The organism is Streptosporangium sp. NPDC020072 (genome assembly GCF_040631445.1).
Lineage (GTDB): Bacteria > Actinomycetota > Actinomycetes > Streptosporangiales > Streptosporangiaceae > Streptosporangium.
The window spans coordinates 225,936-280,354 of record NZ_JBEYAB010000015.1 but is presented as its reverse complement, the minus strand read 5'-3'; the positions used below and the strand labels follow the sequence as shown (position 1 = coordinate 280,354).

General features: G+C 69.1%; 69 protein-coding genes (1 of these 69 only partly in view). 55 read left to right on the top strand and 14 right to left on the bottom strand.

The genetic code is table 11. The annotated features are described in order from the left end of the window. The 38 genes from fusA to ABZ470_RS32890 form a co-directional block, all read left to right on the top strand. Positions 1-1,621, top strand: the 3' portion of a protein-coding gene (gene fusA, locus ABZ470_RS33075; RefSeq protein WP_352015612.1) for an elongation factor G. The gene continues 479 nt to the left of window position 1, outside the view; only the last 1,621 of its 2,100 coding nucleotides appear in the window; the start codon falls outside the window, past its left edge; the stop codon is at positions 1,619-1,621. A 157-nt stretch (positions 1,622-1,778) separates the two neighbouring features. Next, complete coding sequence (gene tuf, locus ABZ470_RS33070; protein ID WP_352015611.1) at positions 1,779-2,972, top strand: elongation factor Tu; 1,194 nt, start codon at positions 1,779-1,781, stop codon at positions 2,970-2,972. Positions 2,973-3,228: 256 nt separating this feature from the next. Further along, positions 3,229-3,537, top strand: a complete 309-nt coding sequence (gene rpsJ, locus ABZ470_RS33065; protein ID WP_012887830.1) for a 30S ribosomal protein S10 — start codon at positions 3,229-3,231, stop codon at positions 3,535-3,537. A gap of 14 nt (positions 3,538-3,551) precedes the next feature. Next, a complete protein-coding gene (gene rplC / locus ABZ470_RS33060; RefSeq protein ID WP_352015610.1) occupies positions 3,552-4,205 on the top strand; it encodes a 50S ribosomal protein L3 in 654 nt (217 codons plus the stop codon). Beyond that, a complete protein-coding gene (gene rplD, locus ABZ470_RS33055) occupies positions 4,202-4,849 on the top strand; it encodes a 50S ribosomal protein L4 (RefSeq protein ID WP_352015609.1) in 648 nt (215 codons plus the stop codon). Before rplC ends, rplD begins: the two co-directional genes overlap by 4 nt. Then, on the top strand, positions 4,849-5,151 hold the full coding sequence (gene rplW / locus ABZ470_RS33050; RefSeq protein WP_352015608.1) for a 50S ribosomal protein L23: 303 nt from the start codon (positions 4,849-4,851) through the stop codon (positions 5,149-5,151). Before rplD ends, rplW begins: the two co-directional genes overlap by 1 nt. Before the next feature lie 92 nt (positions 5,152-5,243). Continuing rightward, a complete protein-coding gene (gene rplB / locus ABZ470_RS33045; protein ID WP_352015607.1) occupies positions 5,244-6,080 on the top strand; it encodes a 50S ribosomal protein L2 in 837 nt (278 codons plus the stop codon). A gap of 11 nt (positions 6,081-6,091) precedes the next feature. Beyond that, the gene (gene rpsS / locus ABZ470_RS33040) at positions 6,092-6,370 is read left to right on the top strand and encodes a 30S ribosomal protein S19 (RefSeq protein WP_068896536.1); all 279 of its coding nucleotides are present in this window, start codon (positions 6,092-6,094) and stop codon (positions 6,368-6,370) included. A gap of 67 nt (positions 6,371-6,437) precedes the next feature. Then, positions 6,438-6,791 (top strand): 50S ribosomal protein L22, encoded by a 354-nt coding sequence (rplV, locus tag ABZ470_RS33035; RefSeq protein WP_179819691.1) that lies wholly within the window; start codon positions 6,438-6,440, stop codon positions 6,789-6,791. After that, entirely contained in the window at positions 6,791-7,648 is an 858-nt protein-coding gene (rpsC, locus tag ABZ470_RS33030) for a 30S ribosomal protein S3 (RefSeq protein WP_352015606.1), read from the top strand. The genes rplV and rpsC overlap by 1 nt, the downstream gene beginning before the upstream one ends. 2 nt (positions 7,649-7,650) lie before the next feature. After that, on the top strand, positions 7,651-8,070 hold the full coding sequence (gene rplP, locus ABZ470_RS33025) for a 50S ribosomal protein L16 (RefSeq protein WP_184712606.1): 420 nt from the start codon (positions 7,651-7,653) through the stop codon (positions 8,068-8,070). After that, positions 8,070-8,306, top strand: a complete 237-nt coding sequence (gene rpmC / locus ABZ470_RS33020) for a 50S ribosomal protein L29 (RefSeq protein ID WP_352015605.1) — start codon at positions 8,070-8,072, stop codon at positions 8,304-8,306. Before rplP ends, rpmC begins: the two co-directional genes overlap by 1 nt. Beyond that, a complete protein-coding gene (gene rpsQ, locus ABZ470_RS33015) occupies positions 8,299-8,580 on the top strand; it encodes a 30S ribosomal protein S17 (protein WP_352015604.1) in 282 nt (93 codons plus the stop codon). The genes rpmC and rpsQ overlap by 8 nt, the downstream gene beginning before the upstream one ends. A 239-nt stretch (positions 8,581-8,819) precedes the next feature. Beyond that, positions 8,820-9,188 (top strand): 50S ribosomal protein L14, encoded by a 369-nt coding sequence (gene rplN / locus ABZ470_RS33010; RefSeq protein WP_012887841.1) that lies wholly within the window; start codon positions 8,820-8,822, stop codon positions 9,186-9,188. A gap of 8 nt (positions 9,189-9,196) precedes the next feature. Further along, a complete protein-coding gene (gene rplX, locus ABZ470_RS33005) occupies positions 9,197-9,493 on the top strand; it encodes a 50S ribosomal protein L24 (RefSeq protein WP_352015618.1) in 297 nt (98 codons plus the stop codon). Next, a complete protein-coding gene (gene rplE / locus ABZ470_RS33000) occupies positions 9,493-10,074 on the top strand; it encodes a 50S ribosomal protein L5 (protein ID WP_352015603.1) in 582 nt (193 codons plus the stop codon). The genes rplX and rplE overlap by 1 nt, the downstream gene beginning before the upstream one ends. 2 nt (positions 10,075-10,076) lie before the next feature. Next, entirely contained in the window at positions 10,077-10,262 is a 186-nt protein-coding gene (locus ABZ470_RS32995) for a type Z 30S ribosomal protein S14 (protein ID WP_012887844.1), read from the top strand. Positions 10,263-10,407: 145 nt separating this feature from the next. Further along, entirely contained in the window at positions 10,408-10,806 is a 399-nt protein-coding gene (gene rpsH / locus ABZ470_RS32990) for a 30S ribosomal protein S8 (protein WP_352015602.1), read from the top strand. A 17-nt stretch (positions 10,807-10,823) separates the two neighbouring features. Further along, positions 10,824-11,366, top strand: coding sequence for a 50S ribosomal protein L6 (rplF, locus tag ABZ470_RS32985; RefSeq protein ID WP_352015601.1), 543 nt, complete (start codon positions 10,824-10,826; stop codon positions 11,364-11,366). A 2-nt stretch (positions 11,367-11,368) separates the two neighbouring features. Beyond that, a complete protein-coding gene (rplR, locus tag ABZ470_RS32980) occupies positions 11,369-11,752 on the top strand; it encodes a 50S ribosomal protein L18 (RefSeq protein WP_352015600.1) in 384 nt (127 codons plus the stop codon). A gap of 40 nt (positions 11,753-11,792) precedes the next feature. Then, positions 11,793-12,425: a 30S ribosomal protein S5 gene (gene rpsE, locus ABZ470_RS32975; RefSeq protein WP_352015599.1), complete on the top strand. Its 633-nt coding sequence runs from the start codon at positions 11,793-11,795 to the stop codon at positions 12,423-12,425. A 3-nt stretch (positions 12,426-12,428) separates the two neighbouring features. Next, positions 12,429-12,611 carry a 50S ribosomal protein L30 gene (gene rpmD / locus ABZ470_RS32970; RefSeq protein WP_068896549.1) on the top strand — a complete coding sequence of 61 codons (183 nt, stop codon included), beginning with the start codon at positions 12,429-12,431 and terminating at the stop codon, positions 12,609-12,611. Positions 12,612-12,613: 2 nt separating this feature from the next. Then, the gene (gene rplO, locus ABZ470_RS32965) at positions 12,614-13,069 is read left to right on the top strand and encodes a 50S ribosomal protein L15 (RefSeq protein ID WP_352015598.1); all 456 of its coding nucleotides are present in this window, start codon (positions 12,614-12,616) and stop codon (positions 13,067-13,069) included. Positions 13,070-13,260: 191 nt separating this feature from the next. Then, entirely contained in the window at positions 13,261-14,577 is a 1,317-nt protein-coding gene (gene secY, locus ABZ470_RS32960; RefSeq protein ID WP_362916344.1) for a preprotein translocase subunit SecY, read from the top strand. After that, positions 14,577-15,227 (top strand): adenylate kinase, encoded by a 651-nt coding sequence (locus tag ABZ470_RS32955; protein ID WP_352015596.1) that lies wholly within the window; start codon positions 14,577-14,579, stop codon positions 15,225-15,227. The genes secY and ABZ470_RS32955 overlap by 1 nt, the downstream gene beginning before the upstream one ends. A 123-nt stretch (positions 15,228-15,350) precedes the next feature. Then, positions 15,351-16,169: a type I methionyl aminopeptidase gene (map, locus tag ABZ470_RS32950; protein WP_352015595.1), complete on the top strand. Its 819-nt coding sequence runs from the start codon at positions 15,351-15,353 to the stop codon at positions 16,167-16,169. A 54-nt stretch (positions 16,170-16,223) separates the two neighbouring features. After that, entirely contained in the window at positions 16,224-16,640 is a 417-nt protein-coding gene (locus ABZ470_RS32945; protein WP_352015594.1) for a DUF1707 domain-containing protein, read from the top strand. 184 nt (positions 16,641-16,824) lie between these two features. Beyond that, positions 16,825-17,301 (top strand): hypothetical protein, encoded by a 477-nt coding sequence (locus ABZ470_RS32940; protein WP_362916342.1) that lies wholly within the window; start codon positions 16,825-16,827, stop codon positions 17,299-17,301. Then, a complete protein-coding gene (locus ABZ470_RS32935) occupies positions 17,282-18,031 on the top strand; it encodes a class F sortase (protein ID WP_362916340.1) in 750 nt (249 codons plus the stop codon). Before ABZ470_RS32940 ends, ABZ470_RS32935 begins: the two co-directional genes overlap by 20 nt. A 187-nt stretch (positions 18,032-18,218) precedes the next feature. Beyond that, positions 18,219-18,440, top strand: a complete 222-nt coding sequence (gene infA / locus ABZ470_RS32930; RefSeq protein ID WP_012887858.1) for a translation initiation factor IF-1 — start codon at positions 18,219-18,221, stop codon at positions 18,438-18,440. Between the two features lie 24 nt (positions 18,441-18,464). After that, a complete protein-coding gene (gene rpmJ, locus ABZ470_RS32925; protein ID WP_003956441.1) occupies positions 18,465-18,578 on the top strand; it encodes a 50S ribosomal protein L36 in 114 nt (37 codons plus the stop codon). A gap of 209 nt (positions 18,579-18,787) precedes the next feature. Further along, positions 18,788-19,168 (top strand): 30S ribosomal protein S13, encoded by a 381-nt coding sequence (gene rpsM, locus ABZ470_RS32920; protein WP_184712621.1) that lies wholly within the window; start codon positions 18,788-18,790, stop codon positions 19,166-19,168. A 45-nt stretch (positions 19,169-19,213) separates the two neighbouring features. Beyond that, positions 19,214-19,618 (top strand): 30S ribosomal protein S11, encoded by a 405-nt coding sequence (rpsK, locus tag ABZ470_RS32915; protein ID WP_020542285.1) that lies wholly within the window; start codon positions 19,214-19,216, stop codon positions 19,616-19,618. A gap of 20 nt (positions 19,619-19,638) precedes the next feature. Further along, positions 19,639-20,265 carry a 30S ribosomal protein S4 gene (gene rpsD / locus ABZ470_RS32910; protein ID WP_352015591.1) on the top strand — a complete coding sequence of 209 codons (627 nt, stop codon included), beginning with the start codon at positions 19,639-19,641 and terminating at the stop codon, positions 20,263-20,265. Between the two features lie 98 nt (positions 20,266-20,363). Next, positions 20,364-21,380 (top strand): DNA-directed RNA polymerase subunit alpha, encoded by a 1,017-nt coding sequence (locus ABZ470_RS32905; protein ID WP_189246821.1) that lies wholly within the window; start codon positions 20,364-20,366, stop codon positions 21,378-21,380. Positions 21,381-21,470: 90 nt separating this feature from the next. Beyond that, complete coding sequence (gene rplQ, locus ABZ470_RS32900; protein WP_362916338.1) at positions 21,471-21,998, top strand: 50S ribosomal protein L17; 528 nt, start codon at positions 21,471-21,473, stop codon at positions 21,996-21,998. Between the two features lie 105 nt (positions 21,999-22,103). Then, a complete protein-coding gene (truA, locus tag ABZ470_RS32895) occupies positions 22,104-22,973 on the top strand; it encodes a tRNA pseudouridine(38-40) synthase TruA (RefSeq protein WP_362916336.1) in 870 nt (289 codons plus the stop codon). A gap of 150 nt (positions 22,974-23,123) precedes the next feature. Further along, positions 23,124-23,675, top strand: a complete 552-nt coding sequence (locus tag ABZ470_RS32890; protein WP_362916334.1) for a phosphotransferase — start codon at positions 23,124-23,126, stop codon at positions 23,673-23,675. Between the two features lie 289 nt (positions 23,676-23,964). On the opposite strand, the gene ABZ470_RS32885 is transcribed toward ABZ470_RS32890, so the two are convergent. Next, on the bottom strand, positions 23,965-25,554 hold the full coding sequence (locus ABZ470_RS32885; RefSeq protein ID WP_362916332.1) for a hypothetical protein: 1,590 nt from the start codon (positions 25,552-25,554) through the stop codon (positions 23,965-23,967). 541 nt (positions 25,555-26,095) lie between these two features. On the opposite strand from ABZ470_RS32885, the gene ABZ470_RS32880 reads away from it, so the two are divergent. After that, positions 26,096-26,416: a hypothetical protein gene (locus ABZ470_RS32880; RefSeq protein WP_362916330.1), complete on the top strand. Its 321-nt coding sequence runs from the start codon at positions 26,096-26,098 to the stop codon at positions 26,414-26,416. A 403-nt stretch (positions 26,417-26,819) separates the two neighbouring features. On the opposite strand, the gene ABZ470_RS32875 is transcribed toward ABZ470_RS32880, so the two are convergent. Both ABZ470_RS32875 and ABZ470_RS32870 read right to left on the bottom strand, forming a co-directional pair. Beyond that, a complete protein-coding gene (locus ABZ470_RS32875) occupies positions 26,820-27,866 on the bottom strand; it encodes a hypothetical protein (RefSeq protein WP_362916328.1) in 1,047 nt (348 codons plus the stop codon). 36 nt (positions 27,867-27,902) lie between these two features. Next, positions 27,903-28,685, bottom strand: coding sequence for a CAP domain-containing protein (locus ABZ470_RS32870; protein WP_362916326.1), 783 nt, complete (start codon positions 28,683-28,685; stop codon positions 27,903-27,905). A 369-nt stretch (positions 28,686-29,054) separates the two neighbouring features. Here ABZ470_RS32870 and rplM point away from each other — a divergent pair, with 369 nt between their 5' ends. From rplM to glmM, 3 genes are all read left to right on the top strand, one after another. Next, complete coding sequence (gene rplM / locus ABZ470_RS32865; protein ID WP_352015583.1) at positions 29,055-29,498, top strand: 50S ribosomal protein L13; 444 nt, start codon at positions 29,055-29,057, stop codon at positions 29,496-29,498. Positions 29,499-29,568: 70 nt separating this feature from the next. After that, the gene (gene rpsI / locus ABZ470_RS32860; protein WP_352015582.1) at positions 29,569-30,090 is read left to right on the top strand and encodes a 30S ribosomal protein S9; all 522 of its coding nucleotides are present in this window, start codon (positions 29,569-29,571) and stop codon (positions 30,088-30,090) included. A gap of 1 nt (position 30,091) precedes the next feature. Beyond that, the gene (glmM, locus tag ABZ470_RS32855) at positions 30,092-31,447 is read left to right on the top strand and encodes a phosphoglucosamine mutase (RefSeq protein ID WP_362773207.1); all 1,356 of its coding nucleotides are present in this window, start codon (positions 30,092-30,094) and stop codon (positions 31,445-31,447) included. Between the two features lie 274 nt (positions 31,448-31,721). Here glmM and ABZ470_RS32850 read toward each other — a convergent pair whose 3' ends face one another. The 7 genes from ABZ470_RS32850 to ABZ470_RS32820 all read right to left on the bottom strand — a co-directional run bounded on the left by ABZ470_RS32850 (position 31,722) and on the right by ABZ470_RS32820 (position 38,525). After that, positions 31,722-32,702: a helix-turn-helix domain-containing protein gene (locus tag ABZ470_RS32850; RefSeq protein WP_362916324.1), complete on the bottom strand. Its 981-nt coding sequence runs from the start codon at positions 32,700-32,702 to the stop codon at positions 31,722-31,724. 312 nt (positions 32,703-33,014) lie between these two features. Continuing rightward, positions 33,015-33,731 carry an ABC transporter permease subunit gene (locus ABZ470_RS32845; protein WP_362916322.1) on the bottom strand — a complete coding sequence of 239 codons (717 nt, stop codon included), beginning with the start codon at positions 33,729-33,731 and terminating at the stop codon, positions 33,015-33,017. Positions 33,732-33,734: 3 nt separating this feature from the next. Then, positions 33,735-34,649 carry an ABC transporter ATP-binding protein gene (locus ABZ470_RS32840; RefSeq protein WP_352015578.1) on the bottom strand — a complete coding sequence of 305 codons (915 nt, stop codon included), beginning with the start codon at positions 34,647-34,649 and terminating at the stop codon, positions 33,735-33,737. Continuing rightward, positions 34,646-35,527: an ABC transporter permease gene (locus ABZ470_RS32835; protein WP_352015577.1), complete on the bottom strand. Its 882-nt coding sequence runs from the start codon at positions 35,525-35,527 to the stop codon at positions 34,646-34,648. The genes ABZ470_RS32840 and ABZ470_RS32835 overlap by 4 nt, the downstream gene beginning before the upstream one ends. After that, entirely contained in the window at positions 35,520-36,440 is a 921-nt protein-coding gene (locus ABZ470_RS32830; RefSeq protein ID WP_362916320.1) for an ABC transporter ATP-binding protein, read from the bottom strand. Before ABZ470_RS32830 ends, ABZ470_RS32835 begins: the two co-directional genes overlap by 8 nt. Positions 36,441-36,530: 90 nt before the next feature. Beyond that, the gene (locus ABZ470_RS32825; RefSeq protein ID WP_352015575.1) at positions 36,531-37,496 is read right to left on the bottom strand and encodes a DUF389 domain-containing protein; all 966 of its coding nucleotides are present in this window, start codon (positions 37,494-37,496) and stop codon (positions 36,531-36,533) included. 45 nt (positions 37,497-37,541) lie between these two features. Next, entirely contained in the window at positions 37,542-38,525 is a 984-nt protein-coding gene (locus ABZ470_RS32820) for a DUF418 domain-containing protein (RefSeq protein WP_352015574.1), read from the bottom strand. A 113-nt stretch (positions 38,526-38,638) separates the two neighbouring features. Between ABZ470_RS32820 and ABZ470_RS32815 the strand changes: the two genes are divergently transcribed. Beyond that, complete coding sequence (locus ABZ470_RS32815) at positions 38,639-39,751, top strand: histidine kinase (RefSeq protein WP_362916317.1); 1,113 nt, start codon at positions 38,639-38,641, stop codon at positions 39,749-39,751. Between the two features lie 46 nt (positions 39,752-39,797). Beyond that, a complete protein-coding gene (locus ABZ470_RS32810; protein ID WP_362916353.1) occupies positions 39,798-40,448 on the top strand; it encodes a response regulator transcription factor in 651 nt (216 codons plus the stop codon). Between the two features lie 12 nt (positions 40,449-40,460). Here ABZ470_RS32810 and ABZ470_RS32805 read toward each other — a convergent pair whose 3' ends face one another. Next, positions 40,461-41,075, bottom strand: coding sequence for a hypothetical protein (locus ABZ470_RS32805; protein ID WP_362916315.1), 615 nt, complete (start codon positions 41,073-41,075; stop codon positions 40,461-40,463). A 19-nt stretch (positions 41,076-41,094) separates the two neighbouring features. Then, a complete protein-coding gene (coaA, locus tag ABZ470_RS32800; RefSeq protein ID WP_352015616.1) occupies positions 41,095-41,997 on the bottom strand; it encodes a type I pantothenate kinase in 903 nt (300 codons plus the stop codon). A gap of 155 nt (positions 41,998-42,152) precedes the next feature. On the opposite strand from coaA, the gene glmS reads away from it, so the two are divergent. Next, positions 42,153-43,997, top strand: coding sequence for a glutamine--fructose-6-phosphate transaminase (isomerizing) (gene glmS, locus ABZ470_RS32795; RefSeq protein WP_352015572.1), 1,845 nt, complete (start codon positions 42,153-42,155; stop codon positions 43,995-43,997). Here the strand turns inward: glmS and ABZ470_RS32790 are convergent. Then, positions 43,984-44,763 (bottom strand): hypothetical protein, encoded by a 780-nt coding sequence (locus ABZ470_RS32790; RefSeq protein WP_362916313.1) that lies wholly within the window; start codon positions 44,761-44,763, stop codon positions 43,984-43,986. The two genes, glmS and ABZ470_RS32790, sit on opposite strands and share 14 nt — an antisense overlap. Positions 44,764-44,889: 126 nt before the next feature. On the opposite strand from ABZ470_RS32790, the gene ABZ470_RS32785 reads away from it, so the two are divergent. The 10 genes from ABZ470_RS32785 to tsaD all read left to right on the top strand — a co-directional run bounded on the left by ABZ470_RS32785 (position 44,890) and on the right by tsaD (position 53,282). Beyond that, on the top strand, positions 44,890-45,240 hold the full coding sequence (locus ABZ470_RS32785) for a holo-ACP synthase (protein WP_352015570.1): 351 nt from the start codon (positions 44,890-44,892) through the stop codon (positions 45,238-45,240). Between the two features lie 49 nt (positions 45,241-45,289). Further along, on the top strand, positions 45,290-46,798 hold the full coding sequence (locus tag ABZ470_RS32780) for an NAD(P)H-hydrate dehydratase (RefSeq protein WP_362916311.1): 1,509 nt from the start codon (positions 45,290-45,292) through the stop codon (positions 46,796-46,798). 146 nt (positions 46,799-46,944) lie between these two features. Further along, positions 46,945-48,066, top strand: a complete 1,122-nt coding sequence (gene alr, locus ABZ470_RS32775) for an alanine racemase (RefSeq protein ID WP_362916308.1) — start codon at positions 46,945-46,947, stop codon at positions 48,064-48,066. A 20-nt stretch (positions 48,067-48,086) separates the two neighbouring features. Continuing rightward, positions 48,087-49,181, top strand: coding sequence for an alpha/beta hydrolase (locus tag ABZ470_RS32770; protein WP_362916306.1), 1,095 nt, complete (start codon positions 48,087-48,089; stop codon positions 49,179-49,181). After that, positions 49,178-49,630 (top strand): tRNA (adenosine(37)-N6)-threonylcarbamoyltransferase complex ATPase subunit type 1 TsaE, encoded by a 453-nt coding sequence (tsaE, locus tag ABZ470_RS32765; protein ID WP_352015566.1) that lies wholly within the window; start codon positions 49,178-49,180, stop codon positions 49,628-49,630. Before ABZ470_RS32770 ends, tsaE begins: the two co-directional genes overlap by 4 nt. Positions 49,631-49,809: 179 nt before the next feature. Further along, positions 49,810-50,466: a hypothetical protein gene (locus ABZ470_RS32760; protein WP_362773171.1), complete on the top strand. Its 657-nt coding sequence runs from the start codon at positions 49,810-49,812 to the stop codon at positions 50,464-50,466. Between the two features lie 9 nt (positions 50,467-50,475). Further along, positions 50,476-51,027: a class F sortase gene (locus ABZ470_RS32755; RefSeq protein WP_352015564.1), complete on the top strand. Its 552-nt coding sequence runs from the start codon at positions 50,476-50,478 to the stop codon at positions 51,025-51,027. A gap of 98 nt (positions 51,028-51,125) precedes the next feature. Beyond that, complete coding sequence (tsaB, locus tag ABZ470_RS32750; protein ID WP_352015563.1) at positions 51,126-51,809, top strand: tRNA (adenosine(37)-N6)-threonylcarbamoyltransferase complex dimerization subunit type 1 TsaB; 684 nt, start codon at positions 51,126-51,128, stop codon at positions 51,807-51,809. Then, positions 51,806-52,258 carry a ribosomal protein S18-alanine N-acetyltransferase gene (gene rimI, locus ABZ470_RS32745; protein ID WP_352015562.1) on the top strand — a complete coding sequence of 151 codons (453 nt, stop codon included), beginning with the start codon at positions 51,806-51,808 and terminating at the stop codon, positions 52,256-52,258. The genes tsaB and rimI overlap by 4 nt, the downstream gene beginning before the upstream one ends. Further along, complete coding sequence (gene tsaD / locus ABZ470_RS32740) at positions 52,251-53,282, top strand: tRNA (adenosine(37)-N6)-threonylcarbamoyltransferase complex transferase subunit TsaD (RefSeq protein ID WP_352015561.1); 1,032 nt, start codon at positions 52,251-52,253, stop codon at positions 53,280-53,282. Before rimI ends, tsaD begins: the two co-directional genes overlap by 8 nt. 10 nt (positions 53,283-53,292) lie before the next feature. Here the strand turns inward: tsaD and ABZ470_RS32735 are convergent, their stop codons facing one another. Beyond that, positions 53,293-54,351 (bottom strand): alkene reductase, encoded by a 1,059-nt coding sequence (locus ABZ470_RS32735; protein ID WP_362916304.1) that lies wholly within the window; start codon positions 54,349-54,351, stop codon positions 53,293-53,295. Between the last annotated feature and the right edge of the window lie 68 nt (positions 54,352-54,419).

Sequence of the window (54,419 nt, the reverse complement as noted above, 5' to 3'; positions counted from 1 at the left end):
CCCCGCGGTCGTCCAGCTTCCCTGGGGCGTCGAGGCCGACTTCAAGGGCGTCATCGACCTGGTGAAGATGAAGGGCCTGCTCTGGAGCGCCGAGGCGGCCAAGGGCGAGATGTACGAGACCGTGGACATCCCGGCCGAGCACGCCGAGGCTGCCCGCGAGTGGCGTGACAAGCTCGTCGAGACGGTCGCCGAGAACGACGACGAGCTGATGGAGCTCTTCCTTGAGGGCGTCGAGCCCACCGAGGAGCAGCTGGTCGCGGCCATCCGCCGCGCGACGCTGGCCAGCGCCATCAACCCGGTCCTGACCGGCACCGCGTTCAAGAACAAGGGCGTTCAGCCCCTCCTCGACGCGATCGTCGCCTACCTCCCCGCCCCGACCGACATCCCGGCCTTCAAGGGCCACGCGGTCGGCAACGAGGAAGAGGTCGTCGAGCGCCACGCGGATGTGAACGAGCCGTTCGCCGCGCTGGCCTTCAAGATCATGAGCGACCAGCACCTGGGCCGTCTCACCTACATCCGCATCTACTCGGGCACGCTCGAGACCGGCACCGCGGTGGTCAACTCGGTGAAGGGCCGCAAGGAGCGGATCGGCAAGATCTACCAGATGCACGCCAACAAGCGCGAGGAGCGCTCGTCGGCGCACGCCGGTCAGATCGTCGCCGTCATGGGTCTGAAGGACACCACCACCGGTGACACCCTGGCCGACCCGGCCAAGCCGGTCGTCCTGGAGTCGATGAACTTCCCGGCTCCGGTCATCAACGTCGCGATCGAGCCCAAGACCAAGGGCGACCAGGAGAAGCTGGGCACCGCGATCCAGCGTCTGGCCGAGGAGGACCCGTCCTTCCAGGTCCGTCGTGACGAGGAGACCGGCCAGACGGTCATCTGGGGTATGGGCGAGCTCCACCTGGAGATCCTCGTCGACCGGATGCGCCGTGAGTTCAAGGTCGAGGCCAACGTCGGTCGCCCGCAGGTGGCCTACCGCGAGACCATCCGCCGCAAGGTGGAGAAGGTCGACTACGTCCACAAGAAGCAGACCGGTGGATCGGGTCAGTTCGCGAAGGTCATCATCGACATCGAGCCGCTGGGCGAGGGCAACGACGGCTACGAGTTCGAGAACAAGGTCTCCGGTGGCCGTATCCCGAGGGAGTACATCCCCTCGGTCGACGCGGGCGCCCAGGAGGCCGCCGAGTTCGGTGTTCTCGCCGGCTACCCCATGGTCGGGGTCAAGGTCACCCTGCAGGACGGTGCCTACCACGAGGTTGACTCGTCCGAAATGGCCTTCAAGATCGCCGGCTCGATGGCCTTCAAGGAGGCCGCGCGCAAGGCGGACGCCGTAATCCTGGAGCCGATGATGGCCGTTGAGGTCACCACGCCCGAGGACTACATGGGTGACGTCATCGGTGACCTCAACGGTCGCCGCGGGCAGATCCAGGCGATGGACGAGCGCGGTGGCAACCGTGTCGTCAGCGCGCTCGTGCCGCTCTCTGAGATGTTCGGCTACGTGGGTGACCTCCGTAGCAAGACGCAGGGACGCGCGAGCTACAGCATGCAGTTCGACTCCTATGCGGAAGTGCCTGCGCACATCGCCAAGGAGATCGTCGCGAAGGTACGGGGCGAGTAAGCCCGGTATCCGCCTCGGTGACGGAGGGCGAGAGGATCGCCAACCGCCACCGGGGCGTGCGGGCGAGGTTCTCATCGGCGGGTCCCCTCGGGGACGCGCCACCCGAACCCGAGTGAAAAGACGCAAGTCAAGTCAGAATCTCTAAGGAGACAGAGCAGTGGCCAAGGCCAAGTTCGAGCGGACCAAGCCGCACGTAAACATCGGCACCATTGGGCACATCGACCACGGCAAGACCACTCTGACCGCGGCGATCACCAAGGTGCTCCACGAGCGTTACCCGAACCTCAACGAGGCGACCCCGTTCGACAAGATCGACAAGGCGCCGGAGGAGAAGGCTCGTGGTATCACGATCTCCATCGCGCACGTCGAGTACCAGACCGAGCAGCGTCACTACGCCCACGTGGACTGCCCCGGTCACGCCGACTACGTGAAGAACATGATCACCGGTGCGGCTCAGATGGACGGCGCGATCCTCGTGGTCGCCGCCACCGACGGTCCGATGCCGCAGACGAAGGAGCACGTCCTCCTGGCCCGCCAGGTCGGCGTTCCCTACATCGTTGTCGCCCTGAACAAGGCCGACATGGTGGACGACGAGGAGATCCTGGAGCTCGTCGAGCTCGAGGTCCGTGAGCTTCTCTCGGCCCAGGAGTTCCCCGGCGACGACCTGCCGGTCGTTCGCGTCTCCGCGCTCAAGGCGCTGGAGGGCGACGAGAAGTGGGGCGACAGCATCATCGAGCTCATGACCGCGGTGGACGAGAACGTCCCGCAGCCGCAGCGTGAGACCGACAAGCCGTTCCTCATGCCGATCGAGGACGTCTTCTCGATCACCGGTCGCGGCACCGTCGTCACCGGCCGTATCGAGCGCGGCATCATCAAGGTCAACGAGACCGTTGACATCATCGGCATCAAGGACACCAAGACCACCACCACGGTCACCGGTGTCGAGATGTTCCGCAAGCTCCTCGACGAGGGCCAGGCCGGTGACAACGTCGGTCTGCTCCTGCGTGGCATCAAGCGCGAGGACGTTGAGCGCGGCCAGTGCATCATCAAGCCGGGCACCACGACCCCGCACACCGAGTTCGAGGCCCAGGTCTACATCCTGAGCAAGGACGAGGGCGGCCGCCACACGCCGTTCTTCAACAACTACCGTCCGCAGTTCTACTTCCGTACGACTGACGTGACCGGTGTTGTCAACCTGCCCGAGGGCACCGAGATGGTCATGCCTGGCGACAACACTGAGATGAGCGTCCAGCTCATCCAGCCCATCGCCATGGAGGACGGTCTCAAGTTCGCCATCCGCGAGGGTGGCCGCACCGTCGGTGCGGGTCGCGTTACCAAGATCATCAAGTAGTTCGATCGCGGAGTGGCGGTCGGCCCTCATCCCAGGGTCGGCCGCCGCGCCACGAGGAGGCTCGTGCCGTACGGCCCGCGTCTCACGCCCCACGAGAACCGTGATCTCGCAGTTGGTTCGGCCGCACCGTGACCGAACTAACCGCCAGATCACGGAAGAAAGCGCAGATCATCTGCGTCTGCTCCGTGGGACACATTTAGCGGCAACAGGCCGCACGCAACTTTTTCAGACGACAGCGAAGGACACCGAGGCCATTATGGCGGGACAGAAGATCCGCATTCGGCTCAAGGCCTATGACCACGAGGTCATCGACAGCTCGGCCAAGAAGATCGTCGAGACGGTCACGCGGACTGGCGCTAAGGTCGCGGGCCCGGTGCCGCTGCCGACCGAGAAGAACGTGTACTGCGTCATCCGCTCGCCGCACAAGTACAAGGACAGCCGCGAGCACTTTGAGATGCGTACGCACAAGCGGCTGATTGACATCATCGACCCGACGCCGAAGACGGTCGACTCGCTCATGCGACTCGACCTCCCCGCCGGCGTTGACATCTCGATCAAGCTCTGAGGGAACGCACTGACATGGCTAAGCAGATCAAGGGCGTCCTGGGCAAGAAGCTCGGCATGACCCAGGTCTTCGACGCGGACAACCGGATGGTCCCGGTGACCGTCGTTGAGGCCGGTCCGTGCGTCGTGACCCGTGTCCGCACGCCCGAGAAGGACGGCTACTCCGCCGTACAGCTCGGTTTCGGGCAGGTCGACCCGCGGAAGGTCAACAAGCCGCTCGGCGACTACCTGCGCAAGCACGACATCACCCCGCGTCGTTACTTCACGGAGATCCGTACCGACGACGCGAGTGACTACACCCTGGGCCAGGAGGTTCTGGCCGACACCTTCGAGGCGGGCCAGTTCGTCGACGTGACGGGCAAGAGCAAGGGTAAGGGCTACGCCGGTGTCATGAAGCGTCACGGCTTCAAGGGTCTGGGCGCCTCGCACGGTACCCAGCGCAAGCACCGTTCGCCGGGTTCCATCGGCGGCTGCGCCACCCCGGGCCGCGTTTTCAAGGGCCTGCGCATGGCCGGTCGGATGGGTAACGTCCGCACCACCATCCAGAGCCTCAAGGTTCACGCCGTGGACGCCGAGAAGGGCCTCATCCTGATCAAGGGTGCGATCCCCGGCGCCAACGGCAGCCTGGTTCTCCTCCGTACCGCTGCCAAGAAGGGGGCTGCCAAGTGAGCACCATTGACGTCCTCGACGCGAGCGGCGCGAAGTCCGGTACGGTCGACCTCCCCGGCGACGTCTTCGGCGCCAAGGTCAACGTTCCGCTGATCCACCAGGTCGTCGTGGCCCAGCTCGCCGCTCGCCGGCAGGGCACGCACAAGGCCAAGACCCGTGGTGAGGTCAGCGGTGGCGGCAAGAAGCCGTACCGCCAGAAGGGCACCGGCCGCGCCCGTCAGGGTTCGACCCGCGCTCCGCAGTTCACCGGCGGTGGCACCGTCCACGGCCCGGTCCCGAGGGACTACAGCCAGCGGACGCCCAAGAAGATGAAGGCCGCCGCCCTGCGTGGCGCCCTGTCCGACCGGGCCACCGGCGGTCGTGTCCACGTGGTCAGCTCGCTGGTCACCGGGGAGACCCCCAAGACCAAGGTGGCGCTTGAGGCGCTGCGCAAGGTCACGCAGGCCCGCAGCGTCCTGGTCGTCGTCGACGAGGGCGACGAGCTCACCTGGCTGAGCCTGCGCAACGCTCCGGAGGTCCACCTGCTGGACGCCGGGCAGCTGAACACCTACGACGTGCTCTGCTACGACGACGTCGTCTTCACTCAGGAGGCGTACGACCAGGTCGTCGCGCGCCTGAGCCAGAGCGGGAAGGAAGACGCCTGATGGAGAAGATCGCCGACCCGCGTGACATCATCATCAAGCCGATCGTCTCCGAGAAGAGCTACGGCCTGATCGACGAGAACAACAAGTACACGTTCCTGGTGCGGAAGACCGCCAACAAGACGCAGGTGAAGATCGCCATTGAGCAGATCTTCGGCGTCAAGGTGGTCAGTGTGAACACCATCAACCGCCAGGGCAAGCGCAAGCGGACCAAGTTCGGTTACGGCCAGCGCCCCAGCACCAAGCGCGCGATCGTGAGCCTGGTCGAGGGTGACCGTATCGACATCTTCGGCCAGGTCGGCTGACCCGCTCGCTGAAGTAAGGAACAGGGAGAATGCCCCCCGTCTACAGCGGGGGGCATTCGACCGGATTAACCGACGAAGGATGAACGAAAAAGATGGGCATCCGTAAACTCAAGCCGACGACCCCGGGTCGCCGCGGCGCCAGTGTCTCGGACTTCGCCGAGATCACGCGCAGCACGCCCGAGAAGTCGCTGCTTGCCCCCTTGCACAGCAAGGGAGGGCGCAACGTCCACGGCCGGGTGACCGCTCGTCACCAGGGTGGTGGCCACAAGCGCGCCTACCGGATCATCGACTTCCGGCGCCATGACAAGGACGGGATCCCGGCCAAGGTCGCTCACATCGAGTACGACCCCAACCGCACCTCCCGGATCGCGCTGCTGCACTACGCCGACGGGGAGAAGCGCTACATCCTCTGCCCGACCGGTCTGAAGCAGGGCGACAAGATCGAGAACGGCCCCACGGCCGACATCAAGCCCGGCAACTGCCTGCCGCTGCGCAACATCCCGACCGGTACCTTCATCCACGCGGTGGAGCTCCGTCCGGGCGGCGGCGCCAAGCTGGGCCGGTCCGCCGGCGCGCAGATCCAGCTCCTCGCCAAGGAGGGGCAGTACGCCACGCTGCGTATGCCCTCCGGCGAAATGCGCCAGGTCGACGTCCGCTGCCGGGCCTCCATCGGCCAGGTCGGCAACGCCGAGCAGGCGAACATCAACTGGGGTAAGGCCGGCCGCATGCGGTGGAAGGGCAAGCGCCCCACCGTCCGCGGTGTCGCGATGAACCCGGTCGACCACCCGCACGGTGGTGGTGAGGGTAAGACCTCTGGTGGTCGTCACCCCGTGAACCCGAAGGGCAAGCCCGAGGGTCGTACCCGTGCGGCGAACAAGGCCAGCGACCGGCTGATCATCCGTCGTCGGACCAAGCGGAAGAAGCGGTAGGAGCAGCCAAAATGCCACGTAGCCTTAAGAAGGGTCCCTTCGTGGACGACCACCTTCAGAAGAAGGTGGATGCCCAGAACGAGAAGGGCACCAAGAACGTCATCAAGACGTGGTCGCGGCGCTCCATGATCGTTCCCGACATGATCGGGCACACGATCGCCGTTCACGACGGCCGCAAGCACGTCCCGGTCTTCGTGACCGAGGCGATGATCGGCCACAAGCTCGGTGAGTTCGCGCCCACGCGGACCTTCCGCAGCCACGTCAAGGAAGACCGCCGCAGCCGGCGGTAAGCGCCTCACAGGACGGCAGGTCATGCCGGCCGTCCCACACGAAGCAGAAGGTTAAGAGGAGTAAGCGATGGAAGCCAGGGCTCAGGTGCGGTTCGCGCGCCACACGCCCATGAAGGCCCGCCGTGTGGTGGACCTCATTCGCGGGCTGCCCGCTTCGGAGGCGCAGGCCGTGCTGCAGTTCGCTCCCCAGGCGGCGAGCGAGACCGTGTACAAGGTGCTGTCCAGCGCCATTGCGAACGCGGAGCACAACTTCAAGCTCGACCGCGACACGCTCTTCGTGAGCCGTGCGTGGGTCGACGAGGGCCCGACGCTGAAGCGGTTCCGTCCCCGCGCTCAGGGTCGTGCCTATCGGATCAACAAGCGGACGAGCCACATCACCGTGATCGTGGAGTCCCGCGAGCCGAAGGGGAGGACCCGCTAGTGGGTCAGAAGGTCAACCCGCACGGGTTCCGCCTCGGCATCACGACCGACTTCAAGAGCCGGTGGTATGCCGACAAGCTCTACAAGTCGTACGTTGCCGAGGACGTGGCGATCCGCCGCATGCTCAAGAAGGGCATGGAGCGGGCCGGCATCTCCAAGGTGGAGATCGAGCGGACCACCGACCGGGTTCAGGTCGACATTCACACCGCCCGTCCGGGCATCGTCATCGGCCGCCGCGGCGCCGAGGCGGACCGGATTCGCGGTGACCTTGAGAAGCTGACCAAGAAGCAGGTCCAGCTGAACATCCTTGAGGTCAAGAACCCCGAGATCGACGCTCAGCTCGTCGCCCAGGGCGTCGCCGAGCAGCTGTCCAGCCGTGTCTCCTTCCGCCGCGCCATGCGCAAGGCGATGCAGTCGGCCATGAAGAGCGGTGCCAAGGGCATCCGGGTGCAGTGCTCCGGTCGTCTCGGTGGCGCTGAGATGTCGCGTTCGGAGTTCTACCGCGAGGGCCGCGTGCCCCTGCACACGCTCCGCGCCGACATCGACTACGGCCTCTACGAGGCCCGCACCACCTTCGGCCGCATCGGCGTGAAGGTGTGGATCTACAAGGGTGAGGCTCCGACCAGCCGCGCCGAGCGCGAGGCGGCCGCCGCCGGTGCCCGTGCGGGGCAGCGTCGCGACCGTGACGACCGTCGTGGTGGTCCCGGTGGGGACCGTCCGCGTCGTGGTGGCGCCGGTGGCGACCGTCCGCGTCGTGGTGGCGCCGGCCGCGGTGACCGTGGCCCCAGGAACGAGGCGGCCTCCCAGGCCACCCCCGAGACCGGCCCGGCTGCGCAGCCGGGTGCTGAAGGGAGCTGACCATGCTGATCCCGCGCAGGGTCAAGCACCGCAAGCAGCACCGGCCCGACCGTCACGGCGCCGCCAAGGGTGGCACCAGGGTCGTGTTCGGCGAGTACGGCATCCAGGCGATTGAGCACTCCTACGTGACCAACCGCCAGATCGAGTCGGCTCGTATCGCCATGACCCGTCACATCAAGCGTGGCGGAAAGGTCTGGATCAACATCTTCCCGGACCGTCCCCTCACCAAGAAGCCCGCTGAGACCCGCATGGGTTCCGGTAAGGGTTCGCCGGAGTGGTGGATCGCCAACGTCAAGCCCGGTCGCGTCATGTTCGAGCTGTCGGGTGTCGCCGAGCCCGTGGCCCGCGAGGCCATGCGTCGCGCGATGCACAAGCTCCCGATGAAGTGCCGGTTCGTCAAGCGTGAAGTGGGTGAGGCGTGATGGCTAAGGGCCTGACCGCCGGTGAGCTGCGAGCGGAGGACCAGGACACCCTGGTTCAGAAGCTGAAGGAAGCCAAGGAGGAGCTGTTCAACCTCCGCTTCCAGGCCGCGACCGGCCAGTTGGAGAGCCACGGGCGGCTGCGCGCCGTCCGCCGCGAGATCGCCCGTATCTACACCGTGATGCGCGAGCGGGAGCTTGGCATCGTGACGGTCGAGAAGGAGTCGGTCGATGGCTGAGACAACTGAGAACACGAACGAGGCGCGTAACTACCGCAAGACCCGCGAGGGTCTGGTGGTCAGTGACAAGATGGACAAGACTGTCGTCGTCGCTGTCGAGGACCGCGTCAAGCACCCCCTGTACGGCAAGGTCATCCGTAGGACGACCAAGTACAAGGCGCACGACGAGGCCAACTCGTGCGGCGTCGGCGACCGCGTTCTCCTGATGGAGACCCGGCCGCTGTCCGCCAGCAAGCGCTGGCGGGTCGTCGAGATCCTCGAACGCGCCAAGTAACAAGACGCGCCTCGTGGGGGGTGACCTGATCACCCCCCATGACGGTGTCCAAGGGAACGGGGACGATCCTCGTTCCGCCTGCGGCGGCGGTGGTGCGGACACGGACGCTCATCCGGGCACGGGAAGTGCCCGGCGGGTGGCCGGCCGTACGGCTGTCGCCGGGGGAAAAAGACCACAGCAGTTCCGCAAGGCTTGCCCGGCACACGGGTGAGAACCGGCGAGACAAACAGGAGTTATAGGTGATTCAGCAGGAGTCGCGACTCAAGGTCGCCGACAACACGGGTGCGAAGGAAGTCCTTTGCATTCGTGTGCTCGGTGGCTCGGGTCGGCGCTACGCGGGAATCGGCGACATCATCGTCGCCACGGTCAAGGACGCCATTCCTGGCGGCACCGTGAAGAAGGGCGACGTCGTCAAGGCGGTCATCGTCCGTACTGTCAAGGAGCGCCGCCGGCCCGACGGCTCCTACATCCGCTTCGACGAGAACGCCGCCGTGATCATCAAGGACAGCGGCGACCCTCGTGGGACGCGTATCTTCGGCCCCGTCGGACGCGAGCTGCGCGACAAGAAGTTCATGCGCATCATCTCGCTCGCCCCGGAGGTGTTGTAATGCCGAATCTGCATGTCAAGAAGGGCGACCTGGTCCTCGTCATCGCCGGCAAGGACAAGGGCGCCAAGGGTCGTGTGATCGCCGCCTACCCGCGCGAGGACCGCGTGGTCGTCGAGGGCGTCAACATGATCAAGAAGCACTCCAAGGAGACCCACCAGGGCCCGCGTGGCGCCAAGAGCGGCGGCGTGCAGACCATGGAGGCTCCCATCCACGTGAGCAACGTCAAGAAGCTCAAGGGTGACGAGAAGCCCGCCAAGAAGGAGTCGGCGAAGGCGGACTCCGACGAGTCGGGTGAGGACAACTGATGACCGCCAACACCACCGAGGCCGTCGCGACGAGGCCCCTCCCGCGCCTCAAGCAGCGTTACCGCGAGGAGATCATCGCGAAGCTGCAGGAGCAGTTCGGGTACGAGAACGTCATGCTGATCCCCACGATCACCAAGATCAAGGTGAACATGGGTGTCGGCGAGGCCGCGCGTGACTCGAAGCTCATCGACGGCGCCGTTCGTGACCTGACCTCCATCACCGGCCAGAAGCCGGCCGTCGTGCGGGCCCGCAAGTCCATCGCCCAGTTCAAGCTGCGCGAGGGCATGCCGATCGGCGCCCACGTGACGCTGCGCGGCGACCGCATGTGGGAGTTCCTCGACCGTCTGCTGTCGCTGGCGCTGCCCCGCATCCGTGACTTCCGCGGTCTGTCGCCGAAGCAGTTCGACGGCAACGGCAACTACACCTTCGGTCTGACCGAGCAGGTCATGTTCCACGAGATCGACCAGGACAAGGTCGACCGTCAGCGTGGTATGGACATCACGGTCGTGACCACCGCTAAGACCGACGACCAGGGCCGGGCGCTGCTGAAGCTTCTCGGTTTCCCCTTCAAGGAGGCCTGATCATGGCGAAGACGTCGCTGAAGGTCAAGGCTGCTCGCAAGGCCAAGTTCGAGGTCCGGGCGTACACTCGGTGCTCGCGCTGTGGTCGTCCCCGCGCCGTCTACAGGAAGTTCGGCCTGTGCCGCATCTGCTTCCGCGAGATGGCGCACCGGGGCGAGCTGCCCGGCATCACCAAGTCGAGCTGGTAGTCTCCGCGCGGCCCGGTGGGTCTCTCACCGGGCCCCCGCGGTGCCAGCCGTACAAGTAAGTCGATATTCACCGGGCGCTGTCTCAAGCGCCCATGACCGCACCGAAGGTCCCATGGGGAAACCGCGGTGAGGAAGGCCACCGGCCATGACGATGACCGACCCGATCGCAGACATGCTCACGCGTCTGCGAAACGCGAACTCGGCGTACCACGACACCGTGGCCATGCCGTACTCGAAGATCAAGGCGCACATCGCCGAGATCCTCCAGCAGGAGGGTTACATCCAGTCCTGGAGCGTCGAGGACGCCAAGGTCGGAAAGAACCTCGTGGTGGAGCTCAAGTTCGGGCCGAGCCGTGAGCGTTCGCTGACGGGCCTGCGCCGGGTTTCCAAGCCCGGTCTGCGGGTCTACGCGAAGAAGGACAACCTGCCCCGTGTCCTGGGAGGACTGGGCGTCGCGATCATCTCGACGTCCGGTGGCCTCATGACCGACAAGCAGGCCGGCAAGCGTGGAGTGGGCGGGGAAGTCCTCGCCTTCGTTTGGTAGAAGGGAGAAATCACAGCATGTCGCGAATCGGACGGCTGCCCATCCCTGTACCGAACGGCGTGGACGTCGCCATCGACGGCCGGGAAGTCACGGTCAAGGGCCCCAAGGGCACGCTCTCACACAAGGTCGCTGAGCCGATCGACGTCGCCAAGGGAGACGACGGTGCTGTCACCGTCAGCCGCCCCAACGACGAGAACAAGGTCCGTGCGCTGCACGGCCTGTCCCGCACGCTGATCGCCAACATGGTGACCGGTGTGACCCAGGGTTACTCCAAGACCCTGGAAATCGTGGGTGTCGGTTACCGCGTGCAGGCCAAGGGCCCGACTCAGCTTGAGTTCGCCCTCGGCTTCAGCCACCCGGTGATCGTGGACGCCCCCGAGGGTGTCACCTTCCGCGTCGAGAAGCCGACCCTGTTCCACGTGGACGGCATCGACAAGCAGAAGGTCGGCGAGGTCGCCGCGAACATCCGTAAGCTGCGCAAGCCCGACCCGTACAAGGGCAAGGGTGTGCGCTACCAGGGCGAGGTTGTCCGCCGCAAGGTCGGAAAGGCTGGTAAGTAGGCATGGCTGGCAAGACTGCGTTCGGCAAGCACACGGCCGCCCGCGCCGTCTCGCGGGCCCGCCGTCACGGCCGAGTCCGCAAGAAGGTGGTCGGTACGGCCGCGCGTCCGCGCCTGGTCGTCAACCGCTCGACGCGGCACCTGTTCGTGCAGATCGTCGACGACTCACAGGGTCACACGCTGGTGAGCGCCTCCACCATGGACGCCACCCTGCGCACGGTGACCGGTGACAAGACCGAGAAGGCGAAGCAGGTCGGCGAGCTTCTCGCTCAGCGGGCCAAGGCTGCCGGGATCACCGCGGTCGTCTTCGACCGTGGTGGAAACCGTTACGCGGGCCGCCTGGCGGCTCTCGCGGACAGCGCCCGCGAAGCCGGGCTGGAGTTCTGATGGCCCGTACTGACAAGAGCAACGAGAAGAGGAACCACTGATGGCTGGAGCTCCGCGTCGCGGTGGCGCCGCCGGTGGCGAGCGGCGTGACGGTCGTCGTGACGATCGCCGCGGTGGCAGCGCTGACAAGGGCGTCTCGTACATCGAGCGCGTAGTGAAGATCAACCGAGTGGCCAAGGTCGTGAAGGGTGGTCGTCGCTTCAGCTTCACCGCCCTCGTCATCGTCGGTGACGGCAACGGCATGGTCGGCGTCGGCTACGGCAAGGCCAAGGAAGTCCCCGCGGCCATCGCCAAGGGCGTCGAAGAGGCCAAGAAGCACTTCTTCCGGGTGCCGCGCATCCAGGGCACCATCCCGCACATCGTGCAGGGTGAGGAGGCCGCCGGCGTGGTCTTCCTGCGCCCGGCCTCACCCGGTACCGGTGTCATCGCCGGTGGCCCGGTGCGCGCCGTACTGGAGTGCGCGGGCATCCACGACGTGCTGTCCAAGTCGCTCGGCTCGGACAACCCGATCAACATCGTGCACGCCACCGTGGCAGCTCTGAAGGGCCTCAGCCGCCCCGAGGAGATCGCGGCCCGCCGTGGCCTGCCCCTGGAGGACGTCGCTCCCAAGGCGATGCTCAAGGCTCGCGCCGAGGGTCTCGCTGAGGCCGCGGCGGCCAAGGCGGTGAGCTAACCGATGGCACGTCTGAAGATCACTCAGGTCCGCTCGAAGATCGGCGGCAAGCAGAATCAGCGTGATTCGCTGCGTTCGCTCGGTCTCAAGCGAATCGGCGACGTCGTCGTCAAGGAGGACCGCCCGGAGATCCGCGGCATGGTCTCCGTGGTGACGCACCTGGTCACCGTGGAAGAGGTCGACTAGACATGGCAGAGAACACTCCGCTCCGTATCCACCACCTGCGTCCGGCTCCTGGCGCCAACAAGGCCAAGGTCCGCAAGGGTCGTGGTGAGGGCTCCAAGGGCAAGACCGCCGGTCGTGGCACCAAGGGCACGCACGCGAGGACCGGGGTTCCCCTCGGTTTCGAGGGTGGCCAGGTTCCGCTGCAGCGTCGCCTGCCCAAGCTGAAGGGCTTCTCCAACGCCCTGTTCAAGACGACCTACCAGGTCGTCAACCTGGACAGGCTCGGCGAGTTGTTCCCCGAGGGTGGCGAGGTCACCGTCGAGGCACTGGTCGCCAAGGGCGCGGTTCGCAAGAACCAGCTCGTGAAGGTCCTGGGCACCGGTGACATCTCCGTGGCGCTGAACGTGCAGGTGCACGCCTTCTCCGCCAGTGCCAAGGAGAAGATCGCCGCGGCCGGGGGCTCTGTCTCCGAGCTGTAGGACATGGAATTTCACGCATGAAAACGAGGCGCGGGGGCTCATTATGGGCCCCCGCGCCCGTAGTGCGTTAGAGTTCGCTGGACAGCGAGACTCAACTCGTTTCCGTGAGCTCGTTGACACGAGATAGCAAAGATGGACCACCCCCGCACCATCGCTGACCGACATCGCCTTTCAGGCGCGCAGGAGGGCCCGTGCTGACCGCGTTTACCCGAGCGTTCCGTACGCCGGACCTGCGCAATAAGTTGCTCTTCACCTTGGGCATCATCGCGCTGTTCCGGCTGGGTTCGGTGCTCCCGACCCCGGGTGTGAATACGGAGAACATCAGCCGCTGTCTCAGCCAGGCTCAGGCTGGGGACGCGGGCAACATCTACGGAATGGTACAGCTCTTCAGCGGTGGCGCCCTGCTGAAGCTGTCGGTGTTCGCGCTCGGCATCATGCCGTACATCACCGCGAGCATCATTCTGCAGCTCTTGGTCGTGGTGATCCCGCGCCTCGAAGCCCTCAAGAAGGAGGGCCAGGCGGGCCAGACCAAGATCACCCAGTATACGCGGTACCTCACGGTCGGTCTGGCGGTTCTGCAGTCGACCGCTTTCATCGCCCTCGCGCGCACCGGGCAGCTGTTCCCGCAGTGCCGTGAGGAGATCCTGCTCGACAAGAACAACATCTTCTCGATCGTCACCATGGTGATCATCATGACCGCGGGCACCGCGGTCATCATGTGGCTGGGCGAGCTGGTCACCGACCGCGGCGTCGGCAACGGCATGTCCATCCTGATCTTCACCCAGGTGATCGCGGTCTTCCCGGTCGAGCTGATGACCATCGCCCGCACCCGCGGCATGTTCGTCTTCAGTGTGGTAATCATCACAGGCATCGCGATGATCGCCCTGGTCGTCATGGTCGAGCAGGCTCAGCGCCGGGTCCCGGTGCAGTACGCCAAGCGCATGGTCGGCCGCAGGATGTACGGCGGCACCTCCACCTACATCCCGCTGAAGGTGAACCAGGCCGGCATCATCCCGGTGATCTTCGCCTCCTCTCTGCTCTACCTTCCGCAGCTGGTCACGACCCTGTTCAGCAACGCTCAGGAAGAGCCGAACGCGGTCGTGCAGTGGATCCAGCAGAACCTGGTCACGGGTGACACCCCCGCCTACATGATCACGTTCTTCCTGTTGATCGTCTTCTTCACCTACTTCTACGTGTCCATTACCTTCAACCCCGTTGAAGTCGCCGACAACATGAAGAAGTACGGTGGGTTCATCCCGGGCATCCGTCCGGGCCGCCCGACGGCTGAGTACCTCAACTATGTGCTCACGCGACTCACCGCTCCTGGCTCGCTCTATCTGGGGCTGATCTCCATGGTGCCGATCGTCGCACTCGCCCTCGTCGGCGCGACCCAGAACTTCCCGTTCGGAGGGACGAGCATTCTGATCATGGTTGGTGTCGGCCTGGACACCGTGAAGCAGATTGAGAGCCAGCTGCAGCAGCGCAACTACGAAGGCTTCCTGAAGTAGTGCGTCTCGTCCTGGTCGGGCCCCCCGGAGCGGGTAAGGGGACACAGGCCCAGTTCATCGCATCGAACCTGTCCATCCCGAAGATCTCGACAGGTGACATCTTCCGCGCCAACGTCTCGGGCGGCACGGAACTCGGCAAGCTTGCCAAGGAGTACATGGACCGTGGCGACCTCGTGCCCGACGAGGTCACCATCGCGATGGTCCGCGACCGCCTCTCGGAGAGCGACGCGCAGGACGGTTTCCTGCTCGACGGCTTCCCCAGGAACGTGCCCCAGGCCGAGATCCTGAAGAAGATGCTTGAGGAGTTCGGCGTCGCACTGGACATCGTCCTTGAGCTCGTGGTCGACGACGAGGAGGTCGTGCGCAGGCTCGCGGGCCGCCGGACCTGCAGCCAGTGCGGCCGCATCTGGCACGTCGACTTCGACGACAAGAAGGACGACGTCTGCGACGCCTGCGGCGGACGCCTCTACCAGCGCGACGACGACAAGGAGGAGACCATCAGGCACCGCCTGGAGGTCTACCAGGAGCAGACCGCTCCTCTGGTCTCCTTCTACGCCCAGGAGCGCATCCTGGTCGGAGTCGACGCCACCGGTCCGGTGGAAGAGGTCACCCAGCGCGCGATGGAGGCGCTGAGCCCGTACACCGACTAGGGACACTTGTCTCCCCGGCACGCCATCCATGGCAACCCCATGGGTGGCGTGCTGTCGTTTAGGGCACAATCGGGGGAATTGGGCTCCCCGACTGCCCGTTGAATCACCCCAGGGGGTGCACACGTGTTCAAGAAGAACAAGCATGGAATTCAGATCAAGTCGCCCGAGCAGCTGGAGAAGATGCGGGCAGCGGGCCTCGTGGTCGGCCGCACGCTGCAACTGCTCCGCGAGAACGTCCGGCCGGGCGTGACGCCGCTGGACCTTGACGGCATCGCGGAGAAGGCGATCCGGGACGAGGGTGCCATCCCCTCCTTCAAGGGCTACCAGGGTTTTCCCGCGACGATCTGCGCCTCCGTGAACCACGAGGTGGTCCACGGCATCCCGAGCGACCGGCGTCCGCTTCGCGAGGGCGACGTCATCTCCATCGACTGCGGCGCCATCCTGGACGGCTGGCACGGAGACTCGGCGATCACCGTCCCGGTCGGAGAGGTCGACCCCAAACTGACCGAGTTGATGCGGGTCACGGAGGAGGCCATGTGGCGGGGCATCGCCGCGCTCACCGTCGGCCGCCATCTGTCCGACATCGGCCACCAGGTCGAGAAATACGTCCGTTCCCAGGGTCGTTATGGCATCCCCCAGGAGTACGGCGGGCACGGTATCGGCACCGAGATGCACATGGACCCCTGGGTGGCCAACCATGGCAAGCCGGGCAAGGGCCTGCGTTTCGAGCCGGGCATGTGCTTCGCGGTCGAACCGATGGTCAATCTCGGCACCGACAGGACCAGGGTGCTGGCCGACGACTGGACCGTCGTCACCGTCGACGGGAAGGCCTCGGCGCACTTCGAGCACAGCGTTGCCGTGACACATAATGGACCTTGGGTACTGACCGCTCTTGATGGCGGAAAAGAGCGGCTTGCCGAACTGTTGGGCGATGCGGGATAACACGTACCGCCCGCTGATGAGCGGATGTGGTCGACCATGATGCCTGGCCCGGAGATGCGAGCCTCTGACGGTGACCGCGACAAGGTCGCGGGAGTGCTGCGTGAGCACTACGCCCAGGGCAGGCTCACCGGCGAGGAGTTCGACGAGCGGCTCGAACGGCTCTACTCCAGCAGGACCTACGGAGAGCTGGCCAGGCTCACCTCCGATCTTCCCGACGTCGACCTGAGGCGGATGACCGCCGCCCCGGTCCCGGCGAACCCCTCGCGTGAGGCCCAGCGCAGGGGCGTGGCGGCGATGTGGGGCTCCTGGGCCGTGGCCAGCGGTGTCAACTGGGTGATCTGGCTCATCATCGGTGTCACGAACGGCCTCGACTTCCCCTATCCGTGGCCGCTGTGGGTCATGGGTCCGTGGGGCGTCATGCTGCTGGTCGCCACGGTCCTCGGCGGGCGGGGCGGCCACCCGAACCGGTGACGCCAGAGGTCCCATACGCGAAAAGCCCTCTCATGATCCGGTCATGAGAGGGCTTTTCGCGTTGTGTCAGTTCTTTACCGCCGGAGGCAGTTGAGGCTGGTGAGAAGGGGTAGGTGATCGTTGCCGGGGCACCGTCGTGAGGTGGGGGTGGATGATGGGCCTCAGACGAGACCCTGTGGCGGCGGTGAAGGTCCTCCTGGGTGCCGGAGCGGTGATCGTGTTCGCGGGAGGCGCCGCCGTACCGGCCGATGTGCGGGTCACGCCTTCGACGGTCACGCCCGGACAGTCGGTGGCCATCGCCGCGGGGGGCTGCGTCGCTCCGGCGACCGCCTACTCGGCCGCCTTCGCCTCGACCTCGGCGCGACTGAGGGGCAGGGCCGAGACGATGCGCGGGACCGCCCGTATCAACCCCCACGCCGCACCCGGCACCTACGCCGTCACCGTCCGCTGCGTCAGGGGCGGGCCCTACGACGGCACCTTCGTCGTCGACGAGCCTCACCCGGTCCTCGCTCCGGACACCGGGGGCGGCGGCCTGGCGATGCACGCTCCCGGTGGCGCCACCCGCACCGCCTGGCTCTTCGGAGCCCTGGCCATGGTCGTCACGGTCCTCGGATCGGCCCTGGCGCTGACGCGCGGGCACCGTGGACAGGGCGGCCACTAGACCTCCGTGCCCGTCCGGAACCGTCAGCGCGCGGCATCGGCGGGGCCGCGCCCCGGCCGGGCACGGATTCATCCACCGTTTCGTCCTGTTGTGGGCGCTGGCTCTCGCGGCGGGCTGCGGCGCCGTACCGGGAGGCGGGGCTGTGAGGGGTCCCGCGCGCTCTGTGGCGGCCCAGGCCGGGTCGCCGCCGGGGGAACGGGCAGTGGGCGGGCCGGGCTGGCCCGCGCCGATCACACGCCCGCTGGGCCGCGCGGAGCCGACACGCGTGGTGATCCCGCGCATCGGGGTGGACGCCCCGCTCGTGGTGCTCGGCGTGGAGGGGGACGGCAGGCTCGCCGTACCGCCGCTCGACCACGCCGACGCGGCCGGCTGGTACGGCGGCGGCCCGGCCCCGGGGGAGTCCGGCTCCGCGGTCATCGTCGGCCATCTCGACACCAGGACGGGACCGGCGGTCTTCGCCAGGCTCGGCGAGCTGGACCCCGGGGACGCGGTCGGGGTGGTCCGTGCCGACGGCACCGTCGCGGTCTTCGCGGTCGAGCGCGTCGAACAGGCTCCGAAGGCCCACTTCCCGGCCGAGCGGGTGTACGGCCCGACGGACGGGCGGCGGCTGAGACTGGTCACCTGCGGGGGCAGCTTTGACCAGGTGAGCCGCTCCTACGCCGACAACGTGATCGTCCACGCCCGGTACCGGGCGGGGTACCGCGCTTCGGATCTGCGGTATTCTGAGTAGCGGTTGTGTCAAGGTACCGGCCGTCTGTTTCGCATTTCATCGCCCGGTGCCGTACACTCCTTCTTCGGTTCACTATGACTCATTGCGCATCGACGGTGTCGCAACCGTCGCTCTCATCGAAGCGCTGGGTCGCGGCTGCGTAGTGTTCCAAGAGCCTCAGACGACCGATCAGTGAAACGCGAGGGACATGGCCAAGAAGGACGGCGCCATCGAGATCGAGGGCACTGTGGTTGAGTCGCTCCCGAACGCGATGTTCAGGGTGCAGCTCGACAACGGCCATAAGGTCCTGGCCCACATCAGCGGGCGGATGCGGATGCACTACATCCGAATCCTTCCTGACGACAGGGTTGTCGTCGAACTGAGCCCCTACGACCTCAGTCGTGGGCGGATCGTCTACCGATACAAGTAAGCGTCTGAGGGACGAATAAGGACTATGAAGGTCAAGCCGAGCGTCAAGAAGATCTGTGACAAGTGCAAGGTGATTCGCCGGCACGGTCGCGTCATGGTGATCTGCGACAACCTGCGCCACAAGCAGCGTCAGGGCTAGTCCAGAAAAGGCCCACACGGAGTCCGCTCATCAGTGGCGGACTCGACCCATGTCGGGCCACAAAGTAATCGCGCCCCACACTCGCGCAGGCGACCTTCGGGTCGTACCACGCGGGAGACCCCCGGTCGGAGGCCGGGGCCCTCACCCCGGGCATGGGGAGGGGAAGCGGGGCGTAGGACCTCCGCCACAACGAAGGAGAATGCCCGACCATGGCTCGCCTGGTTGGCGTCGACCTCCCCCGCGACAAGCGGCTGGAGATCGCTCTCACCTACATTTACGGAATCGGCCGCACCCGCGCGCTTGAGACCCTCAAGGCCACCGGCATCAACGGTGACCTGCGGGTCCACCAGCTCACCGACGAGGAACTGGTGCCGCTGCGCGACTACATCGAGGCCAACTTCAAGATCGAAGGCGACCTCCGCCGTGAGGTCCAGGCCGACATCCGTCGCAAGATCGAGATTCAGTGCTACCAGGGCATCCGGCACCGCCGTGGCCTCCCGGTGCACGGTCAGCGCACGCAGACCAACGCGCGCACCCGTAAGGGCAAGAAGAAGACCGTGGCCGGCAAGAAGAAGCCCGGTAAGAAGTAGTCCGCGTAGCCGCAGGACCGAACACCTCAGGAGTGAAGGCAAGCAATGCCTCCTAAGAGCCGCCAGGGTGCCCCGAAGAAGGTGCGCCGCAAGGAAAAGAAGAACGTCGCTCACGGGCACGCCCACATCAAGAGCACGTTCAACAACACGATCGTCTCGATCACCGACCCGAACGGGAACGTGATCTCCTGGGCCAGCGCCGGCCACGTCGGGTTCAAGGGCTCCCGTAAGTCCACCCCGTTCGCCGCGCAGATGGCCGCCGAGAACGCCGCCCGCCGCGCCATGGAGCACGGCATGCGCAAGGTCGACGTCTTCGTCAAGGGTCCCGGCTCCGGCCGTGAGACCGCGATTCGTTCGCTGCAGGCGACCGGCCTTGAGGTTGGCTCCATTCAGGATGTCACCCCGGTGCCGCACAACGGCTGCCGTCCGCCCAAGCGCCGTCGCGTCTGACGCCCAGGAGAAGATAGAAAATGGCTCGTTACACGGGTGCGGACTGCAAGCTCTGCCGCAGGGAGAAGACCAAGCTCTTCCTCAAGGGCAAGAAGTGCGAGTCCGCGAAGTGCCCCATCGAGATCCGTCCTTACCCGCCGGGTGAGCACGGCCGCGGCCGTCCGAAGGAGTCTGAGTACCAGCTCCAGCTTCGTGAGAAGCAGAAGACCCGCCGCATCTACGGCGTCCTCGAGAAGCAGTTCCACAACTACTACGAGGAAGCCAACCGCAAGTCCGGCAAGACCGGCGAGAACCTCCTCCAGATCCTGGAGAGCCGTCTCGACAACGTGGTCTACCGCGCCGGCTTCGCCGAGTCCCGCGACGCCGCCCGCCAGCAGGTGCGCCACGGCCACATCCTGGTGAACGGCAAGAAGGTCGACATCCCGTCGTACCGCGTGCGTGAGCACGACATCGTCGAGGTGCGCGAGAAGGCCCGCAACCTTCTGCCCTACGAGGTGGCCCGCGCCACCGCCGGTGACAAGACCTACCCGGCCTGGCTGGGTGTCGCTCCCGAGGCTCTGCGCGTGCTGGTCCACCAGCTCCCGGTCCGTCAGCAGATCGACACGCAGGTCCAGGAGCAGCTGATCGTCGAGCTCTACTCCAAGTAGTGGCTTCGAGGGTGCCGTACGGTTCGCCGTACGGCACCTATGCTGTTTATCCGAGCGACGTCAAATAGCGGGCGTCGCCATGCAGGGGGAGTTTCCACATGCTGATCGCTCAGCGTCCCACTCTCCTCGAGGAATCCCTTGAGGAGACCCGCTCCAAGTTCGTCATCGAGCCGCTGGAGCCGGGCTTCGGCTACACCATCGGCAACTCGCTGCGGCGCACGCTGCTGTCGTCCATCCCGGGCGCGGCCGTGACCAGCATCCGCATCGAGGGCGTGCTGCACGAGTTCTCCACGGTTCCCGGGGTCAAGGAGGATGTCACCGACATCATCCTGAACCTCAAGGAGCTGGTCGTCTCCTCCGAGCACGACGAGCCCGTGGTCATGTACCTGCGCAAGCAGGGCCCCGGTGACGTCACCGCCGCCGACATCGCGCCCCCGGCCGGTGTCGAGGTGCACAACCCCGAGCTGCGCATCGCCACGCTGAACGGCAAGGCGAAGCTGGAGATGGAGCTGACGGTCGAGCGTGGCCGTGGCTACGTCTCCGCCGCGCAGAACAAGCAGCCCGGCCAGGAGATCGGTCGCATCCCGATCGACTCCATCTACTCGCCGGTCCTCAAGGTCACCTACAAGGTCGAGGCGACCCGTGTCGAGCAGCGCACGGACTTCGACCGGCTGATCCTGGACGTCGAGACCAAGCCCTGCATGAAGCCCCGCGACGCGGTGGCCTCCGCGGGCAAGACCCTCGTCGAGCTGTTCGGCCTGGCCAGGGAGCTCAACGTCGAGGCCGAGGGCATCGACATCGGCCCGTCGCCGACGGACGCGGCCCTGGCCGCCGACCTGGCGCTGCCGATCGAGGAGCTGAACCTCACCGTCCGCTCCTACAACTGCCTCAAGCGCGAGGGCATCCACACCGTGGGTGAGCTCGTGGCCCGCAGCGAGCAGGACCTCCTGGACATCCGCAACTTCGGTGCCAAGTCCATCGAAGAGGTCAAGCAGAAGCTGCACGAGATGTCGCTCGCGCTGAAGGACTCCCCGCCCGGATTCGACCCGAGCGCGGTGGCCGGTGGCGGCTACGACGATGACGACAGCGCCTACGTCGAGACCGAGCAGTACTGATTTTCATCTGACGGGGGCCGGCCGACCGGCCCCCGGCCTGACCGCGGTACCTCGTACGGCCGCGGCGGGTTAACTCTCAAGGAGAACGAAATGCCCAGGCCCACCAAGGGTGCCCGTCTCGGCGGCAGCCCGGCTCACGAGCGGCTGATCCTGGCGAACCTCGCCACCCAGCTGTTCCAGCACGGCCGGATCAAGACCACCGAGGCGAAGGCCAAGCGTCTGCGCCCGCTGGCGGAGAAGCTGATCACCAAGGCCAAGAAGGGCGACATGCACAACCGTCGCCAGGTGCTGACGGTCGTGCGTGACAAGAGCGTCGTGCACCACCTGTTCACCGAGATCGCGCCGACGTTCGCCGAGCGTCCCGGTGGCTACACCCGCATCACGAAGGTCGGCCTCCGTAAGGGCGACGCCGCCCCCATGGCCGTCATCGAGCTGGTGTCCGAGCCGCTGAACACGGTCACCACCACCCGCCAGGCCCCGGCCGCCGCTCCCGCCGCCACGGAGGAGCCGAAGGCCGAGGAGACCCCCGCGGTCGAGGCCGCCGAGGCTCAGGCGGAGGAGGCCCCCGCGGCCGAGGCTCCCGCCGAGGAGACCGAGGGCAAGAAGGACAACGCCTGATCTTCCAGGCTCTCCGGACGGGTCCGGCTTCCTCCACACCGGAGGTGCCGGGCCCGTTCTTCTTTTCCCGGGTCCTCCCGGGGTTCTCTCAGGAGGGACGACATCGTGGTACGGCTGCGCCTTGACCTCGCCTACGACGGCACCGGCTTCTCAGGCTGGGCTCGGCAGCCGGGGCGCAGGACGGTCCAGGGGGAGATCGAGGAAGCGCTCGGCAAGGTCTTCAGGTTGCCGGAGCCCCCGTCGCTGACCGTGGCGGGACGGACCGACGCCGGAGTGCACGCCAGAGGACAGGTGGCCCACGTCGATCTGGAGCCCGAGGTGTTCGGCGCACTGGACAGCAGGCACCAGGCGGTTCCCCTTGAGGACCCGGTCGCCGACCGGCTGCCCGTCCTGATCAGGCGGCTGGCCGGGATCCTGCCCGCCGACGTCAGGGTCCACCGGGTCACCGTGGCCCCCGAGGGCTTCGACGCCCGCTTCTCCGCGATGTCGCGACGCTACGCCTACCGGGTCTGCGACGCCCCCGGCGGGGGTGACCCGCTGCGCCGTCACGAGGTCGTCTGGTATCCCCGCCCTCTCGACCTGGACCGGCTCAACGCCGCCGCGTCGGCACTGCTGGGCGAGCACGACTTCGCGGCCTTCTGCAAGAAGCGCGAGGGCGCGACCACGATCCGCGAGCTCCAGCGGCTCGACTGGGCCAGGGAGGGGGACCTGCTGGTGGCGACGGTCGTCGCGGACGCCTTCTGCCACTCGATGGTCAGGGCGCTGGTCGGGTCGCTGCTGCCGGTCGGGGAGGGGCGCCTGCCGGTCGACTGGCCGGGGCAGGTGCTGACGCGTGCCGTACGGGACTCGGCGGTGCATGTCGCGCCCGCGCACGGTCTGTGCCTTGAGGAGGTGCGTTACCCGGAGGGGGAGGCGCTGGCGCGCCGGGCGGCGCTGACCCGGCGGGTGCGCACGCTCGGAGCCTCCGAGGCGTGATCCGGTCGCCCGGCCGTACGGCGGGCGCGATCTGGCCGACAGCTGTATTCCTGTCCCCACGCCCCCACCGGTCGGGAGCGGCCCAGGCGGGAGTGGACGGCGAGGGTAACCTCTGCACACGTGCTAGATGAGGAGATCTTGCAGGGTTGCGTGCATCTACGCCTCGGCGACACGGTTCGCAGGCCCACGCACCCGTGGACACCGGCCGTCCACGCGTTGCTCCGGTACCTGGAGGAGGTGGGGTTCCCCCACTCACCGCGGGTGCTGGGAACCGACCAGGAGGGCCGTGAGATCCTCACCTACCCGGACGGCGAATCCGGTCCGCGGAGCCGGGCCAAGGTGGTCGAGGATCCAGGGCTGACGGCCTTCGCCCGCCTGCTACGCGACTATCATGACGCGGTCGCCGGCTTTCGCCCGCCTCAGGGACTCAGATGGTCCGGCGGCGAGGCGGAACCGCGCGATGACGAGGTGATCTGTCATGAAGACTTCGGGCCGTGGAACATCGTCTGGCGGGGCGAACACCCCGTGGGAATCCTGGTCTGGGACTACGCCCGGCCCAGGCCGCGACTGCACGACATCGCCTACGCGCTGGAATACGTCGCGCCGTTCCGCGACGACGCCGAATGCCTGCGCTGGCTGCGTTACCCCACGCCCCCGACCGGCGTCACCGCCTGGAGCTTTTCGCCACGGCCTACTGCCTGACCTCGACCACGGGTCTGATCGATGCGGTCATCGACGTTCAACGAGACGTCATCGAGCAGGTACGCCGACCACCAACGGCTTCCTCGACGAGGCGGGCAGACGGCTGGCATGGAGCCGAGCCAACCGCCACCTGCTCGAATAGCACGATCGACGACCGCAGCGCGGCCACGGCGCGGGGCGGCACCTGTCACCCGCGACCGTCCCGCGCGTGCCGCCTGGCCGTACGGCGGGCGCTGTCTTCAGGGGTGGCCCGCTCTTCAGGGGCGGACTGCCGCGTGACCGGCGCCGGTCAGCTGGTTATACGGCGCTCGATGACCTTGGCGGTCTCGTCGCGGAAGGCGCCGCTGACCTTGCCCAGGTGCTTCTCCTTGGCCGTCGGGGTGTGGCCGTCGCTGAAGGTGGCGTAGCTGAAGACGATGTAGCGTCCCCAGACCAAGCCGGCGGCGTAGCCGCCCGCGATGCCGACGCGCTCGGCTCCGCTGCCCGAGCCTCCCGGCAGGCCACGGAACCACAGGTTGCTGCCCAGGTTCTTCGTCCGGTCGACCTCGACGGCCGACTGCAGGGTGGGCAGTACCGCGATTCCCGTGGTCACGGCGTACTTGCGTTTGCTGTCGACGTACGTGGCCCGAAGCACCTGGCGGCAGTCCTGGGTGGCCAACGTGTTGGCGAACCTGCCCGCCGCGGCCTCGTCACACTTGTCGGTCACCTCAGTCTTGACCCGGACGAATGTGGCACCGGCCAGGGTCACCTTCTTGGTGAAGGCGTCGGCCACGGTCATCTTGCCCGGGTCTGTCTTCTCGGAGTTGAGGATCTCGGTCTTGATCGGGTCAGGCTCGGGAGGGGCGTTCGGGTCGTCGGTGGGTTCGACGGGCGGGGCGGTGGGGGCCGGGGTCTCCGCGCTGGCCGACCGCCTGGCGTTGAACGACTGGTAGGCGAAGAAGGCCCCGGTGCCGGTACCGCCGACCACGACGGCGACCACGGCCGCGAGCAGGACGGTGTTGACGCGCTTGCGCGGCGGAGCGGTGGGGAGCGGCGGAATCTCCTGGACGACCGCGGACGGTGGGGTGAACGGCCCACGCTCGACCTCGGCCGACGGGCGCGGGGCCGACGGCCTGCCAGGAGGGGGATTGCCCGTCGGGGCGGCGAGCGGCGCCGTGACCACCGGTATGCCCCTGGGCGGGGTCGGATGGTCGCCCTGCTCGGGAGGCGGGGCCGACGTCCTGTCGATCACGCCGGGCGCGTCGGCCCCCAGGGGAACGGGAGTCTGGTCCTTCTCCACCGGGGGCGGGCCTTCGAGGCCGGGGGCCTCCTGTTCCCGCTCCTGAACGGGAGGTTGGGGGGCGGCGTCCGGCCGGGGCGCCGGGGAGCCGGGGTTGTCCTGCGCGCGCCCACGACGCACGGGGAGCGGGGCCTGGTCGCTCTTGCGGACCCTGACGGTGCTCTCGTCGTCGGCGATTGCGTCCTGTGGCGTCTCGTTCTCGGCGCCCTCGGTCCAGACAGGCTCTCCGGAGGCCGCGGGCCACCGCGAGGCGTCGTTGGGGTCCTGTCCGGGGGAGGGCCACACCTGCATCCCCGCGGCGGCGGCCGTGAAGGCCGGAGGAGGCTGCCAGGACGGCGCGTCGGGCTCGACCGGCGCCGCCGTCGGCGGGCGGTCCTCCTGCTGGGGCTGCGGAGGCGCGCCGGGCGGGGTGCCCTGCGGGGACGTGTTGAACGGGGTGTTCTGCCAGGACTGCGGGGACGTGTCGCGCGGAGCGTCCTGCCAAGGCTGGGAAGGGGCGTTGACGGGGCCGCTCTGTGGGGGCGTGCCCCAGGAGAGCGGTGGTCCCGCCGGTTCGGCCGGGGGAGCCCACGGTGTCTGGCCCCCTGGTTCTCCGGTCACGGGACCCCATGGCTGCGGCCCCGGCGGCGCGGGTGGCGCGGAGGGGACGGGAGAGGCCCCAGGCGGTGGTTCAGGACGTGATTCAGGCAGCGGTCCGGGCGGGGCCCACGGCTGGGCCGGAGGGCCACCGGGGACGGGCGGTGCCTGCCACGTGGGTCCCTGCTGGGCGGGCGGTGTGTTCCAGGGCGGTCCTGGAGGCTGGGCCGGCGCGGGCCCCGGCTGACCTGCGGGGGACCACGGCGCGGGACCGGCCTGGACGGGGGGCTGCCCCTGTGACGCGTACGGGACGGGGGCCGGGCCTTGGAGGTCGGTTCGTCCCTGCGGCACGTACGGGGTGGGGGTCGGCCCCTGTGGTGTGTTCGGGACAGGGATCTGTCCCTGGGGGGCGATCTGAGCGGAGTGCTGTCCTTGAGGCGCGTTCGGGGCGAGAGGCTGCCCTTGGGGTCCGATCTGTGCGGGACGCGACTCCTGGAGGCCAGGCCGGTCCTGCGGTCCTGATGGTTCCTGAGGTCCGGCCTGAGAGGGCGGCGGTCCTGGACGCGTGCCGGGAGCCGGGGGGGTCCAGGAAGGCGGGGCACCCCACGACGGCGGAGCGGCCGGGCCGGACGGCTCACGGGAGGCGGCGGGGCCGCTCCATGGCCGGGTCGGCGGCTCTTCGGGGGAGTCGTTCCACGGTGGAGTGGGTTCCCCGGGGGCCGCCGACGGCTGCGGCGGCAGGCCGGAGGCACCGTTCGGGTCTCCCTGCCCGGGGTTCTCGGTCCAGGAGATGACGGCGGGCACCGCGGGGGAGACGTCCGGCCACGGCCGGGCCGGAGGCTCCCCGGTCCCCCCGGGAGGGGAGACGCCGGGGCCGTACGGCTGAGCGGTCCCGCCCGGGTGCCGTCCTTCCTGCCGGGCACCGGGCCACGGGGTGGGAAGGTCGTCCTCGGGGTCGGAGAACCAGTCGTAGGGCGTGCCGCCGTCGCCGGGCACCACCCATGGCTGGGCGGCTCCCGGCGAGGACTCCGGCCATGCCGGAGACTCGCGGAGCTGGTCGTCACCTGTGAGGTCTGTCCGCGGCACGTGCGGCGAAGGCTGACCGAAACTCGGCGGGGGCGTCGCCGGTGCGGCCGAACCGTCGGCTTCGCGCTTGTGCTCGGACCCGGATTCCTGGCCACGCATAGGTGGAAGAGTAGCGACAGCCAGAGATCATCATGTGGGTATGGGTGTTCCTGGCCGGATCGCCCGCCAGTTTTATCCGGGGAAGTTGCCGTATGAACCTTTGGTCAGGGGCGCTTTCCGGTCAGCGAACGGGATTCGAGGGCCGGGGTCACGGTGGCGTCCACGGTTCCGAAGGCCGCCTGGTTGAGCCGCTTGACCTCGGACTTCTTGGGCAGGTGGCCGTCCTTGAACTGGAACCAGACCATCACGGCGTAGTGCCCGTGCCGCCACCCTCCGGCGAACGCCTCGCCGGAGCCGAGAGATTTGGTGACCTTGTCCTTACCGGGCAGCGCCTTGAGGTACTCCTTGCGCGACTTGCCCGCCCCCGCCGAGACGACCTTGGCAGCCGCGGCCGACGTCTTGAGGTTGGCGACGCCCACGGTTCCGATGATCTTCCCAGAGGCGTCGCGGAAGCTGGCCCGCAGCAGCTGGGTGCACTTGCCCGCCGCCAGCGCCTTCTGGAGCTTGTCGCCGACCACGGCGTCCTTGCACTTCTTGTCCACCCTGCGGACCGTCATCAGATAGTTGCGGCCGCCGTAGGAGACCTTCTTGCGAGGGAACAGCTCGTTGAGCGTGAGCGCGTACGGATCGGTCTTGCGGGCGGCCGCGAAGCCGAACTTGCCGCCGGGAGGCTGGGGGACGACCGGGGCGCTTGAGCTCCGTGTGGGGGCGGCCGTGCCGGGGGAGGGCGTGGAGTCGGAGTTCACGAGCATGGTGAGGCCGACGCCACCCGCGACGAGCACGGCGAGCGCGCCCAGCGCGACGTACAGCGGCCGCCGAGAGCGCGGACCCTCGTCGTACGGGCTCCACATCTTCTGCCCCCGCGACATCTTCTGGCCCCGTGCCGGGGGCTCGGGGGCGGAGGGGCCGGAGGCGTCGGGAGCCGGTGCGGGAGGCCGTGCCCCCGGAAGGGGGCCCGGCGTGGTGCCGGGGGCGGAGGTGTGTCCGGGGGCCGTGCCGTACGGCGGCGTCTCGGCGGGGCGCTCTCCCGTGCCGGGGCCCTGCGGAGCGGGGTCGAACCAGTGCTCTCCCCGTACGGGCGGGACCTGAGCCTCAGGGCCATCAGGCTGGACGTACGGCTGGCGGCGCGGCGGTTCCCCGGGAAAACCCATGCCGCAGAGACTAGCCCGCTCCCCGGGCCGGTTCACTCAGGAGTAGCCGAAGTCCTGAGTCCACCAGGGGCCGCTGATACCGCCCATCACGCCCACCCCGGTCGCCTTGAGCGAGCAGTTGAGGATGTTGCCCCGGTGGCTGGTGCTGGCCAGCCAGCCCCGTACCGCGTCGGAGGCCGTGGCGAAGCCCCGGCCGATGTTCTCCGCGCCTCCGTTGCGGTAGCCCGCGTCCTCCATCCGCTGCCAGGGCGAACGCCCGTCGGGGGAGGCGTGGGAGAAGACGTCGCTGGCGGCCATCTCGGCGGAGTGGGCCCTGGCCGACTGGACGAGCCGCCTGTCGACCCGGAACGGCGCGCATCCTGCCCGCCTGCGCTGGACGTTGACGAGCCTGACGAACTCCCTCTCCAGGGAGCTCAGCGGGGCGGCGGAGGTGACGGTGTTCTCCCTGCCGCCGATGTTCTGGTTGTCCCCGCCGATGATGTAGCGAGGGCCGTTGTCGGTGCCGAGGTCGTCGAGGGGGGCCCGGGGCAGGTTGGTGGCTCGGGGACTCGGGGACGTGTCCGGCCTCGCGGGAGAGGGGGTGGGACGGATGACCCGCCCGAGTAGGGGACGGCCGGCGGAGTGTCCCTGTTCGGCGGCGACCGTCTGCGTCGGTTGTGCCGGTCCCGCGTTGTTCAGATAGATCTTCGGGGTTTCCTCGTCACGGCTTCCCCGCCCGATGAGATACCCCAGGAGCAGCACCGTCATCAGGCAGGCGAACAGCCCCATACGGCGCAGACCGGTCCGCTGGGTGTCGCGAAGGTGAGGGAGCTGCCACATTCCGCTGCCAAAGATAGAGATGTTTGTGCTGAGGAAGAAGAGAATGTCAAGAACGTGTTGGAACCGTTCTATGAAGAACGAGAAGACCGATCGTGGCGGTGGTCCGGCGGGGTGACGCCGTACGGGTAGACTGCTCGGGGACACCGGTGGGACGCGGCCTGGTTTTGACCCGTGCTCGTCCGCGCCGGTACCCTGCTAGTTCGTTGTGTGCGAATTGGTCCCCTCGGTGGACCGATGCGCGGCGCGTCCGGCGTCATCTCCTGCGTCTTGGGAGACGGAAGGTCCGGGCTGTCGTGTGCCCGCACCTACCGACCATGTTGCTGTCATCTCCGACAGCGCCGAAGACGCGAGCAAAGAAGGCATACGACCGTGCGCACGTACACACCCAAGCCTGCCGAAGTCGAGCGTCAGTGGTTCATCATCGACGCCACCGACATCGTGCTTGGCCGGCTGGCCAGCCACGTCGCGATCCTGCTCCGCGGTAAGCACAAGCCGATCTTCGCCAACCACGTCGACACCGGTGACTTCGTCATCGTCATCAACGCCGACAAGGTCGCGCTGACCGGCAACAAGCTTGAGCAGAAGAAGGCGTACCGTCACTCGGGCTACCCCGGTGGCCTGCGTTCGATGACCTACGGCGAGCTCATGGAGAAGCGTCCCGACCGCGCCATCGAGAAGGCCGTCAAGGGCATGCTCCCCAAGAACGCCCTCGGCCGGAAGATGATCAAGAAGCTCAAGGTCTACTCGGGTTCCGAGCACCCGCACCAGGCTCAGCGCCCGACCCCCTTCGAGCTCACCCAGATCGCCCAGTAGCCACCGGCTGACTATCGCCAGCAGCGTTGGCCGGACGGCCTGCGCCAAGAAGGAAAGTAAGAGGAGAACCGTGGCTGAGCCCACCGGTGTCGAGACGCCCATCGAGGGCGAGCAGGAAACGTACTCCACGGAGGAGTTCCCCTCCGAGTACACCTCCGAGTCCACTGTCAGCGGCGAGGCCGCCGTCCGTAAGCCCATCACCACGGGCAACTCCTACGGCACCGGCCGCCGCAAGGAGGCCGTCGCCCGTGTCCGCATCGTGCCGGGCACCGGCAAGTGGACGATCAACGGCCGTCCGCTCGACGTCTACTTCCCGAACAAGGTCCACCAGCAGATCGTCAACGAGCCCTTCGTGACGCTCGGCGCCGAGGACCAGTTCGACGTCATCGCCCGCATCGACGGCGGCGGCGTCACCGGCCAGGCCGGTGCCCTGCGCATGGGCCTGGCCCGCGCGCTGGCCATCCTGGACGTCGAGGTCAACCGCGCCCCGCTGAAGAAGGCCGGCTTCCTGACCCGTGACGCCCGCGCCACCGAGCGCAAGAAGTACGGCCTCAAGAAGGCCCGTAAGGCTCCGCAGTACAGCAAGCGTTAAGTTGGGGCGCCTTTTCGGCACCGACGGGGTACGTGGGGTCGCGGGTCGCGACCTCACGGCCGAGCTCGCCATGGACCTGTCCGTGGCGGCCGCTCATGCCCTCGGCGATGCCGGGGCGTTCAACGCCAGCGTCGGGCGGCGTGGCCGCCCGGTCGCCGTCGTGGGCCGGGACCCGCGGGCTTCAGGAGAGTTCCTGGAGGCCGCTGTGGTCGCCGGCCTTGCGTCGTCTGGCGTGGATGTTCTCCGGCTCGGCGTGCTGCCAACCCCGGCGGTCGCGTATCTGACCACGGCTCTCGGAGCCGACATGGGCGTGATGATCTCTGCCTCCCACAATCCCGCTCCGGACAACGGGATCAAGTTCCTCACCCGCGGCGGCTACAAGCTGCCCGACGCGGTGGAGAACGAGATCGAGGAACGGCTCGGCGAGAAGTGGGACCGCCCCGTCGGCTCGGACGTCGGCCGTGTCCGCGAGGCGTACGGCGAGGCCGACCGTTACGTCTCCCACCTGCTGTCCACGGTCTCCGGCCGGTTGGACGGCCTGAACATCGTCCTCGACTGCGCGCACGGGGCCGCCCACATGGTGGCGCCCGAGGCACTGCGCAGAGCCGGGGCGACCGTCGAGACCATCGGGACCCGTCCTGACGGTCTCAACATCAACGCGGGCTGCGGTTCGACCCACCTGGACAAGCTCCAGCAGGTCGTGGTCTCCAGAGGGGCGGACCTCGGTATCGCCTACGACGGGGACGCCGACCGCTGCCTGGCGGTCTCACACACCGGAGAGGTCGTCGACGGCGACCAGATCATGGCGGTCCTCGCCACCTCCATGCACGCGGAGGGCAAACTGGTCGGCGACACCGTGGTGGCCACGGTGATGTCCAACCTGGGCTTCAAGATCGCGATGCGGAACGCGGGCATCGACGTGATCGAGACGGCCGTCGGTGACCGTTACGTGCTCGAAGCCATGCGGGCCGGTGGTTACAACCTCGGTGGGGAGCAGTCGGGACACGTCCTGCTGCTCGACCACGCCACCACGGGGGACGGTCTGCTGACCTCACTCCACCTGCTGTCGGTCGTGGCCCGTACGGGCAGGCCGTTGGCCGAGCTCGCCTCGGTGATGACCCGGCTCCCGCAGATCCTGGTCAACGTCAAGGATGTGGACCGCGCCAAGGCCTCCGCGCCCGAGTTGTCCGCGGCGGTCGCCGCGGTCGAACTGGAGCTGGGGGAGAACGGACGGGTGCTGATCCGTCCGAGCGGCACGGAACCCATGATCCGCGTCATGGTCGAGGCCTCCTCCGCGGAGCAGGCCGAGCGGATGGCGGGCCACCTGGCCGACGTCGTCCGTACGGCCTGCGTCTGAGGGATGTGACGGCCGGTCCGTGAGGGCCGGAGCCGTGGCGATCGTCGCCCGGCGCGCCTGGCGCGCCGGGCGTTTCGCCGTTCACGGGGGTGCGCCGCCGGATCGCCGTGCCGTCCGGGGCTCTTTCGCGGACTTTCTTGTTTCGCTTTCCCAAGGGCCGTGTTCCGGTACTTGAGGCGTTCCGTGGCGCGCCATGGGACTGGCTTTTCGGTTCATCGCTGATATGTCATCGATGGATTCCGCGATTGTCGTTGGCGATTTCTGCGCCTTCGGGTCACGGCCACGCCACGGCCCGTTCGGACGATGAGCGGTGGCCGATCGGGGAGACGCCGTAGGCGGCGCGGAAGGCACGGCTGAAGTGGGCGCTGCTGGCGAAGCCCCAGCGGGCGGCGATGAGGTGGATCGGCTGGGAGCGCAGGGCGGGATCGGCCAGGTCGCGGTGGCAGTGCTCCAGGCGGCGTTGGCGGATCCAGGCGGCCACGGTCAGACCCTGTTCCTGGAAGAGCTGGTACAGGCGGCGCACGGAGATCTGGTGGGCGGAGGCGATGACCTCGGCGCCCAGCGCGGGATCACCGAGGTTGCGCTGGATGAAGGCGTGGATGCGCTTCTGCAGCACCTGCCGGTCGGTCTCCGGCGGCAGGACGGTGTCGAGGTGGTGGGCGCACACCGCGGCGAACAGGTCCACGGTGACGGCAGAAAGGCGGGTGGCGTCGGCTGCGGTGTAGCCGGAGGTGTGCTGTACCAGCGCCTCCAGGTGGTGGCGTAGCAGGGCGCCGACACCGTTACGGGCGGGCAGCAGGGTGGCGGCGAGAGAGGTGAGCCTGTCGGCGGGTAACGGGAGCACGGCCTTGGGGATCTGCAGGACGACGCCCTCGAAGCTGCCGGTGTGGTCGGCGACGATATGGCCGTGATAGGGGTGCGAGGTGTCGCAGAACGACATCTCCCAGGGGCCGGCGGTCGTCTGCCTGTCGAACTGGGTCGTCTGTGTCGCGCCACGCCGGGCGAACGAAAGGCAGTACGTTTCGGGGTCGGACCGGCGGACCAGCGCGGAGGTGCGGTACAGACGCAGGGGCGGGCAGGTCATCACGTGCACCTGCACCGGGCCGAGGGCGAGCACGTGTGTGGTGGCGCGGAAGTCGGCCTCCTGGTCGCTGCGCGCCAGGACGGGCACCAGGGCCCGCGACGTCGTCTCGTGCCACCGGGCGAACCGGTCGGAGGCGGGGAGCTCCTCGGTGCGGAGCACGGTCCCGATCATCGCCGGTTCTCCGCGTGGCGTTTCGTATCTGCCGAAAGAAGTGTTACCGGTCCCTCGTTTTCACCGATGTACACGAAACAGGCCCCTTCGCATCTCAGATTCTGCGGGTTACCACCACTGGTTGGATGCGGGCGACCGATGGATTGTTGGGAGAACCGGAACATCCGGGCCTGCCCGGCCTCTGCGGCGGCGTGATGACACGGAGAGAAGGGCCCCACTCGTGGACCGTCCCGGGACGGCTCACGAGTGGGGCCCGGTTGTGCGTCAGGGACCCTGACCCGTCGACGGTTCCGGCAGGCCTCGCGGGGACGCCTACTCGTCGCCGGTCAGGGAGAAGGAGCGTAGGCGCTGGCCTGCCCAGAGGACGGCTCCGGCGGTGATCAGCAGGAGGGCGGTCGCGGCGAAGCCGATGGTGAGGTCGCTGGACAGGAACGACGAGGACGAGACCTGGTCGGCGACGGTCTGCGCCCACTGCTGGATGGAGTATCTCCTGGCACCGGGGACGAAGTTGCCGACCATGCCCTCCCAGATGAGCGCGTAGGCGATGCCGACCGTCACCGCGTGCCTGGTCAGGACGCCGAGCAGCATGAACAGCGCCGCGTAGGCGAAGCCCCCGGCCAGGGCGCCGATCGCGAAGCCGAACGCGATGCCGGACTCGAAGCCGACCAGCAGGTAGGCCGCGACGAGGGTCGGCACGGCGGCGAACACCGCCAGGACGGAGGCGGCGACGAGGAACTTGGTCCGCGCGACGGCCGGGCGGGAGATCGGCTTGGACAGCAGGTGGACGATCGTTCCGTCGTCGATCTCGGGAGCGATCACACCGGTCCCGGCGATCAGGCCGAGCAGGGGCAGGATGGCGCCGAGGGCGAACTTCTGCATGAACTCGACCGCGATCCGCTCGCTTCCGCCGCTGATCATCCGCAGCAGTACGGCCAGGGCGATCAGCAGGACCGGCAGCAGGACCAGCAGCCAGATCCTTCTGCGGCCGAGCAGCGCGCGGTAGGAGATTCCGGCGATGACAGCGTTCATGGGTCAGCTGCTCCTGTTGATCAGGTAGGAGAAGACGCTCTCCAGGTCTTCGTCGGCGGGGGAGATCTGCCAGATCCGCACGTCCGCGTCCCTGGCGACCCTGGGCAGCAGCCAGGTGAACCGCCGGAAGTCGACCGCCTGCACCTCAAGGCCCGTCTGGGTGAGGGAGACCGAACTGGAGGAACCGTCGGCGATGAGGGCCGAGGCCAGCCGTCTGTCGTCGCTCGACCGGACCCGGAACACGTGGGGCCGGTCGGTCATCCTGCGGCGGATCTCACGGAAGTCGCCGGTGGCCGCGTGGCGGCCCGCGACCAGCACCTCGATGTGCTGGGCGACCCGCTCGACCTCCTCCAGGATGTGCGAGCTGAACAGGATGGTCTTGCCCGCGGCGCCCATGGCGCGTACCAGGTCCATCAGGTGCATGCGCTGGCGTGGGTCCATGCCGTTGAACGGCTCGTCGAGCAGCAGCACCTGGGGGTCGTGCACGAGCGCGGCGGCGACCTTGATCCGCTGGCGCATGCCCTTGGAGTAGGTCTCGATCCTGCGTTCGGCGGCGGTCTCCATCTCGACCGTGGCGACGGCCTTGCGGGCGGCGCCCTCGGGGTCGGACAGCCGGTGAAGCCTGGCGCTGGACAGCACGAACTCCCAGCCGGTCAGGAAGCCGTAGGCGGCCTCGCGCTCGGGGACCAGGCCGATGGAGCGGTAGACCTCGTGGTTACGCCAGATCTTGACGCCGTCGAGGGTCACGGTGCCGCCGGAGGGGGCCAGGAATCCGGCCATCATGTGCAGCAGCGTGGACTTGCCCGCCCCGTTGGGGCCGAGCAGGCCGGTGACGCCGGGACCGACGGTCATGGTGACGTCGTTGACGGCCACCACGTTGCCGTACCAGCGGGAGACCTGGGCCAGTTCGATGTTCATCGCGCGGCCGCCTTCCGGTAGCGGGTGACCAGGGCGATCACGGACAGGGCGATCAGCGCGACCACCACCAGCGACTGCAGCGCGACGGCGCCGCCACCGCTCGGGTAGACGACGGGGGAGGAGGGGGCGGCGCCGAAGATTCCGACGTGCACCGCCGCGTCGACCAGGAAGAACGGGTTGATCATCAACGCCCAGCCGGAGGCGGTGTAGTTGTTCACCGACTCCATGGTCGCCGAGACGAGGGTCGAGACCGCCGAGGTGAGCAGGTAGAACGCGATGACGGAGGCCACCCCGAGGCCGCGGCGCGGGGTGAAGGAGGCGATGGCCACGCCGACACAGGACAGCAGCAGCGCGTAGACGAACGCCCCGGCCATGGCCGTCAGGTAGTTGCCGGTGGGCGAGGAGTCCGGCATGTCGACGACCAGCTCACCGATGTAGAGCACGGTCAGCGGTACGGCCAGCAGCAGGAACATCGCCGTGACCATCGCCGCGAGCTTCGCGCCGACGTAGTCCCACAGCGTCACCGGGCGGGACAGGTAGAGCGGCAGCACCCGGAAGCGCAGGTCGGGCGCCACGGCGTACGGCGACTGCGAGGCCAGGAAGACCGCCAGCACCGCCTGCATGGTGACGCCGTAGGAGGTGTAGGTCATCACGCTCTGCCGCAGCAGTGCCATGACCGCGATGGAGACGACCGCGGGCAGCATCATGGCGCCCACGATGAGGAAGGGGATGATCTTCGCCCGTGCGGTACGGCCGAGGCCGAACACCCCGCGCAGGCTGTGCACGGCCAGCGCCACGGTGGCGTGCCTGCGGCCGAGCCGTACCCCGTCGTAGTGGCGGTATCCGATGTCGTGGATGACGCCCGTCGGCTCAGACATCGGCGGACTCCCTGCTGACCGGCTCTCTGAAGACGTCCTCGATGCGCTGGCGCCCCTGCTCCATGCGGACCAGGCACAGGTCGAGGTCGCAGACGGCGTCGCGGAGCGTGTCGAAGGTCTCCGGCGCGCGGACCTGGACCAGGAGGGCCCGGCCGTGTTCGGCGACGGTCTCGCCCAGCTCGGTCAGGCGGGCGGCCAGCGCCTGGCGGCCCTCCTCGACCTCGACCGTGACCGTCTGGGTGGTCTGGGTGAACTCCGCGATCGAGGAGGAGCGCAGCAGCCTGCCGCCGTCGATCACGATGACGTGGTCGCAGACGCGTTCGAGTTCGCCCAGCAGGTGGGAGGTCACCAGCACGCTGATGCCGAACTCGGTGCCGATCCTGCGGATCAGCGCGAGCATCTCGTCGCGGCCCTGGGGGTCGAGACCGTTGGTCGGTTCGTCGAGGAAGACCAGGCGGGGGTCGTGCACCAGCGCCTGGGCCAGCTTGACCCGCTGCTTCATGCCGGTCGAGTAGCCGCCCATCACGCGGTAGCGCTCCTCGTACAGGCCCACGTGGCGCAGCACGTCGGCGGCGCGCTCTCTGGCGGCCGTACGCGGCAGGCCGGACATCTGCCCCATGTGCACCGTGAACTCGGTGGCGGACACGTCGGGGGGCAGGCAGTCGTGCTCCGGCATGTAACCGACGACCCGGCGGATCTCGGCGCCCTGGGTCGTGGCGTCCATGCCGAGCACCTGCGCCCTCCCCGCGGAGGGGTCGAGCAGGCCCAGCAGGATCTTGATGAGAGTGGACTTGCCCGCGCCGTTGGCGCCGACCAGGCCGGTGACGCCGGGACCCACGCTCACGGTGAGCTGGTCGAGCGCCGTCACCCGGGGAAAGCGTCTGGTTAGTCCCTCGGTGGCGAGGATGGTCATGCTCGGACCCTACCTAGCGGATGGGGGTAATTCCTCACCCACACGGACGAGTGGCGCATCGTCCGAAAGTTCGGTCGGGACGTCTGTCTCTCAGGGCTTTTCCCAGGGTGTCCCCCGGCGGGGCCGTGCGGGCAGCCGTACTCCGAACCTCGCCCAGTAGGCCCGCTGGGCGAGGAGCGTGGCCGTACCGGCGATGATCATGCCCGCGATGTTCACCGCGAGCTGGATGACGGAGGCGGTCATGTCGTCCCAGCGGGCCAGGGAGGCGGCGACCGCGAAGTATCCGGCGGCCGGGACGGTGGTGACCGAGATGAAGACGCCGACCAGGGCGGACGACTTGCCCGCGGTGACCGAGAGCACCCCGGCCGCGCCCGCCAGCAGCGCCACGATGAACGACCACCGGTCGGGTTTGACGATGAACTCGATCTCGTCGTGCCGGCTGAGGCTGGACGGCCCGATCCAGCCGAGTCCCCGGGAGACCAGGGCGCAGGCGAGGGTGACCGCGATGGCGAAGGCGAAGCCGACGGCCAGCGCGCGCAGGGCTCCGGCGATCAGCCGTCCGTCACGGCGCAGCAGGCCGAAGCAGATGGCGGCGACGGCGCCGAACTCGGGACCGAGGACCATCGCGCCGACGATGAGGATCGGTGAGTCGGTGACGACGCCGATGCCCGCGAGTTGGGTGGCGATCGCGAGGAAGGCGAGGAAGGCCCAGGTGATCCTGGACTCGGCGGCGACCCGGGTGGCGAGCTCCGACCAGATCACGGCGTCGTCGCTCTCGCCGGGGGCCTCCTGTTCGGCGCGGTCGGCCGCCTCGGAGATGGACAGGTCGATCTGCTCGGCGGAGATCGAGCCCTCCGCGCGCAGGCCGAGGTGCTGGAGGTGTTCGATCACCTCGTTGGCGGCCTCCCTGGCGACGTCGAACTGGACCAGGTCACCCCTGGGGGAACGGGCCACACCGGGCAGCACGACAAGGTTGGTCACCCCGACGGCGTCGTCGAGCAGTCCGAGCACGTCCTCGGTGTGTCCAGGGGGACTGATCACGCGCAAATGCAGCACGGGGCAACCCTAGTGCGGGCGCCGCGTACCCTCTCGGCACCGTGGTCACGAGGCGCGTAGGGCGGGACGGCGGGCCCAGGTGATCCATCGCCACAGCCACTCGACCGGTCCCTGACGGTAGTGGCTGAGCCAGAGCGCCGACCACACCCACTGGACGGCGATGATGACGCCCGCGATCGCCAGGACCGTGGCCGTCGACCACTCCTGCGGAACCCCGCCAACCAGCCGGGTGGCCGCCAGGACGAGCACGGTGGCGGTCAGGTAGTTGGTCAGCGCCATCCGTCCCAGCGGCGCGAAGACGCTCTCCAGTACGGCCCGCAGCGGTGTCCTGAGCAGCACGAGCGTCCCGCAGACGTACACGCCCGCGATCAGCAGACCCGCCAACGCCAGGGTGAGGGTGAACCGTACCTCCCTGACCTGCAGCCACACCACGGGCACCGCGAGCACGGCCAGGAGGAGGCCGAGCGCCGCGGGGACCCGGGTCGAGCGCTCGATCCGGTCGGTCACCCCGTACCGGGTCAGCGCGGAACCCAGCAGGAAGAGTCCCGGCACCAGCGAGAACGGCCCACCGGCCAGGGCCAGCGCGCCCGTGAGGAGTACGGCCGCGAGCCCCGCCACCGCCCATCGGGGCAACCAGGTCGAGGGCAGCAGCACCACCAGTCCGACGAGGGCGTAGACGGCCAGGATGTCGCCCTCCCAGAGGAGCAGATGGTGCGCCACCCCCATGGCGAGCAGGGCCAGCAACCTGCGTGTCAGCAGGAGCCGGGGCCGGGCGGTTCGCTCCCCGGCCGAGTTCAGCAGCAGCGAGAACCCGACGCCGAACAGCAGCGAGAAGATCGGATAGAAGCGCTGCTCGACGAACAGACCCAGCCAGAGGTCCGTGGGACTCGCCTGTCCCTCCAGGATGACTGTTCTGCCCGCGTTGGCGATCGGCTGGACGTTGGCCAGCAGGATCCCGCACAGCGCGAATCCGCGGATCACGTCCAGCGCCGCGATCCGCGGACGTCGCTGACGGAGTTCATATGACATGGGGCCTCATCCTGCGGACCACGACCCGCCTCTCACATCGGCGCAAAGCAGGGCCGGAACGGTACTTTCGGCCGGTACCGGCCGGGTGGCCCCCTCTCCTAGCCTTGGACACCGTGCAGGCACCCGATCGGCTCAGGGCGTTGGCCGGCGCCGGGCTCGGCACTGTGTCCGGCATCGTGTTCGCGGCGGCCGTCGCCTTCCAGGCGTACCGGATCGCCGACAGCTGGGGCGCGGGGCACTGGCCGTTGGACGCGGTCACCGGCGCGTCGGTGTGCGCGCTCGCCCTGGCCCGCCGCCGCGACCCGCTCAGGACCGCCGTCGCGGGCCTGGCCGTGGCGGCGCTCGCCGTCCTCGTCAGCGGGCTCGTCCACCTGCCGGCGGAACCCGGTCCGGCCGCCTCCCTCGGTCTGGCGGTGCTCGCCGGCTCCGCGGTCAGGACGCTCCCCGTCCGTACGGCCTGCGGCGTCTCCGTCGGGGGCCTGGCCGTGGTGGCGGGCGGTCTCCTGGCTCATCCCGGCTCGGCCGTACCGGTGCTGGGCGGCCTGGTCTGGTTCACCGGCCTGGCGACCGGCCTGACCTTCCGGCTGCTCGCCGTCCGCCGCCGTGCCGTCGTCGAGCGGATACGGCGTGCCGAGCGCCTTGAGCTGGCCAGGGAGCTGCACGACGTCGCCGCCCACCACATCGCCGGCATCGTGCTCCAGGCTCAGGCGGCCCGGCTCGTCACCCGTAAGCACCCGGAGAGGACGGAGGGCTCCCTGGCCGACATCGAGACCGCGGGTTCCGAGGCCCTGGCGGCGACCCGCCGCGTGGTCGGTCTCCTGCGTGACGGCGCTCCCGTCGGCCACGAACGGCTCGACGAACTGGTCGAGGGCTTCGAGGGCCTCAAGGGCCGGGTGCGTCTGCGGCTGGAGGCCGAGCCGTCCGGCTGGCCGCCCGAGGTGAGCGGCACCGTGTACCGGGTCGTACGGGAGTCGCTGACCAACGTCGCCCGGCACGCCCGGCACGCGGGCACGGTCGCCGTCGACATCACCCAGGCGGACGCCGTCGTCACCGTCGAGGTCACGGACGACGCCTCACGGGCGCCCGCCCGCCTTCGTCGTGCCGGGTACGGCCTCATCGGGATGCGCGAACGCCTCGAAGCCGTCGGCGGCACCCTGACCGTGGGTCCCCGCCCGGGGCCGGGCTGGTCCGTCCGTGCCACCGTTCCCACGGGTGGACGCCGATGACGTCACCCGCGTCCTCGAAGCCGCCCGCGCTCTTGGAAGGGCGTCCATGACCATCCGGGTGCTGCTGGCCGACGACCAGCCGATGATCCGGGCCAGTCTGCGGATCATCCTTGAGGACCAGCCCGACATCACTGTGGTCGCCGAGGCGGGCGACGGCGTCGAGGCGATCGAGCGGGCCCGCAGGACGCGCCCTGACGTGTGCCTGGTGGACGTCCAGATGCCCCGCCTCGACGGGATCGAGGTGGCCCGCGCCCTGGCCGAGGCCCCGCCCAGGGTGGTCATGGTCACCACGTTCGACCTGGACGAGTACGTCCACGGCGCGTTGCGCTGCGGCGCGGCGGGGTTCGTGTTGAAGGACGCCGGTCCGTCCCTGCTGGTCGAGGCGGTGCGGGCCGCGTACGCCGGGGACGCGCTCATCTCACCGTCGATCACACTGCGGCTGCTGCGTCACCTCGCCACCCGGGGCGCCCGGATCACGACCGGGGAGTCCCCGGCGCACTCCCTGACCGCGCGGGAGGTCGAGGTCGTGCGGGCGATCGCCAGGGGGCGCACCAACCAGGAGATCGCCGACGAACTGTTCATCGCGCTGAGCACCGTCAAGGGACACGTGTCAGGCGTCCAGACCAAACTGGGCGTACGCAACCGGGTAGGGATCCTGGCCTGGGCCTGGGAGAACCACCTGACGGGCCAGGAGTGACGTTCTCCGGCGTCAGGTCCGACTTGCCGGTCGGCTCGTCCGCGGCCGCAGACCGGTGGCCACCTCGACATGCCGGATGACCGGCAGGAGGTCCCATGACCGCGGATCGCGCTCAAGCTCGCTCAGCCGGGTTCCCAGGAGCTCGCACCGCTCCGTCGTGAGCACGGCGCCGGAGTCCAGGCACTCGCTGACGTACCTGCCGACCTCCAGGAGGACCGGGTCGGTGGAGGACGTCGGGAGAGGCAGGTTTCGTCGGTGCCAGAACCACAACGCGTGCAGCGCGGCCTCCCGGGGAGCGCCGTACCAGTACCAACGAGCCTGGAAGTGGGGATTCGGGTCCCCCGCACCCGGAGATCGCCGGCCCTGTCGCTTGGCCCTGCGGCGCCTGGCCGCGTAGGCGTGGAGTTCGGCATGCCAGGCGGCGCGGCTGGCCTCGATGAGGCCGAGGGCACGCAGCAGCGCCGCCTCGTCGCGCTGGAACCTCCCGGCCCGTGATTCGAGGAAGCTCAGCGTCGCGTTGAAGCCGAGGGGCCGGTACAGCTGCACGCAGGAACGGAGCGCCGACACGCGCCAACGGTAGGGCAGCGTGGTGTCACGCACCCTGCGGGCGAAATTCCCGAAGCTCACAGGGTCAGGCTCTCCGGTGTCAGATGCGGCGTAGCCGTACGCGGCGGACGGAGTGGTTGGGGCCCTTGTAGAGGACCAGGCCCGCGCGGCCTCTGGTGGGGGCGATGTTCTCGACCAGGTTGCGTTCGTTGATGTCGCGCCAGATGTCCTTGGCGAAGGCGGTCGCCTCCTCCTCGGACAGCTCGGCCAAGTGCCTGAAGTAGGACTTGGGGTCCTCGAAGGCCGTACGGCGCAGCTTGTGGAAGCGGTCGACGTACCAGTCACGGATGTGCTCGACCTTGGCGTCCACGTAGATGGAGAAGTCGAAGTAGTCGTTGACGGCCAGCGCCGTCGGAGGAGCCGGTTGCAGGACGTTGAGACCCTCGACGATGAGGATGTCCGGCCTGCGCACGGTCTGCACCGCGCCGGGGACGATGTCGTACTCAAGGTGGCTGTAGACCGGGGCGCTGACCTCGGGCAGACCGGCCTTGACGTCGGCGACGAAGCGCACCAGGGCCCGCCGGTCGTAGCTCTCGGGGAAGCCCTTCCTGTGCATGATGTCCCGCTCGGTGAGCACCGTGTTCGGGTACAGGAAGCTGTCAGTGGTGACCAGGTCGACCCTGGGGTGCTCGGGCCAGCGGGCCAGCAGGGTGTGCAGCAGCCTGGCGGTGGTCGACTTGCCGACCGCGACACTGCCCGCGATGCCCAGGATGTACGGCGAGGGCCGCTGCCCGGCGCCGAGGAAGGTGCTGACCGCCGCGCCGCGCTGCCTGGCCCCGGTGAAGTGGAGGTTGAGCAGCCGGGTGAGCGGCAGATAGATGTCGGTGACCTCGGCCAGGTCGATCGGGTCGTCGACGCCGCGCAGCTCCGCGAGCTCCTCCTCGGTGAGCGTCAGCGGCGTGTTCTTGCGGAGCTCGCCCCACTGCTTGCGGCTCAGCTCCACATACGGCGTGCCGTCCAACCCGTTGGCCATAGCTCCGAAGCCTACTGATCGGTCAAAAGTGCCTTTCGGTGGGGACGGCTTTGCCCGATACCGGGCGGGAATCCCGAGCCTGCGGGCACGTTCTCCCTATCTCGTTCGGACGAAAGGGGGATCCCATGTGCGGAATCGTGGGGTACGTCGGCGGGCGGCGGGCCGTCGACGTGGTCGTCGAGGGGCTGGGGCGGTTGGAGTACCGGGGATACGACTCCTCGGGGATCGCCCTCGTCGGGACCGACGGGGAGCTCACCGTCGAGAAGCGGGCGGGCAAGCTGGCCAACCTGCGCTCCAGCCTGGCGGGGTACCCGGTGCCGCCGGTGACGACCGGGATCGGGCACACCAGGTGGGCCACCCACGGCGCGCCGACCGATCGCAACGCCCACCCGCACACCGACTGCCACGAGCGGATCGCGGTCATCCACAACGGCATCGTCGAGAACTTCGCCGAGCTGCGGGCCGAGCTTGAGGACAACGGCCACAAGATCGACTCGGAGACCGACACCGAGGTGGTCGCGCACATGCTGGAGGAGTTCGCCGACCTGGGGCTGGCCGAGGCGATGCGCCGTACCTGCCGGCGTCTTGAGGGGGCCTTCACGCTGCTGGCCGTCTCGGTCGACGAGCCGGACACGGTGGTCGGCGCCCGCCGCAACTCACCGCTGGTCGTCGGGCGCGGTGAGGGGGAGAACTTCATCGGCTCCGACGTGGCGGCCTTCATCGCCCACACCCGGGAGGCGATCGAGCTCGGCCAGGACCAGGTGGTACGACTGCGCGCCAACGAGATCACGGTCACCGACTTCGAGGGCCGTCCCGTCCCGACGCGGGACTACCACGTGAACTGGGACGCCTCGGCGGCGGAGAAGGGCGGCTACGACCACTTCATGCTGAAGGAGATCGCCGAGCAGCCCCGGGCGGTCGCGAACACGCTGCTGGGCAGGATCGATGTGGACGGGTTGCTGACGCTGGACGAGGTACGGCTGTCCGCCGAGGAACTGCGGGAGATCAACAAGATCATCGTGATCGCGTGCGGCACCTCCTACCACGCCGGACTTATCGCGAAATATGCCATCGAACACTGGGCGGGCATCCCGTGCGAGGTCGAGCTGGCCAGCGAGTTCAGATACCGCGACCCGATCCTCACCCGCGACACGCTGATCATCGTGATCAGCCAGTCCGGGGAGACGATGGACAGCCTGATGGCCGTACGGCACGCCCGCGAACAGCGCTCCCGGGTGCTGGCCATCTGCAACGTGAACGGGTCCACGATCCCGCGTGAGGCGGACGCCGTCCTCTACACCCACGCGGGCCCGGAGATCGCCGTCGCCTCGACCAAGGCCTTTCTCACCCAGCTCGTGGCCTGCTACCTGGTCGCGCTCTACCTCGCCCAGGTCAGGGGGACCAAGTTCGGCGACGAGATCTCCCAGATCGTCGCGAGGCTGTGGGAGATGCCCGCGCGGGTCGAGGAGGTGCTCTCCACGATGGAGCCGGTCAGGGAGCTGGCCCGTTCCCTGGCCGACGAGCGCTGCGTGCTCTTCCTGGGCCGTCACGTCGGCTTCCCCGTCGCCCTTGAGGGGGCGCTGAAGCTCAAGGAACTCGCCTACATGCACGCCGAGGGCTTCGCGGCCGGAGAGCTCAAGCACGGGCCGATCGCGCTGATCGAGCGGGGACTGCCCGTCGTGGTCGTGGTGCCCTCGCCGTCCGGTCAGCGGGTGACCCACGAGAAGATCGTCTCCAACATCCAGGAGATCAGGGCCAGGGGGGCCAAGACCATCGTCGTCGCCGAGGAGGGCGACACCTCGGTCGAGCCGTACGCCGACACGCTGATCCGTGTCCCGGCGGTGCCGACCCTGCTGCAGCCGCTGGTGGCCACCGTGCCGTTGCAGGTCTTCGCCTGCGAGCTGGCCACGGCCAAGGGTCATGACGTGGACCAGCCCCGCAACCTGGCCAAGTCCGTCACGGTCGAGTAGCCGGGGGCCCCACGGTGATCGCCCACTGCCGGGTGCCCGTGAGGAAGGCGCCGACCACCAGGGGCAGGCCCACGACGCCCACCGGCAGGTCGCCCCAGGCGGTCATGGGGACGTCGACCAGGCCCCAGGCGTAGGCGAAGACCGCGTTGCCCGTGGCCAGCGTGTGGGCCGACCGGGACCGGGTGGCGAGCACGGCCGCGACCACGTCGGCCGGGGCCGCCGGGATCGGGCGCAGTCGCAGGGAGCGGACCAGGAGCAGCGTTCCACCCGTGACGGCGGCGCCGACCCCCGTCCAGGGCAGGGCGGGGGAGGGGGTTCCCGTGAGGGCGACGCCGATCCCGATCAGCAGGCTCGCCGCGCTCAGTGCGGCGCCGCCGTACAGGAAGGCGCGGGCCTGGGGGGACAGCAGCCGGGGCGGGGCGGTGACGGCCGCGACCGGCCCCGGAACCCGTCTGGAGCCGATCGCCAGCTCGGCTCCGAGCACCCCGAGGAACCAGCCGCTGAACGGGTCGATCGACATCCCGAACGGCAGACCCAGATCGATGAAGGGAATCATGGGCATCGTGAGGAAGAGCCCCGCGACCAGCCCCGGGGCCCGCCACACGCGGGTGGTCCGCAGGTAGTGCCGGACGACCGGTTCGGCGCCGGGGGTGATCGCCAGCGCGTGGCGCCTGGCGAACGCCGTGATCCGCTGCGGATGGACCGGACCCGACCAGTAACGGGCCGCGAAGGCCATCAGGACGGCCACGACGGCCAGCGAGAGCATGTGATCACCTTAGAAGCGGAGACCGACATATCTGGCCATGGAGGATGTGTCCACAACCTGTGGATAACATCCATGGATTGCCGGGGTGGGAAAGTGGGTACCGGGGACAGACCCTAGCCTGGAACCGTGATCGTAGGCATCGGGGTCGACGTCGTGGACGTCGCGCGGTTCGCGGCGTCGCTCGAAAGGACGCCCTCCCTGCGGGCCAGGTTGTTCACCGAGGCCGAGCGCGGGCTGGCCGTACGGTCCCTGGCGGCGCGGTTCGCGGCCAAGGAGGCCGTCGCCAAGGCCCTCGGCGCCCCTCCGGGGCTGAGCCACCTCGACGCCGAGGTGCTCTCCGGCGCGTACGGCAGGCCGGAGCTGCGCGTCCACGGCGCGGTCGCCGAGGTCGCCGTGGCCCTGGGCGTCGTCCGGTGGCACGTGTCGCTGACGCACGACGGGGGTGTGGCCGTCGCCTACGTGATCGCCGAGGGCTGACCGTACGGCCTCACGGTGTGACGCGGGCCGGACGGGATACCGTCGGATCATGCTCAGCGCTCACACCTCCGATCAGGTCAGGACGGCCGAGGCGGCCCTGATGGCGAAGCTGCCCCACGGCACGCTCATGGACCGGGCCGCGACCGGCCTCGCCGTGACCTGCGCGGCGCTGCTCGGCGGCGTGTACGGCTCGCGGGTCGTGCTGCTGGTCGGCTCGGGGGACAACGGGGGCGACGCCCTGTTCGCCGGGGCCCGCCTGGCGGCCAGGGGGGCCAGGGTCGAGGCGGTCCTGGCCGGGACCCGGGTCCACGAGGCGGGCCTGGCGGCCCTGCGCCGCGCCGGGGGACGCGTCCTCGACATCAGGGCGGCCCAGGACGGGTGGCGGGAGCGGGCGCGCGCGCTGCTCGGGGCGGCCGACCTGGTCATGGACGGCCTGCTCGGCATCGGCGGAACGGGGGCGCCGCGTGAGCCGTACTCGACGCTGGCCGGGCTGACCCGGGAGGCCTCGGGACGGGCCGCGGGCGACGGGCCCCTGGTCGTCGCCGTGGACGTGCCGAGCGGGGTCGACGCCACCACGGGGTGGGTCGAGGGGGAGGCGGTCGAGGCGGACGTCACGGTCACCTTCGGCACCTACAAGCCCGGGCTGCTCGTCAGCCCGGGGGCGCGTCACGCGGGACGGGTGGAGTTCGTCGACATCGGGCTCGGGCCGTACACACCGGAGCCCGAGGTGACCGCGCTGACCGGTGCCGACGTGGCCGCGCTGCTGCCCAGGCCGGACGCCACGTCCGACAAGTACCGCAGGGGGGTGGTCGGCGTCGCGGCGGGGAGCCACGGCTACACCGGGGCCGCGGTGCTGGCCGTCGGCGGGGCCGTCAGGTCGGGGGCGGGTATGGTCCGCTACGCCGGGGTCGCCGAGCCGGTGGCGCAGGTGCGCGCCCGCTGGCCGGAGGCGGTGATCACAGAGCTGGGGCCGGGGCAGGGGATCGGCGAGGTCGGCCGGGTGCAGGCGTGGGTGCTCGGTCCCGGCCTCGGGACGGGACCGGAGTCGCTGGAGGTCGTCCGCGCCGTGCTGGCGAGCGAGGTGCCCGTGCTCGTCGACGCCGACGCGCTGACGCTGGTCGCCCAGGACAGGTCGCTGCTGCGCCGTACGGCCCCGGTGCTGGTCACCCCGCACGCGGGGGAGCTGTCGCGGCTGCTCGGCGTGCCCAGGGAGCGGATCGAGGCCGACCCCCTGGACCACGTACGGCGGGCGGTGGCGGAGTTGGGCGTGACCGTGCTGCTCAAGGGCTCGACCACGCTCGTGGCGCGGGACGGCCTGCCGGTCAGGGTGAACCTCACCGGCAGCCCGTGGCTGGCGACCGCGGGCACCGGGGACGTGCTCGCCGGGATCGCGGGGACGCTGCTGGCAGCCGGACTCGACCCCTACGACGCGGCCTCGTGCGCCGCCCATCTGCACGGCCTGGCGGGCGCGGACGGCCCCCTGTCGGCCTGGGACGTTCTTGAGGCCGTCCAGGGCGTGCTGCGGTCTCTCCTCGAACCCGGTTTCCGGTCGAGATAGGCGGGGGTTTCGGACAGGGTCGGGAGGGCAGGTGAACACCTCGTCCCGGCCCCCTGCCGGGGCGATGATGCGTCGCCGGAAACGTCCCAAAAGAGGTGCCTTTGGCATAGGTTAGACCGCTGACCTGGGAGACTGGGGGAATGAGCATGCCGATGACCCCTGCCGAGGCGAGGGTGAACCTCTCCGCCATCAGGGAAAACGTGGCCTTGCTGAGGGAGCGCTCTCAGGGTGCGGAGACCATGGCCGTGGTCAAGTCCGACGGTTACGGCCACGGCCTCGCCGCCTCCGCCAGGGCCAGTCTCGCGGGGGGCGCGACCCGCCTCGGCACCGCCTACATCCGTGAGGCGCTGGCACTGCGGGCCGAGGGGATCACGGCGCCGGTCATGGCGTGGATCATCCCGCCGGGCGAGCCCCTTGAGGAGGCGATCGTCCAGGGGATCGACCTGTCGGCGGGCGCCGTGTGGCTGGTGGACGCCATCGCCGAGGCCGCGGGCCGTACGGGCAGGACGGCCAGGGTGCACCTGAAGGTGGACACCGGCATCCGCAGGGGCGGCGCCTGCGGCGCGGAGTGGCCGGCGCTCGTGGAGCGTGCCATGAAACGACAGGTCGAGGGCACCGTCGAGGTCGTCGGACTCTGGTCGCACCTCGCCTGCGCCGACATGCCCGGCCATCCGTCCATCGACATCCAGATCGACGCCTTCGACGACGCCGTGGCGGTCGCGAAGCGGGCGGGCATCGGCGGCTCGCACGTGATCCGGCACCTGGCCAACTCCGCGGCGGTGCTGACCCTGCCCAGGGCGCGTTACGACATGGTCCGCCCCGGCCTGGCGGTCTTCGGGCTGAGCCCCATCCCCGAGATGGGCGACTTCGGGCTGCGGCCCGCGATGACCCTGGTCGCGCGGATCGCGATGGCCAAGCGGGTGCCCGCGGGCGCCGGGGTCTCCTACGGCCACACCTACCTCACCGGGCGCGAGACCACGCTCGGCCTGGTCCCCCTCGGCTACGCCGACGGCATCATGCGGCACGCGGGCAACCTCGCGGAGGTGTTCGCGGGCGGCAGGCGGCACCGGGTCGCCGGGCGGGTCTGCATGGACCAGTTCGTCATCGACGTCGGGGACGACCCGCTGACCGAGGGCGACGAGGTCATCGTCTTCGGTGACGGGTCGCTGGGCGAGCCGACCCTGCAGGAGTGGGCGGATTCCCTTGGCACGATCACACATGAGATCGTGACCAGGATCGGATCGCGGGTTCCGCGCGTTTACCACTGAAAGGCACGGCTGGGGGTCGCATGAGCAACACCGCACGGCGCAGGGTCGGCATCGCGGGAGCCGTCGTCGGCGCCGCGTCCGCCGGGGTGGCCGCCGCGGCCCTCGCCAAGCGGTACGCGGTCGGGCGCATCAGGCTCCGCCCCGACCTGGAGATGAGCGAGCCCCTCGGCGAGCTGCGCGGTGAGCCGGTCCGGGTCACCACCTCCGACGGCGTCGGCCTCTACGCCGAGGTGGACGGCGTCGAGGACTCCCCGCTCACCGTGGTGCTCTGCCACGGCTACACGCTCAACCTGGACTCCTGGCACTACCAGCGGCGTGACCTGCGCGACTCCCACCGTCTGGTCCTGTGGGACCAGCGGGCGCACGGGCGCTCGCCGCACGCGGGCGCCGAGGGGTGCACGATCGACCGGCTCGGCGACGACCTGGCCGAGGTGATCGAGGAGCTTGTGCCCGGCCCGTGCGTCCTGGTCGGCCACTCCATGGGCGGGATGACCGTCATGGCGCTCGCCGAACGCCACCCCGACCTGTTCGGCGACAAGGTCAGGGGCGTCGCGCTGATCTCCACCTCGGCGGGCAAGCTGGCCGAGATCTCCCTGGGGCTTCCCGCGCTGCTGTCGAGGGCGGTGCACAGGGTCACCCCCGGCACGGTCGCCCTGCTCGGCAGGGGCGGCGCGCTGGTCGACAAGGGGCGGCAGGCGGGCAACGACGTGGCCTTCCTGCTGCTGCGTCACCTGGGCTTCGGCGACCCGAAGAACGTCAGCCCGACGGTGGTCGACTTCGCCGAGTCGATGATCCGCTCGACGCCGTTCGAGGTGATCGCCGACTTCTACCCCGCGCTGATGTCGCACGACAAACTGGGCGCGCTCGGCGTCCTGGACGACGTGCCGACCTCCATCATCGTGGGGGACAAGGACTGGCTGACGCCGATCGAGCACAGCAGGGCCATCGCCGCCGCGCTGCCACGGGCCCAGCTCACCGAGGTTCCCGGAACCTCGCACCTGATCCAGCTCGAACGGCCTACCGTCGTCAACGACGCGCTGCGCGACCTGCTCAAGCGGGCGGCGGCCGAACCAGGGGGCACGGAGCCCGCGGACACAGAGGAGACGAACCGGTGAGAGTCGTGGCGACCGCGGAGGAGATGCGCGAGCTGGGCGTCGAACTGGCCGGGCTGTTGCGCGCGGGAGACCTCGCGGTGCTCTCCGGGCCGCTGGGCGCGGGCAAGACGACCCTGGTCCAGGGGATCGCGGAGGGGTTGAAGGTGCGCGGGCCGATCACCTCCCCGACCTTCGTCATCGCCAGGGTCCACCCCTCGCTGTCCGGCGGCCCCGCGCTGGTGCACGCCGACGCCTACCGTCTCGGCGGGAACCTGGAGGTCGACGACCTCGACCTGGACGCCTCCCTCGAAGACTCGGTGACGGTCGTCGAGTGGGGTGAGGGCCTGGTCGAGGGGCTGACCGAGGACCGCCTTGAGATCAGCGTCGAGCGCGCCGAGGCCGCGGGCGAGACCGAGGAACGGACCGTACGGCTGCGCGGCGTCGGCGCTCGCTGGGAGGGCGTTGTCTGATTCACCCCCGTAGGCCCGGGAATCCTGGCACTCTGGCATCACATCCCACTTGGGATAGATGATCGGGACCGAAGATCGACCATGCGGTTATGTCCATGTTTAATGGGGATCAGGCGGGAAGTTAAGCCGAGCCAGGGTCGTCGGCCGGACTGCGAAGTGGAGTGCGACGGGTGCCAAGGGTGAAGCGTGTCGCGGTTCTGGGGGCTGCCGCCCTCTTCGGAGTGGCCGGATGCTCGGCCCAGCCCACCACGGAGGGCACGAACGGGAACACCTCACCCGTGGCGGATCGGACCACGATCAGCAGGCAGGACATCGAGGTCCAGCTCCAGCCCGCCCGCGCCAAGGCCGGGCAGAAGGTGTGGGTGCTGGCCAACTGCCCCATCCCCGAGGGCGGCCCGGAACACCGGGGAACCGCCTCCGCCGAGGTCTTCAGCGCCGCGATCACTCTTGAGCCGATCCTGGCGACTCCGAGCCCCTCCGCCTCCGCGACCGGCACGCCCGCCGCGCGCCCCTGGGTCCGCGGCCAGGCCACCGTCGCCGACGGCGCCAAGACGGGCGTCTACGACGTCAACACCCGGTGCGAGGGCACCAACGACACCGGCAAGGCGAGCCTGAGGATCGTCTCCGACGGAGAGTCGAGCTCGAAGCCGACCTCGCGCCCGAAGCCGACCCGCACGATCATCTCGACCCACGGCCCGGCGACCGGCGGCGGAGGCACCGCCGCGGGCGGTCCGAACGACGGTTCGGGCATGCCGCTCGGCACGACCGGGGCACTGCTCGCCGTCGCCCTGGCCGGCGGAGCGGGCTACCTCGTCGTACGGCGTCGCCGCTCGTAGCGGTAACCGATGGCCTCCTCCCGCTGGACCCGGATCGTCGTCGCCGGGCTCGTCACCGGCTTCGTCATGGTCGCGATCAACAGGGGCGACCGGGACGAGACCCCCGCCCGCGCCGCGGTCGTGCCCAAGCGCCTCGACATCCCCTCGCTGGGCATCGAGGCGCCCCTGATGAAACTCGGCGTCACGGACGGCCAGATCGACCTGCCGCCGTTCGACAGGCCGGACGAGGCCGGATGGCTCAAGGAGAGCGCCGTCCCCGGCGACCCCGGTTCGGCGGTGATCCTCGGGCACGTCGACACCAAGACCGACCCGGCCGTCTTCTACAAGCTCAAGCAGATGCGGGCCGGGCAGGCGATCAAGGTCGTGCGCAGCGACGGCAAGGTCGCCCAGTACCGTGTGGACTCCATCGAGCAGACCAGCAAGGACCGTTTCCCCGCGGACAAGGTCTATCTGGAGGACGGCCTGAGGCTCATCACCTGCGGCGGCACCTTCGACTGGGACAAGCACGAGTACCGCGACAACGTCATCGTCTACGCCACCCTCGTCAAGGCGAAGACCTGATCCGGGACGGAGCGGCCGGCCAGGTCGGCGCGCGGATCGACGCGCGCTCGTCGAAGCGAGGACCTGACCCGATCCGAGACGGACTAGGCTAACTGTTCGTGCTGGTCCTGGCCTTTGATACCGCGACCCCCGCCGTCACCGCAGCGCTGCACGACGGCGAGAGGGTCCTGGCCGAGTCGACGACGGTTGACGCCCGTCGGCACGGCGAGCTGCTCGTTCCCACGATCGAGACGGTCCTGCGGGAGGCCGGTGTCGTCCTCGCCGACGTCACGGCCGTCGTCGCGGGCTCCGGCCCCGGTCCCTACACCGGGCTGCGGGTCGGCCTGGTCACCGCCCAGGCCCTGGCGACCTCGCTGGGCGTGCCCGCCTACGGCCTGTGCACGCTCGACGCCGTGGCCTACGGCAGCGGGCTCGAAGAGCCCTTCCTCGTGGCCACGGACGCCCGCCGCAAGGAGGTCTTCTGGGGTCACTACGAGGACCGGCGGACCCGTCTGTCCGGCCCCGCCGTGGACAAACCCCAGGACCTGCCCGCGGACCTGCCGCTCGTCGGCGCGGGCGCGCGGATGTACGCCGAGGTCGTCGGCGCCTCCCGGCTGCTCGACGCGCCCGAGTACCCCTTCGCCGGGGCGATGGCGGCGCTGGCCGCCGAACAGCTCGGCCGGCCCGACGTCGCGGAGGTCGTGGAGAGCGGCACGCACCCCGTGCTGAGCCTGCCCAGGCCGATCTACCTGCGCCGTCCCGACGCCCAGGTGCCCGCGCCGCCGAAGAGGGTCTCCGCGTGAGCGTGGTCCTGCGCCCGATGACCCACGACGACCTGCCCGAGGTGATGAAGGTCGAGCGGGAGACCTTCCCGCTGGACGCCTGGAGCGAGGGCATGCTCCGCGGCGAGCTGGACGACCAGCCCAGGACCAGGCACTACGTGGTCGCCGTCGTCGGCGAGGAGATCGTCGGCTACGCCGGGCTCTACGCGGCGGGGGACCAGGCGGACGTGCAGACCATCGCCGTCTCCGAGGGCCACCGCCGGGCCGGGATCGGCGGGGCCATGCTGACCGAGCTGCTCACCGAGGCCGTACGGCGTGGCGCCACGTCGGTCTTCCTTGAGGTGCGTGCGGACAACTCCGGCGCCCAGGCCGTCTACGAGAGGTTCGGATTCGAGCGGATCGGCCTGCGCCGCCGCTACTACGAGGACGGCACCGACGCGATCATGATGAAGAAGGACCTCAATGCGTGACGAACCCCTGGTGCTGGGCATCGAGACCTCCTGTGACGAGACCGGGATCGGCATCGTCAGGGGGCACACCCTGCTGGCCAACACGATCGCCTCAAGCGTCGAGCAGCACGCCCGGTTCGGCGGCGTCGTGCCCGAGGTCGCCTCACGGGCCCACCTTGAGGCGATGACCCCGACCATCGAGCGCGCCCTCGACCAGGCGGGTCTGCGTCTGACCGACATCGACGCGATCGCGGTGACCGCGGGCCCGGGCCTGGCGGGCGCCCTGCTCGTCGGCGTCGCCGCCGCCAAGGCCTACTCGCTCGGACTTGGCGTGCCCCTGTACGGCGTGAACCACCTGGCCGCCCACGTGGCGGTCGACCAGCTCGAACACGGCGCCCTGCCCAAGCCCTGCATCGCGATGCTGGTCTCCGGCGGTCACTCCTCGCTGCTGCTGGTGCCCGACGTCGCCAAGGAGGTCATCCCGCTGGGCTCGACCGTCGACGACGCCGCCGGAGAGGCCTTCGACAAGGTGGCCCGGGTGCTCGGCCTGCCCTTCCCCGGAGGTCCCCACATCGACCGGGTGGCGGGCGGCGGCTCGGGTACGGCCATCGCCTTCCCCAGGGGCAAGCACGACGACGGGACACTCGACTTCTCCTTCTCCGGGCTGAAGACCGCCGTCGCCCGCTGGGTCGAGGCCAGGGAGCGCGCCGGTGAGACGATCCACGTGCCGGACGTGGCCGCCTCCTTCCAGGAGGCCGTGGTCGACGTGCTGACCCACAAGGCCCTGCTGGCCTGCCGGGAGCACGGCGTGCGCGACCTGCTGATCGGCGGTGGCGTGGCCGCCAACTCCCGGCTGCGGGCCCTGGCCCAGGAGCGCTGCGACGCCGCGGGTGTACGGCTGCGCGTCCCCCGGCCCGGCCTGTGCACCGACAACGGGGCGATGGTGGCCACGCTCGGCTCCGACCTGGTCGCGGCGGGGATCTCCCCCTCCCCGCTGGACATCCCCGCCGACTCCTCGCTGCCGATCACCACGGTCCACGTGTGACGGAGGGCCGTCAGGCCGGGTGCAGGGCGAGCGCCGGGTAGTCGGTGTAGCCGGTGTGGTCGCCGCCGAAGGCCTTGGAGAGGTCGGGCTCGTTCAGCGGAGCGCCGAGGCGCAGGCGCACCGGCAGGTCGGGGTTGGCCAGGAACGACTTGCCCAGGGAGACCAGGTCGGCGCCCTGGGCGAGCCAGTGGGCGACGGAGTCGGAGGGGTCGTTCCTCGCGGGGTCGTTGACGATGAGCGCGTTCGGCCACAGCGCGCGGACCCGCCCGTCGAACTCCGCCGAACCGCCCGCCAGGTGGTGCAGGTAGACCAGGTCGAGGTGGGCCAGCTCGGCCAGCAGCGCCGGGTAGACCTCGTTCGCGTCCTCCTCGGCCAGGTCGTGGATGCCGGTCGCGGGGGAGATCCTGATGCCGACCCGGTGCGCGCCGATCGCGTCCGCGACGGCCCGCGCGGTCTCGACGGCGAAGCGGATGCGGTTCTCGACGGAGCCGCCGAAGCGGTCCTGACGCAGGTTGGCGTTCTGCGACAGGAACTGGTGGATGAGATAGCCGTTCGCCCCGTGCAGCTCGACCCCGTCGAACCCGGCGTCGATCGCGCGGCGGGCGGCGTCGGCGAAGTCGCCGACGGTCGCCTCGACCCCCTCGGTGGTCAGTTCGACGGGGATCGGCGTGTCCTGCGGGCCGTTCGGGGTGAAGATCTGGCCGCTCGACCGTACGGCCGACGGGGCGACGGGGATCGCACCGGTGTTGTCCGGGTGGCCGACCCGGCCCGCGTGCATGAGCTGCGCGAAGATCCGGCCACCCGCCGCGTGGACGGCGTCGGTCACCTCACGCCATCCGGCGACCTGGTGGTCGGTGTGCAGACCCGGCGTGTCCATGTATCCCTTGCCCGCCGCGCTCGGCTGCACCCCCTCGGAGACGATCAGACCGGCCGAGGCGCGCTGCGCGTAGTACAGGGCGGTCAGCGTGGAGGGGATGCCGTCCACGTAGGCACGGGAACGGGTCATGGGGGCCATGACCAGGCGGTTTGGCAGTTCCAGGGCACCGAGCCTGAACGGGGAGAACGGCATGGCTGATCCCTTCGGGATTCTAATATGGTCGGCTAACTTGGGCGACCAACTTGGTCGGCCAAGAGTTA

What these genes read in the sequence shown, in the direction of transcription:
- rpsJ (WP_012887830.1), top strand. Translation starts at nt 3,229, where the DNA reads ATGGCGGGACAGAAGATCCGCATTCGGCTCAAGGCCTATGACCACGAG.
- rplC (WP_352015610.1), top strand. Translation starts at nt 3,552, where the DNA reads ATGGCTAAGCAGATCAAGGGCGTCCTGGGCAAGAAGCTCGGCATGACC.
- rplW (WP_352015608.1), top strand. Translation starts at nt 4,849, where the DNA reads ATGGAGAAGATCGCCGACCCGCGTGACATCATCATCAAGCCGATCGTC.
- rplB (WP_352015607.1), top strand. Translation starts at nt 5,244, where the DNA reads ATGGGCATCCGTAAACTCAAGCCGACGACCCCGGGTCGCCGCGGCGCC.
- rpsS (WP_068896536.1), top strand. Translation starts at nt 6,092, where the DNA reads ATGCCACGTAGCCTTAAGAAGGGTCCCTTCGTGGACGACCACCTTCAG.
- rplV (WP_179819691.1), top strand. Translation starts at nt 6,438, where the DNA reads ATGGAAGCCAGGGCTCAGGTGCGGTTCGCGCGCCACACGCCCATGAAG.
- rplP (WP_184712606.1), top strand. Translation starts at nt 7,651, where the DNA reads ATGCTGATCCCGCGCAGGGTCAAGCACCGCAAGCAGCACCGGCCCGAC.
- rpmC (WP_352015605.1), top strand. Translation starts at nt 8,070, where the DNA reads ATGGCTAAGGGCCTGACCGCCGGTGAGCTGCGAGCGGAGGACCAGGAC.
- rpsQ (WP_352015604.1), top strand. Translation starts at nt 8,299, where the DNA reads ATGGCTGAGACAACTGAGAACACGAACGAGGCGCGTAACTACCGCAAG.
- rplE (WP_352015603.1), top strand. Translation starts at nt 9,493, where the DNA reads ATGACCGCCAACACCACCGAGGCCGTCGCGACGAGGCCCCTCCCGCGC.
- ABZ470_RS32995 (WP_012887844.1), top strand. Translation starts at nt 10,077, where the DNA reads ATGGCGAAGACGTCGCTGAAGGTCAAGGCTGCTCGCAAGGCCAAGTTC.
- rpsH (WP_352015602.1), top strand. Translation starts at nt 10,408, where the DNA reads ATGACGATGACCGACCCGATCGCAGACATGCTCACGCGTCTGCGAAAC.
- rplF (WP_352015601.1), top strand. Translation starts at nt 10,824, where the DNA reads ATGTCGCGAATCGGACGGCTGCCCATCCCTGTACCGAACGGCGTGGAC.
- rplR (WP_352015600.1), top strand. Translation starts at nt 11,369, where the DNA reads ATGGCTGGCAAGACTGCGTTCGGCAAGCACACGGCCGCCCGCGCCGTC.
- rpsE (WP_352015599.1), top strand. Translation starts at nt 11,793, where the DNA reads ATGGCTGGAGCTCCGCGTCGCGGTGGCGCCGCCGGTGGCGAGCGGCGT.
- rpmD (WP_068896549.1), top strand. Translation starts at nt 12,429, where the DNA reads ATGGCACGTCTGAAGATCACTCAGGTCCGCTCGAAGATCGGCGGCAAG.
- rplO (WP_352015598.1), top strand. Translation starts at nt 12,614, where the DNA reads ATGGCAGAGAACACTCCGCTCCGTATCCACCACCTGCGTCCGGCTCCT.
- ABZ470_RS32945 (WP_352015594.1), top strand. Translation starts at nt 16,224, where the DNA reads ATGCGAGCCTCTGACGGTGACCGCGACAAGGTCGCGGGAGTGCTGCGT.
- infA (WP_012887858.1), top strand. Translation starts at nt 18,219, where the DNA reads ATGGCCAAGAAGGACGGCGCCATCGAGATCGAGGGCACTGTGGTTGAG.
- rpmJ (WP_003956441.1), top strand. Translation starts at nt 18,465, where the DNA reads ATGAAGGTCAAGCCGAGCGTCAAGAAGATCTGTGACAAGTGCAAGGTG.
- rpsM (WP_184712621.1), top strand. Translation starts at nt 18,788, where the DNA reads ATGGCTCGCCTGGTTGGCGTCGACCTCCCCCGCGACAAGCGGCTGGAG.
- rpsK (WP_020542285.1), top strand. Translation starts at nt 19,214, where the DNA reads ATGCCTCCTAAGAGCCGCCAGGGTGCCCCGAAGAAGGTGCGCCGCAAG.
- rpsD (WP_352015591.1), top strand. Translation starts at nt 19,639, where the DNA reads ATGGCTCGTTACACGGGTGCGGACTGCAAGCTCTGCCGCAGGGAGAAG.
- ABZ470_RS32905 (WP_189246821.1), top strand. Translation starts at nt 20,364, where the DNA reads ATGCTGATCGCTCAGCGTCCCACTCTCCTCGAGGAATCCCTTGAGGAG.
- rplQ (WP_362916338.1), top strand. Translation starts at nt 21,471, where the DNA reads ATGCCCAGGCCCACCAAGGGTGCCCGTCTCGGCGGCAGCCCGGCTCAC.
- ABZ470_RS32875 (WP_362916328.1), bottom strand. Translation starts at nt 27,866, where the DNA reads ATGGGTTTTCCCGGGGAACCGCCGCGCCGCCAGCCGTACGTCCAGCCT.
- ABZ470_RS32870 (WP_362916326.1), bottom strand. Translation starts at nt 28,685, where the DNA reads ATGTGGCAGCTCCCTCACCTTCGCGACACCCAGCGGACCGGTCTGCGC.
- ABZ470_RS32850 (WP_362916324.1), bottom strand. Translation starts at nt 32,702, where the DNA reads ATGATCGGGACCGTGCTCCGCACCGAGGAGCTCCCCGCCTCCGACCGG.
- ABZ470_RS32845 (WP_362916322.1), bottom strand. Translation starts at nt 33,731, where the DNA reads ATGAACGCTGTCATCGCCGGAATCTCCTACCGCGCGCTGCTCGGCCGC.
- ABZ470_RS32840 (WP_352015578.1), bottom strand. Translation starts at nt 34,649, where the DNA reads ATGAACATCGAACTGGCCCAGGTCTCCCGCTGGTACGGCAACGTGGTG.
- ABZ470_RS32835 (WP_352015577.1), bottom strand. Translation starts at nt 35,527, where the DNA reads ATGTCTGAGCCGACGGGCGTCATCCACGACATCGGATACCGCCACTAC.
- ABZ470_RS32830 (WP_362916320.1), bottom strand. Translation starts at nt 36,440, where the DNA reads ATGACCATCCTCGCCACCGAGGGACTAACCAGACGCTTTCCCCGGGTG.
- ABZ470_RS32820 (WP_352015574.1), bottom strand. Translation starts at nt 38,525, where the DNA reads ATGTCATATGAACTCCGTCAGCGACGTCCGCGGATCGCGGCGCTGGAC.
- ABZ470_RS32810 (WP_362916353.1), top strand. Translation starts at nt 39,798, where the DNA reads ATGACCATCCGGGTGCTGCTGGCCGACGACCAGCCGATGATCCGGGCC.
- glmS (WP_352015572.1), top strand. Translation starts at nt 42,153, where the DNA reads ATGTGCGGAATCGTGGGGTACGTCGGCGGGCGGCGGGCCGTCGACGTG.
- ABZ470_RS32790 (WP_362916313.1), bottom strand. Translation starts at nt 44,763, where the DNA reads ATGCTCTCGCTGGCCGTCGTGGCCGTCCTGATGGCCTTCGCGGCCCGT.
- ABZ470_RS32780 (WP_362916311.1), top strand. Translation starts at nt 45,290, where the DNA reads ATGCTCAGCGCTCACACCTCCGATCAGGTCAGGACGGCCGAGGCGGCC.
- alr (WP_362916308.1), top strand. Translation starts at nt 46,945, where the DNA reads ATGCCGATGACCCCTGCCGAGGCGAGGGTGAACCTCTCCGCCATCAGG.
- ABZ470_RS32770 (WP_362916306.1), top strand. Translation starts at nt 48,087, where the DNA reads ATGAGCAACACCGCACGGCGCAGGGTCGGCATCGCGGGAGCCGTCGTC.
- ABZ470_RS32755 (WP_352015564.1), top strand. Translation starts at nt 50,476, where the DNA reads ATGGCCTCCTCCCGCTGGACCCGGATCGTCGTCGCCGGGCTCGTCACC.
- tsaD (WP_352015561.1), top strand. Translation starts at nt 52,251, where the DNA reads ATGCGTGACGAACCCCTGGTGCTGGGCATCGAGACCTCCTGTGACGAG.
- ABZ470_RS32735 (WP_362916304.1), bottom strand. Translation starts at nt 54,351, where the DNA reads ATGCCGTTCTCCCCGTTCAGGCTCGGTGCCCTGGAACTGCCAAACCGC.